General features: G+C 60.1%; 45 protein-coding genes, 1 tRNA gene and 1 other RNA gene. 38 read left to right on the forward strand and 9 right to left on the reverse strand.

The window, feature by feature from the left end:
* Positions 1-79: 79 nt before the first annotated feature.
* Complete coding sequence (locus tag ACJ8PL_RS20520; RefSeq protein WP_016929535.1) at positions 80-679, reverse strand: HD domain-containing protein; 600 nt, start codon at positions 677-679, stop codon at positions 80-82.
* Positions 680-776: 97 nt separating this feature from the next.
* Here ACJ8PL_RS20520 and ACJ8PL_RS20525 point away from each other — a divergent pair, with 97 nt between their 5' ends.
* From ACJ8PL_RS20525 to ACJ8PL_RS20560, 8 genes are all read left to right on the forward strand, one after another.
* Positions 777-1,241, forward strand: coding sequence for a MarR family winged helix-turn-helix transcriptional regulator (locus tag ACJ8PL_RS20525; RefSeq protein ID WP_016929534.1), 465 nt, complete (start codon positions 777-779; stop codon positions 1,239-1,241).
* Positions 1,242-1,401: 160 nt separating this feature from the next.
* Positions 1,402-1,827 carry an organic hydroperoxide resistance protein gene (locus tag ACJ8PL_RS20530; protein ID WP_004934114.1) on the forward strand — a complete coding sequence of 142 codons (426 nt, stop codon included), beginning with the start codon at positions 1,402-1,404 and terminating at the stop codon, positions 1,825-1,827.
* A 225-nt stretch (positions 1,828-2,052) separates the two neighbouring features.
* Positions 2,053-3,747, forward strand: coding sequence for a kdo(2)-lipid A phosphoethanolamine 7''-transferase (gene eptB, locus ACJ8PL_RS20535; protein WP_016929532.1), 1,695 nt, complete (start codon positions 2,053-2,055; stop codon positions 3,745-3,747).
* A gap of 123 nt (positions 3,748-3,870) precedes the next feature.
* On the forward strand, positions 3,871-4,461 hold the full coding sequence (gene uhpA / locus ACJ8PL_RS20540; RefSeq protein WP_004934117.1) for a transcriptional regulator UhpA: 591 nt from the start codon (positions 3,871-3,873) through the stop codon (positions 4,459-4,461).
* Positions 4,458-6,002, forward strand: coding sequence for a signal transduction histidine-protein kinase/phosphatase UhpB (gene uhpB, locus ACJ8PL_RS20545; protein ID WP_016929531.1), 1,545 nt, complete (start codon positions 4,458-4,460; stop codon positions 6,000-6,002). The genes uhpA and uhpB overlap by 4 nt, the downstream gene beginning before the upstream one ends.
* A gap of 96 nt (positions 6,003-6,098) precedes the next feature.
* Positions 6,099-7,430, forward strand: a complete 1,332-nt coding sequence (locus ACJ8PL_RS20550; protein ID WP_004934121.1) for an MFS transporter — start codon at positions 6,099-6,101, stop codon at positions 7,428-7,430.
* A 120-nt stretch (positions 7,431-7,550) separates the two neighbouring features.
* A tRNA-Pro gene (locus ACJ8PL_RS20555) sits at positions 7,551-7,627 on the forward strand.
* Positions 7,628-7,663: 36 nt separating this feature from the next.
* A non-coding RNA gene (locus tag ACJ8PL_RS20560) (RtT sRNA) lies at positions 7,664-7,792 on the forward strand.
* Between the two features lie 48 nt (positions 7,793-7,840).
* Here ACJ8PL_RS20560 and ACJ8PL_RS20565 read toward each other — a convergent pair.
* Together ACJ8PL_RS20565 and ACJ8PL_RS20570 are read right to left on the reverse strand one after the other, a co-directional pair.
* The gene (locus ACJ8PL_RS20565) at positions 7,841-8,188 is read right to left on the reverse strand and encodes an HVO_A0114 family putative DNA-binding protein (RefSeq protein WP_028127802.1); all 348 of its coding nucleotides are present in this window, start codon (positions 8,186-8,188) and stop codon (positions 7,841-7,843) included.
* On the reverse strand, positions 8,188-8,475 hold the full coding sequence (locus ACJ8PL_RS20570; protein WP_079450383.1) for a toxin-antitoxin system TumE family protein: 288 nt from the start codon (positions 8,473-8,475) through the stop codon (positions 8,188-8,190). Before ACJ8PL_RS20570 ends, ACJ8PL_RS20565 begins: the two co-directional genes overlap by 1 nt.
* A gap of 397 nt (positions 8,476-8,872) precedes the next feature.
* Here ACJ8PL_RS20570 and ACJ8PL_RS20575 point away from each other — a divergent pair, with 397 nt between their 5' ends.
* The 6 genes from ACJ8PL_RS20575 (at position 8,873) to dppF (ending at position 16,859) form a co-directional block, all read left to right on the forward strand.
* Entirely contained in the window at positions 8,873-10,564 is a 1,692-nt protein-coding gene (locus tag ACJ8PL_RS20575) for a glycosyl hydrolase family 18 protein (RefSeq protein ID WP_442531352.1), read from the forward strand.
* A 601-nt stretch (positions 10,565-11,165) separates the two neighbouring features.
* Positions 11,166-12,773: a dipeptide ABC transporter periplasmic-binding protein DppA gene (dppA, locus tag ACJ8PL_RS20580; RefSeq protein ID WP_442531353.1), complete on the forward strand. Its 1,608-nt coding sequence runs from the start codon at positions 11,166-11,168 to the stop codon at positions 12,771-12,773.
* Between the two features lie 170 nt (positions 12,774-12,943).
* Positions 12,944-13,963: a dipeptide ABC transporter permease DppB gene (dppB, locus tag ACJ8PL_RS20585; protein WP_033634229.1), complete on the forward strand. Its 1,020-nt coding sequence runs from the start codon at positions 12,944-12,946 to the stop codon at positions 13,961-13,963.
* 11 nt (positions 13,964-13,974) lie between these two features.
* Positions 13,975-14,877 carry a dipeptide ABC transporter permease DppC gene (dppC, locus tag ACJ8PL_RS20590; protein ID WP_025304838.1) on the forward strand — a complete coding sequence of 301 codons (903 nt, stop codon included), beginning with the start codon at positions 13,975-13,977 and terminating at the stop codon, positions 14,875-14,877.
* Positions 14,878-14,892: 15 nt separating this feature from the next.
* Positions 14,893-15,873, forward strand: a complete 981-nt coding sequence (gene dppD / locus ACJ8PL_RS20595) for a dipeptide ABC transporter ATP-binding protein (protein WP_004934132.1) — start codon at positions 14,893-14,895, stop codon at positions 15,871-15,873.
* Positions 15,870-16,859 (forward strand): dipeptide ABC transporter ATP-binding subunit DppF, encoded by a 990-nt coding sequence (gene dppF / locus ACJ8PL_RS20600; protein ID WP_016929525.1) that lies wholly within the window; start codon positions 15,870-15,872, stop codon positions 16,857-16,859. The genes dppD and dppF overlap by 4 nt, the downstream gene beginning before the upstream one ends.
* 298 nt (positions 16,860-17,157) lie before the next feature.
* Here the strand turns inward: dppF and bcsG are convergent, their stop codons facing one another.
* Genes bcsG through bcsE form a run of 3 tightly spaced genes read right to left on the reverse strand, consistent with a single transcriptional unit; the run spans position 17,158 to position 20,568 of the window.
* The gene (bcsG, locus tag ACJ8PL_RS20605; protein WP_318670123.1) at positions 17,158-18,813 is read right to left on the reverse strand and encodes a cellulose biosynthesis protein BcsG; all 1,656 of its coding nucleotides are present in this window, start codon (positions 18,811-18,813) and stop codon (positions 17,158-17,160) included.
* Positions 18,810-19,013: a cellulose biosynthesis protein BcsF gene (gene bcsF, locus ACJ8PL_RS20610; RefSeq protein ID WP_004934139.1), complete on the reverse strand. Its 204-nt coding sequence runs from the start codon at positions 19,011-19,013 to the stop codon at positions 18,810-18,812. The genes bcsG and bcsF overlap by 4 nt, the downstream gene beginning before the upstream one ends.
* Positions 19,000-20,568 (reverse strand): cellulose biosynthesis protein BcsE, encoded by a 1,569-nt coding sequence (gene bcsE, locus ACJ8PL_RS20615; protein WP_442531354.1) that lies wholly within the window; start codon positions 20,566-20,568, stop codon positions 19,000-19,002. The genes bcsF and bcsE overlap by 14 nt, the downstream gene beginning before the upstream one ends.
* Positions 20,569-20,757: 189 nt before the next feature.
* Here bcsE and bcsR point away from each other — a divergent pair, with 189 nt between their 5' ends.
* The 9 genes from bcsR (at position 20,758) to ACJ8PL_RS20660 (ending at position 36,795) form a co-directional block, all read left to right on the forward strand.
* A complete protein-coding gene (gene bcsR / locus ACJ8PL_RS20620; RefSeq protein ID WP_016929521.1) occupies positions 20,758-20,949 on the forward strand; it encodes a cellulose biosynthesis protein BcsR in 192 nt (63 codons plus the stop codon).
* Between the two features lie 3 nt (positions 20,950-20,952).
* Entirely contained in the window at positions 20,953-21,693 is a 741-nt protein-coding gene (gene bcsQ, locus ACJ8PL_RS20625; protein WP_028127819.1) for a cellulose biosynthesis protein BcsQ, read from the forward strand.
* Complete coding sequence (gene bcsA / locus ACJ8PL_RS20630) at positions 21,690-24,293, forward strand: UDP-forming cellulose synthase catalytic subunit (protein ID WP_442531355.1); 2,604 nt, start codon at positions 21,690-21,692, stop codon at positions 24,291-24,293. The genes bcsQ and bcsA overlap by 4 nt, the downstream gene beginning before the upstream one ends.
* Positions 24,294-24,355: 62 nt before the next feature.
* Positions 24,356-26,662, forward strand: a complete 2,307-nt coding sequence (bcsB, locus tag ACJ8PL_RS20635) for a cellulose biosynthesis cyclic di-GMP-binding regulatory protein BcsB (RefSeq protein WP_442531356.1) — start codon at positions 24,356-24,358, stop codon at positions 26,660-26,662.
* 5 nt (positions 26,663-26,667) lie between these two features.
* Positions 26,668-27,780 (forward strand): cellulose synthase complex periplasmic endoglucanase BcsZ, encoded by a 1,113-nt coding sequence (gene bcsZ / locus ACJ8PL_RS20640; protein ID WP_317006090.1) that lies wholly within the window; start codon positions 26,668-26,670, stop codon positions 27,778-27,780.
* Positions 27,762-31,235 carry a cellulose synthase complex outer membrane protein BcsC gene (gene bcsC, locus ACJ8PL_RS20645; RefSeq protein WP_016929516.1) on the forward strand — a complete coding sequence of 1,158 codons (3,474 nt, stop codon included), beginning with the start codon at positions 27,762-27,764 and terminating at the stop codon, positions 31,233-31,235. Before bcsZ ends, bcsC begins: the two co-directional genes overlap by 19 nt.
* Positions 31,236-31,465: 230 nt before the next feature.
* Entirely contained in the window at positions 31,466-33,472 is a 2,007-nt protein-coding gene (gene hmsP, locus ACJ8PL_RS20650) for a biofilm formation regulator HmsP (RefSeq protein WP_028127370.1), read from the forward strand.
* 273 nt (positions 33,473-33,745) lie between these two features.
* Positions 33,746-35,032 carry a dicarboxylate/amino acid:cation symporter gene (locus tag ACJ8PL_RS20655; protein ID WP_016929514.1) on the forward strand — a complete coding sequence of 429 codons (1,287 nt, stop codon included), beginning with the start codon at positions 33,746-33,748 and terminating at the stop codon, positions 35,030-35,032.
* A gap of 260 nt (positions 35,033-35,292) precedes the next feature.
* Positions 35,293-36,795, forward strand: coding sequence for a M16 family metallopeptidase (locus tag ACJ8PL_RS20660; RefSeq protein ID WP_028127369.1), 1,503 nt, complete (start codon positions 35,293-35,295; stop codon positions 36,793-36,795).
* A 26-nt stretch (positions 36,796-36,821) separates the two neighbouring features.
* Here the strand turns inward: ACJ8PL_RS20660 and ppiC are convergent, their stop codons facing one another.
* Positions 36,822-37,103 (reverse strand): peptidylprolyl isomerase PpiC, encoded by a 282-nt coding sequence (gene ppiC / locus ACJ8PL_RS20665; RefSeq protein WP_004934175.1) that lies wholly within the window; start codon positions 37,101-37,103, stop codon positions 36,822-36,824.
* Positions 37,104-37,212: 109 nt separating this feature from the next.
* On the opposite strand from ppiC, the gene rep reads away from it, so the two are divergent.
* Positions 37,213-39,237, forward strand: a complete 2,025-nt coding sequence (rep, locus tag ACJ8PL_RS20670) for a DNA helicase Rep (RefSeq protein ID WP_004934177.1) — start codon at positions 37,213-37,215, stop codon at positions 39,235-39,237.
* A gap of 32 nt (positions 39,238-39,269) precedes the next feature.
* On the opposite strand, the gene ppx is transcribed toward rep, so the two are convergent.
* Together ppx and rhlB are read right to left on the reverse strand one after the other, a co-directional pair.
* Entirely contained in the window at positions 39,270-40,766 is a 1,497-nt protein-coding gene (ppx, locus tag ACJ8PL_RS20675) for an exopolyphosphatase (RefSeq protein ID WP_016929512.1), read from the reverse strand.
* Positions 40,767-40,771: 5 nt separating this feature from the next.
* Positions 40,772-42,058, reverse strand: a complete 1,287-nt coding sequence (gene rhlB / locus ACJ8PL_RS20680; protein ID WP_015376249.1) for an ATP-dependent RNA helicase RhlB — start codon at positions 42,056-42,058, stop codon at positions 40,772-40,774.
* Positions 42,059-42,189: 131 nt separating this feature from the next.
* On the opposite strand from rhlB, the gene trxA reads away from it, so the two are divergent.
* The 14 genes from trxA to wecG all read left to right on the forward strand — a co-directional run bounded on the left by trxA (position 42,190) and on the right by wecG (position 57,384).
* On the forward strand, positions 42,190-42,516 hold the full coding sequence (trxA, locus tag ACJ8PL_RS20685) for a thioredoxin TrxA (protein ID WP_004934187.1): 327 nt from the start codon (positions 42,190-42,192) through the stop codon (positions 42,514-42,516).
* Positions 42,517-42,916: 400 nt separating this feature from the next.
* Positions 42,917-44,176 carry a transcription termination factor Rho gene (gene rho, locus ACJ8PL_RS20690; RefSeq protein WP_004934188.1) on the forward strand — a complete coding sequence of 420 codons (1,260 nt, stop codon included), beginning with the start codon at positions 42,917-42,919 and terminating at the stop codon, positions 44,174-44,176.
* A 289-nt stretch (positions 44,177-44,465) separates the two neighbouring features.
* Positions 44,466-45,563, forward strand: a complete 1,098-nt coding sequence (gene wecA, locus ACJ8PL_RS20695) for a UDP-N-acetylglucosamine--undecaprenyl-phosphate N-acetylglucosaminephosphotransferase (RefSeq protein WP_028127624.1) — start codon at positions 44,466-44,468, stop codon at positions 45,561-45,563.
* A 20-nt stretch (positions 45,564-45,583) separates the two neighbouring features.
* The gene (gene wzzE, locus ACJ8PL_RS20700; protein WP_442531363.1) at positions 45,584-46,636 is read left to right on the forward strand and encodes an ECA polysaccharide chain length modulation protein; all 1,053 of its coding nucleotides are present in this window, start codon (positions 45,584-45,586) and stop codon (positions 46,634-46,636) included.
* 85 nt (positions 46,637-46,721) lie between these two features.
* A complete protein-coding gene (wecB, locus tag ACJ8PL_RS20705) occupies positions 46,722-47,852 on the forward strand; it encodes a non-hydrolyzing UDP-N-acetylglucosamine 2-epimerase (RefSeq protein ID WP_049300316.1) in 1,131 nt (376 codons plus the stop codon).
* Complete coding sequence (gene wecC, locus ACJ8PL_RS20710) at positions 47,849-49,111, forward strand: UDP-N-acetyl-D-mannosamine dehydrogenase (protein WP_442531357.1); 1,263 nt, start codon at positions 47,849-47,851, stop codon at positions 49,109-49,111. Before wecB ends, wecC begins: the two co-directional genes overlap by 4 nt.
* The gene (gene rffG, locus ACJ8PL_RS20715; RefSeq protein WP_033639020.1) at positions 49,108-50,175 is read left to right on the forward strand and encodes a dTDP-glucose 4,6-dehydratase; all 1,068 of its coding nucleotides are present in this window, start codon (positions 49,108-49,110) and stop codon (positions 50,173-50,175) included. Before wecC ends, rffG begins: the two co-directional genes overlap by 4 nt.
* A 48-nt stretch (positions 50,176-50,223) precedes the next feature.
* Positions 50,224-51,105: a glucose-1-phosphate thymidylyltransferase RfbA gene (gene rfbA, locus ACJ8PL_RS20720; RefSeq protein WP_016929505.1), complete on the forward strand. Its 882-nt coding sequence runs from the start codon at positions 50,224-50,226 to the stop codon at positions 51,103-51,105.
* Entirely contained in the window at positions 51,083-51,814 is a 732-nt protein-coding gene (gene rffC / locus ACJ8PL_RS20725; RefSeq protein ID WP_442531358.1) for a dTDP-4-amino-4,6-dideoxy-D-galactose acyltransferase, read from the forward strand. Before rfbA ends, rffC begins: the two co-directional genes overlap by 23 nt.
* Positions 51,801-52,931 carry a dTDP-4-amino-4,6-dideoxygalactose transaminase gene (rffA, locus tag ACJ8PL_RS20730; protein WP_442531359.1) on the forward strand — a complete coding sequence of 377 codons (1,131 nt, stop codon included), beginning with the start codon at positions 51,801-51,803 and terminating at the stop codon, positions 52,929-52,931. The genes rffC and rffA overlap by 14 nt, the downstream gene beginning before the upstream one ends.
* A gap of 1 nt (position 52,932) precedes the next feature.
* Positions 52,933-54,183 (forward strand): lipid III flippase WzxE, encoded by a 1,251-nt coding sequence (wzxE, locus tag ACJ8PL_RS20735; protein WP_016929502.1) that lies wholly within the window; start codon positions 52,933-52,935, stop codon positions 54,181-54,183.
* Positions 54,180-55,265, forward strand: coding sequence for a TDP-N-acetylfucosamine:lipid II N-acetylfucosaminyltransferase (locus ACJ8PL_RS20740; protein WP_016929501.1), 1,086 nt, complete (start codon positions 54,180-54,182; stop codon positions 55,263-55,265). Before wzxE ends, ACJ8PL_RS20740 begins: the two co-directional genes overlap by 4 nt.
* A complete protein-coding gene (gene wzyE, locus ACJ8PL_RS20745; protein ID WP_016929500.1) occupies positions 55,262-56,629 on the forward strand; it encodes an ECA oligosaccharide polymerase in 1,368 nt (455 codons plus the stop codon). The genes ACJ8PL_RS20740 and wzyE overlap by 4 nt, the downstream gene beginning before the upstream one ends.
* Positions 56,630-56,643: 14 nt before the next feature.
* Positions 56,644-57,384, forward strand: a complete 741-nt coding sequence (gene wecG / locus ACJ8PL_RS20750) for a lipopolysaccharide N-acetylmannosaminouronosyltransferase (RefSeq protein WP_048796346.1) — start codon at positions 56,644-56,646, stop codon at positions 57,382-57,384.
* The last annotated feature ends 287 nt before the right edge of the window (positions 57,385-57,671 follow it).

Here is a 57,671-nt window from a genome sequence, read left to right on the forward strand (position 1 = left end):
ATACTGGCATCACCCGGCGGGCGTCAGCGAGACGCAGGACGCCTGGGTGACGGCGTTGAAAACGGTGGTGACCTTCTGATCAGGCCGCGTCGCTCTCGCGGTAGCGCCGGCGGGCGTGCTCAAACCAGCTGGCGGGTACGTTGTGCGGCGGCTGCTGCAACCTGAGCAGCCCCTGTTCAACGATATGGCTGGCCTGGCGCCACAGCGTCGGGTCGCCTTCGGTCAGCACCTCCAGCAGGCGCTGTTTCTCGATCAGGTAGGTCTGGGCGAAGTGGCTGTCGTAGTCCAGCAGCGAGCGGGTGTTATCGATAAGATCCGCCAGCTTGATGGTTTTGGCCTGCGGCGACGCGCCGGCGCTGTGGCGCCGATCGCGGTTTTTGCGCTCGAAGCGGTTGCCGTCCTCGGCGCGGCTGACGTTGGTCAACATCCGCACCAGTTCCGCCACTTTTGGCCCAAAGTGGCTGTCGATATCGCCGAGGGTGGTGGGCGTGTCTTCCACCGTGTCATGCAGCCAGGCGGCCGCCAGCATCTCTTCGGTGTGCGGCACGCTGCGCACCAGCTCCATGACCGCCTGCGGGTGGACGATGTATGGATCGTCGGTGTATTTGCGGCGCTGATCGATGGCCGCATGCGCCTTGGTGGCGTAGCGGCGCGCGCGTTCTGCAAGCGTATTCGTCATTTCCTTTCCCTCCGAGCATCCTCTGCATAAAAAAAAGGTAGCATATCTCACAAGAAATAGCTTGCGATTACATCGTGCACTATCTATATTCACAAGCATGAAAAGCACCGATACCGCACAACCCAACGCGAAGAACCTGCTGCAGCTCGATCAGCAGCTCTGTTTCGCGCTGTACTCCGCCAACCTGGCGCTGCACAAAGTCTACCGCAAGCTGTTGAATCAGCTCGAACTCACCTACCCGCAATACCTGGTGATGATGGTGCTGTGGGAGCGCGATCGGGTGACGGTATCGGACATCGGCGAGCGGCTGTTCCTCGATTCCGCCACGCTGACGCCGCTGCTGAAGCGGCTGGAAACCGCCGGTCTGCTGGTGCGCTATCGCGCCACCGCCGACGAGCGGCAGGTGATCATTGCTCTCACCGAAGCCGGCCGCGCGCTGCGTGAGCGGGCGCAATCGGTGCCCGAGGCGGTGATGTGCGCCACCGACTGCAGCCTGGACGAGATCGTCTCGCTCAAACAGCAGTTGGAAAAGCTGCGCGGCAGCCTGATCGATCAGATTTGACCCGCCGCCGCCGGACGCAAGAACGGCAGGGGTGGTCTACACTGGTTAATAAGCGTCAAAAATAAGTAGTGCGCGATTTAATCGCAAAAGATAAATATGTGACAGGCTTTACTTCGTGGAAGCCGTAGTCATCTCGCCAACCAGCAAGAAGGAATGAACGATGTCTATTGAGAAAGTGGTTTACCGCGCTCACGCCACCGCAACCGGCGGCCGCGACGGCCGTGCGACCTCCTCCGACGGCGTGTTGGACGTGAAACTGGGCGTGCCGAAAGAGATGGGCGGCGCCGGCGGCGAAGTCACCAACCCCGAGCAGCTGTTCGCCGCCGGTTACTCGGCCTGCTTCCTCGGCGCGTTGAAGTTTGTCGCGGCGAAAGAAAAGGTCAAAATCCCGGCCGAAGCCAAGATCGACGGCACCGTCGGCATCGGTGAAATCCCCAACGGTTTCGGCATCGAAGTGCAGCTGGATATCTCGCTGCCGGGCATCGAGCGCAGCGTGGCGGAAGATTTGGTGAAAAAGGCGCACGTGGTGTGCCCATACTCCAATGCCACCCGTGGAAATATCGATGTGACTCTGAACGTTAAGTAAGATTTTTGCCGAAATCTGGAAAAAATGGAGGGTTTATCCCTCCATTTTCTTGCGTGCCCTGCCTGAAAATCGCTCAAAAAAACGGTAAATTTTGTCCGTTTTGTGAGAATTCTCTTGATTATTACCCGCAAAATAACGCTTATTGCCGGTTGGCTGAACCAGAAGCCGCAATCAGTGTCTGACTGAGTCAGAACCGCTACACCGTCCCCGGAGCCACCGCGTTACATGAACAAAGTTAAATCGCTATCACAGCAGAATTTATCGTTATTGTTAGCGATCTATATCGGCATCTTTCTAAACCTGTCCGTTTTCTATCGCCGTTTTGATTCGCTGGCGCACGGCATTCAGGGAATTAAGCTTATTTCGGCGGTGACGGAAGTCATCGCTATCGTCCTGTTTACGTTCTTCATCATGCGGCTGGTATCGCTCGGCGGCCGGCTGTTTTATCGCATCGTCGCCTCGCTGCTGGTGTTGATTTCGGTTGCCGCCAGCTACTACATGACGTTTTTCAACGTGGTGATCGGCTACGGCATCGTGGTGTCGGTGATGACCACCGACATCGATCTGTCGAAAGAGGTGGTCGGCCTGCACTTCGTGCTGTGGATGGTGGCGCTCAGCGCCTTGCCGCTGCTGCTGATCTGGAAAAACAACCTGCGCTATACCCTGATAGAACAGCTGAAAACCCCTGGTCATCGCATCAAGCCGCTGCTGGTGTTGCTGGCGGTGGTGGCGCTGGTCTGGCTGCCGCTGCGCATGCTGGACGACGAGCAGAGCGTGCAAGAGAAGCTTTCCAACGTCGATTTGCCGAGCTACGGCGGCGTGGTGGCGCACTCGTATCTGCCGTCCAACTGGCTGTCGGCGCTGGGGCTGTTCGCCTATACCCGCTATGACGAAAGCCAGGACCAGAGCACGATGTTCGATCCGGGCAAACACTTCACTTATGTACCGCCGGCGGACATCGACGACACCTACGTGGTGTTTATCATCGGTGAGACCACGCGCTGGGATCACATGGGCATGCTGGGCTACGAGCGCGATACCACGCCGCGGCTGTCTAAAGAGAAGAATCTGGTGGCGTTCCGCGGCGAGTCGTGCGATACCGCCACCAAGCTGTCGCTGCGCTGCATGTTCGTGCGCGAAGGCGGCACCGAGGACAATCCGCAGCGCACGCTGAAAGAGCAGAACGTGTTCGCGGTGCTGAAGGATCTGGGCTTCTCATCCGAGCTGTTCGCCATGCAGAGCGAGGTGTGGTTCTACAACAACACCGAGGTGAACAACTATTCGTTCCGCGAGATGATCGCGTCCGAGAAGCGCAACGACGGCAAGGCGGTCGACGATATGCTGCTGGTGGACGAAATGAAGGAGTCGCTGGCGCGTTATCCGAAGGGTAAGCACCTGGTGATCCTGCATACCAAAGGCTCACACTACCTGTACTCGCAGCGTTATCCGCGCAGCTATGCGCGCTATCAGCCGGAGTGCATGGGGGTGGATGACTCGTGCACCAAGGCGCAGTTGATCAACGCCTTCGACAATACGGTGCTGTATACCGACAGCTTTATCAGTAATGTGATCGATCAGGTGCGCGACAAGAAGGCCATCGTGTTCTATGCCGCCGATCACGGCGAATCGATCGGCGAGAATACGCACCTGCACGGCACGCCGCGCGAAATGGCGCCGCCGGAGCAATTCCGCGTGCCGATGATCGTGTGGGCGTCGGACAAGTTCCTCGAAAACCCGCAACACCTCAGTGCCTTTGAGCAGTTGCAGGCGCAGCAGCGCATCGGCAAAACGCATCGCCACGTCGAGCTGTTTGACACCCTCCTTGGCTGCCTCGGATACACGTCTCCCGATGGCGGCATCGTGGACAAAAACAACTGGTGCCATCTGCCGCAGGATAAAACGGCGCCTGCCCGCCTGTAACCTCTCCCGCCGGGTGCCTGCCTTGCGCACCCGGTAATTTCACCCAATACATTCTCTTCATCAATTATTCCGGTGTGCGCATACGGTATACTTGCGCACTTCCCCTGCTAACCGGAGATTTCCATGACCCTGCGCGTGGCGTTTATCGACGATCATGACATTGTGCGTTCGGGCTTTGTGCAACTGCTGTCGCTGGAGGCCGATATTCAGGTGGTGGGCGAGTTCAGCAGCGCGGCGCAGGCGCGCGCCGGCCTGCCGGGGCTGGAAGCGGAAATCTGTATTTGCGACATTTCGATGCCGGACGGCAGCGGGCTGGATCTGCTGGCGGACATTCCTTCCGGCATCCGCGTGGTGATGCTGTCGATGCACGATAACCCGGCGCTGGTGGAAATGGCGCTGGAACGCGGCGCCAGCGGCTTTCTCTCCAAGCGCTGCAAGCCGGAAGATCTGATCACCGCGGTGCGCACCGTCGCCGGCGGCGGCGTCTACCTGATGCCGGAAATCGCGCAGCAGCTGGCGCGGGTGAGGGTCGATCCGTTGACCCGCCGCGAGCGCGAGATCGCGCTATTGCTGGCGCAGGGCCAGGAGGTGCGTGAGATCGCCGCCGCCTTGGGGCTGTCGCCGAAAACGGTGCATGTGCACCGCGCCAACCTGTTCGCCAAGCTGGGCATCAACAACAACGTCGAGCTGGCCAGACGGATGCTGAACCTGTGACGCAGCGCCTGATCACCCAGCTGGCGCTGTTTTTCATCTACGCCGCCAGCGCGTTTTGCCTGTGGGGCATCGGCACCGCGCTGATCGACCCCCCCTGGCAGGCGCTGCTGCTGTTTCCGTTCGGCCTGCGCATGGGCATTTTGCTGCAGAGCCCGTACCGTTTCTGGCCGGGGATCCTGCTGGCCGACCTGCTGCTGATGGCATTGCTGGCGGATCAGTTCGGCTACGGCCCGGCGCTGTGGGCGTCGGTGGCGGTGCTGGTGTTGACGGTGTTGCTCAGCCTGCTGGCCTCGCCGTGGCTGTTGCGCCATCAGCAGAGCGACAGCGAATGGCGCTGGCCGCTGTTGCAGGGCGCGGTGGTCGCCATTGCCGCCTTGCTGCAGGCGCTGGTATGGCAGCTGGTGAGCGGCGAAGGCGCCCGCGCGCTGTTGCTCGGCCTGACCGGCGGTTTCACCATCGCGCCAACCTGCCTGCTGTTGTGGCACTATCTGGCGCGCCAAATCTGGGTGCCGCTGGAGCCGGGGCTGATCCACAAGCCGGTGGAGCTGCGTCTGGGCCACCTGGCCAGCTATCTGTTGCTGTTTGCGTTCAGCATCTGGCTGCAGCAGCAGGTTAACGCCGCCGAGCTGCGCCGTTTCGCGCCGTTCTGCCTGGCGATCCCCATCGTGTTCATGTCTTATCGCTATGGCTGGCAGGGCGCGCTGTTGGCGACGCTGCTCAACGGCGTGGCGCTGATGGTCAACGAGCCGCCGCAGCCGGAGTCGCACCGCGATCTGCTGCTGTCGCTGCTGGCCCAAAGCCTGACCGGGCTGCTGCTGGGCGCCGGCATTCAGCGCCAGCGCGAACTGAATCAACAGCTGCGGCTGCGGCTGGCGGAGAATCGGCAGCTGGCGCGGGCGCTGGTGACGGCGGAGGAGCAAACCCGGCGCGAGGTGGCGCGCGAGCTGCACGATGAAGTGGGGCAGACCATCACCGTGATCCGCACCCAGGCCAGCATCGTCAAACGTCTGGCGCCGGAACCGGCGGTGATCGGCTGCGCCGACGCCATTGATGCGTTGGCGCTGCGGGTTTATGACGGGGTGCACGATGTGCTGACCCAGCTGTGGCCGGCGGCGCTGAACAACCTGCCGCTGTCGGCGGCGGTGGCGGCGATGCTGCGGGAGTCGCTGCCGCAGGACGCGTCGCTGGTGAGCAGCCTGCAGTGGCAGGTGCCGGACGAGCTGCTGGATGAAACGCTGAAAATTACGCTGTACCGGGTGTGTCAGGAAGGGGTGACCAATGTGTGCCGCCACGCCGGCGCCAGCCGCCTGGAGCTGGATGCGCGCCTGCAGCCGCGCAAAGGCGCCGCGCCGCAGATCGCCCTGACCATCCGCGACAACGGCGTGGGCTTCGATGCGGAAAACCATCAGCCGGGATACGGCCTGCGCGGCATGCAGGAGCGCATCAGCGCCCTCGGCGGCAGCCTGCGGTTCACCGCTGAGCGGGGCGCCTGTTTGAGTGTGATCTTGCCCACAGTTTCACCGGCGCAAACGCAAAACTAGGAAAAACTCCTAACCGCGTCGGGAATCCGGCGTAAGCCCCCTGCGCGCGCGCGGAGCATCATAGCGGCACTTTAATTCAATCCTCTGAGGTTCCACATGTGGTCTTTCCTTAAAAGCCGCCCGGATGCGCCGCAGGTCACCGATCAACGGCAGATCGACGCCAGCTACAAATACTGGCGTATTCAGCTGATGTGCACCATGTACATCGGTTATGCCGCGTTTTACTTCACGCGCAAAAGCTTCAACTTCATCATGCCGGCGATGCTGAGCGATCTGGGTCTGACGATGTCCGACGTCGGCATCCTCGGCACGCTGTTCTACATCACCTACGGCTGCTCGAAATTCATTTCCGGCATGATCAGCGATCGCTCCAACCCGCGTTACTTTATGGGGCTGGGCCTGATCATGACCGGGGTGCTGAATATCTTCTTCGGTCTCAGCTCATCGTTGCTGATGCTGGGCACGCTGTGGATCCTCAACGCCTTCTTCCAGGGTTGGGGTTGGCCGCCGTGCTCAAAAATCCTCACCAGCTGGTATTCGCGCTCCGAGCGCGGCAGCTGGTGGGCGATCTGGAACACCTCGCACAACGTCGGCGGCGCGCTGATCCCGCTGTTGGTCGGCTTTATCTCGCTGCACTTCAGCTGGCGTTACGGCATGATCATTCCCGGCATCATCGGCGTGGTGCTCGGCCTGCTGATGTGCTGGCGTCTGCGTGACAAGCCATCCACCCTGGGACTGCCGAGCGTCGGCAAATGGCGCAACGACGCCATGGAGCTGGTGCAGGAATCGGAAGGCCAGGGGTTGAGCAACCGCGAGATCATCAAACGCTACGTGCTGACCAACAAGTACATCTGGCTGTTGGCGGTCTCTTACGTGCTGGTGTACATCGTGCGCACCGCGATCAACGACTGGGGCAACCTCTATCTGACGCAGGAAAAGGGCTATTCGCTGATGACCGCCAACTCGGCCATTTCGCTGTTTGAAGTGGGCGGCTTCATCGGTTCACTGGTGGCCGGTTGGGGCTCCGACAAGCTGTTCCGCGGCAACCGCGGCCCGATGAACCTGATTTTCGCCATCGGTATCTTCCTGTCGGTGGCGGCGCTGTGGCTGATGCCGGGCGTGACCTACCTGCTGCAGGCCTGCTGTTTCTTCGCCATCGGCTTCTTTATCTTCGGCCCGCAGATGCTGATCGGCATGGCGGCGGCGGAGTGCTCGCACAAGGATGCGGCGGGCGCCGCGACCGGTTTCGTCGGCCTGTTCGCCTACCTGGGCGCGGCGCTGTCCGGCTACCCGATCGCGCGGGTGATGGAGATCTGGCACTGGAACGGCTTCTTCGTGGTGATTTCCATCGCCGCCTGCCTGTCGGCGTTGTTCCTGCTGCCATTCCTGCGCGCGCAGACGCCGGCGCTGAAACCGGCCAACGCCTGAGTAAAATACGCTGCGCAGCCCCCGGCGCAGCGCATTATGGCGCTTTTATCACCACTTGAAGTGCAGGGGCAAAAAAGTGATTGACGCCTATAACCGCCAGCAGTAAGATGCGCCCCGCATCGGCGAGTAGCGCAGCTTGGTAGCGCAACTGGTTTGGGACCAGTGGGTCGGAGGTTCGAATCCTCTCTCGCCGACCACCATTCGAAAAACCTGCTTTTTAAAGCAGGTTTTTTTTCGCCCGTCGTTTATGAGGATGAGCACCTCCGCAGGAGGTTCGAGCCTCGCGAAGCGAGACAACGTTGCTTTAGCAACGGCCCGCAGGGCGCGCATCAACGATGCGCGTAATCCTCTCTCGCCGACCACCATTCGAAAAACCTGCTTTTTAAAGCAGGTTTTTTTTCGCCCGTCGTTTAGGCGGCTTTGCCTACGACGAAGTCAAAATGGATTTCGTCATAGGGGAAAATCACGCCTTGTTCACCTCTATCGACGATGCCACAGCCTAACAGCGACTGCAGATCGGTATGCACCGCTTTCACATCGCGCTTCACTCGGCGCGCGATTTCCCGAATGGAAAGTTCGCCGGCGCCGGTCATGGTATGCAAGATATGCATTTTCTTGGGTGATAAGGTTTTCCACAGACTCTCCCAATCCAGGAATGTGATGTATTGCCCTTGAGCGCTTTGATGACCTGTTGTGGCTTCCTTCAGTGCAAGTTTCATTTCTTCGACTGAAGCGACCCGAATAGTGACTGTGTTCATCATGACTCCTCTGTAAGCTGCATAACCTCGCGCCAGAAACTGTCGAGCAAGGCATCAATGGTCGTGAAATTAAGCGGCTCTTCTTTTCCATCGATATGTTTGTGATCGCCTTTACCCGCTTCATTGTCATAGCGCAGTCGACAAATGCCGTCTTTTACATAAGCAAATCGGTATTTATAACAGTGGCCGCTGGCCCTGACGGGCGGCACCACCCGCCAAATGACGAGCGGCGCAAATGCTGCAGGTGCCAGAGGTATCCTGTCTTGGTAGATTAGCTGCGAAGGCATGCTCTTTCCTTAAGTGTTGTTCACATTACCAACACAGTCAGGGTGTTGTCAATAATGACAACACCCTGACTGAAGAGTGTGGTGCAATACTGATAAATATTTATCTTTCCTTAATAGAAAATTCACTATCCTTATTTGTCATGCTTTCTTTTATTTATATTAAAATAAATTCACGCTTGCTGAATAAAACCCAGTTGATAGCGCTCTTGTTTTTGCGCCTTTTTTATTTATAGTCTGAATGTACGCGGTGGGAATGATTATTTCGCCACGTGGAAAGACGCTGTTGTTATTCATTGATTTTAACCTTCGCGGATTATTGCGGAATTTTTTCGCTTCGGCAATGCATCGCGACGATTAACTCTTTTATGTTTATCCTCTCGGAATAAAGGAATCAGTTATGCGCAAATTTAATAAACCGCTGTTGGCGCTGTTGATCGGCAGCACGCTGTGTTCCGCGGCGCAGGCCGCCGCGCCGGGCAAGCCGACCATCGCCTGGGGCAACACCAAGTTCGCCATCGTTGAAGTTGACCAGGCGGCTACCGCTTATAATAATTTGGTGAAGGTAAAAAATGCCGCCGATGTTTCGGTCTCCTGGAATTTATGGAATGGCGACACCGGCACGACGGCAAAAGTTTTATTAAATGGCAAAGAGGCGTGGAATGGTCCTTCAACCGGATCTTCCGGTACGGCGAATTTTAAAGTGAATAAAGGCGGCCGTTATCAAATGCAGGTGGCATTGTGCAATGCCGACGGCTGCACCGCCAGTGACGCCACCGAAATTGTGGTAGCCGACACCGACGGCAGCCATTTGGCGCCGTTGAAAGAACCGCTGCTGGAAAAGAATAAACCGTATAAACAGAACTCCGGCAAAGTGGTCGGTTCTTATTTCGTCGAGTGGGGCGTTTACGGGCGCAATTTCACCGTCGACAAGATCCCGGCGCAAAACCTGACCCACCTGCTGTACGGCTTTATCCCGATCTGCGGCGGCAATGGCATCAACGACAGCCTGAAAGAGATTGAAGGCAGCTTCCAGGCGTTGCAGCGCTCCTGCCAGGGCCGCGAGGACTTCAAAGTCTCGATCCACGATCCGTTCGCCGCGCTGCAAAAAGCGCAGAAGGGCGTGACCGCCTGGGATGACCCCTACAAGGGCAACTTCGGCCAGCTGATGGCGCTGAAGCAGGCGCATCCTGACCTGAAAATCCTGCCGTCGATCGGCGGCTGGACGCTGTCCGACCCGTTCTTCTTCATGGGCGACAAGGTGAAGCGCGATCGCTTCGTCGGTTCGGTGAAAGAGTTCCTGCAGACCTGGAAGTTCTTCGACGGCGTGGATATCGACTGGGAGTTCCCGGGCGGCAAAGGCGCCAACCCTAACCTGGGCAGCCCGCAAGACGGGGAAACCTATGTGCTGCTGATGAAGGAGCTGCGGGCGATGCTGGATCAGCTGTCGGTGGAAACCGGCCGCAAGTATGAGCTGACCTCCGCCATCAGCGCCGGTAAGGACAAGATCGACAAGGTGGCTTACAACGTTGCGCAGAACTCGATGGATCACATCTTCCTGATGAGCTACGACTTCTATGGCGCCTTCGATCTGAAGAACCTGGGGCATCAGACCGCGCTGAATGCGCCGGCCTGGAAACCGGACACCGCCTACACCACGGTGAACGGCGTCAATGCGCTGCTGGCGCAGGGCGTCAAGCCGGGCAAAATCGTGGTCGGCACCGCCATGTATGGCCGCGGCTGGACCGGGGTGAACGGCTACCAGAACAATATTCCGTTCACCGGCACCGCCACCGGGCCGGTTAAAGGCACCTGGGAGAACGGTATCGTGGACTACCGCCAAATCGCCGGCCAGTTCATGAGCGGCGAGTGGCAGTATACCTACGACGCCACGGCGGAAGCGCCTTACGTGTTCAAACCTTCCACCGGCGATCTGATCACCTTCGACGATGCCCGCTCGGTGCAGGCCAAAGGCAAGTACGTGTTGGATAAGCAGCTGGGCGGCCTGTTCTCCTGGGAGATCGACGCGGATAACGGCGATATTCTCAACAGCATGAACGCCAGCCTGGGCAACAGCGCCGGCGTTCAATAATCGGTTGCAGTGCGTTGCCGGGGGATATCCTTTCGCCCCCGGCTTTTTCGCCGCCGAAAGTTTTTTTACGCCGCACAGATTGTGGGCCTGCCCGGAGCAAAACGCGCTCATCGGACTCACCCTTTTGGGTAATCCTTCAGCATTTCCTCCTGTCTTTAACGGCGATCACAAAAATAACCGTTCAGATATTCATCATTCAGCAACAAAGTTTTGGCGTTTTTTAACGGAGTTAAAAACCAGTAAGTTTGTGAGGGTCAGACCAATGCGCTAAAAATGTCCGCTTAGCATAAATTTTCATGCTGGAACTGTTAACAAAAGGTTTTTTTTATGTTTGTTTGCTGTTTCTCACAGTCTGCGTAAATCCCCACTGGTTATATTGACGACACCCCAAACAGTTGGCAACTTGATAGCCTCAGGGGTAAGAGCGAGAGTTGTTTGAGTGAATTCCACGCGCTCAGACGTCCCCGCCGCGATGCGTTCCATCCGGCATTCTCTCCTCGTACGCCTTCTGCCTTCGGGCGCCGATCGCACAGGCCACGCAATAAAAAATACAGGCCTGGCGGCAATTACACACATCACATCACACAATGGAGCACTAACGATGACACGTTCCTTGGGTAAATCGGGGATTCTGAAATTCGGTATTGGGCTGATCGCGCTGACCGTGGCGGCCAGCGTACAGGCCAAGACGTTGGTTTACTGTTCTGAAGGTTCCCCGGAAGGGTTCAACCCGCAGCTGTTTACCTCCGGCACCACCTATGACGCCAGCTCGGTACCGATCTACAACCGGCTGGTCGAATTCAAGACCGGCACCACCGAACTGCAGCCGGGCCTGGCTGAGAAGTGGGACGTCAGCGAAGACGGCAAAACCTACACCTTCCACCTGCGCAAAGGCGTGAAGTGGCAGAGCAGCAAAGACTTCAAACCGACGCGCGATTTCAACGCCGACGACGTGGTGTTCTCCTTTGAACGCCAGTTGGATGCGAACAACGCCTATCACAAAGTGTCCGGCGGCAGTTACGAATACTTTGAAGGCATGGACATGCCGAAGCTGATCGCCAAGATCGAAAAAGTGGACGACAACACCGTGCGCTTCGTGCTGAACCGCCCGGAGGCGCCGTTCCTGGCTGACCTGGGCATGGACTTCGCGTCCATTCTGTCCGCCGAATACGCTGACGTGATGATGAAAGCCGGCACGCCGGAGAAAGTCGATCTGAACCCGATCGGCACCGGCCCATTCCAGCTGCTGCAATACCAGAAAGACTCCAAGATCCTGTACAAGGCGTTCGACGATTTCTGGGGCACCAAGCCGAAGATCGATCGCCTGGTGTTTTCCATCACGCCTGACGCCTCCGTGCGCTACGCCAAACTGCAGAAAAACGAATGCCAGGTAATGCCGTACCCGAATCCGGCCGACATCGCCCGCATGAAACAAGACAAATCCATCAACCTGCTGGAGAAACCGGGGCTGAACGTGGGCTATCTGTCGTTCAACACCGAGAAAAAACCGCTGGATAACGTGAAGGTGCGCCAGGCGTTGACCATGGCGGTCAACAAACAGGCGATCATCGACGCGGTTTATCAGGGCGCGGGTCAGGCGGCCAAGAACCTGATCCCGCCGACCATGTGGGGCTATAACGACGCGGTGCAGGATTACGCTTACGATCCGGCCAAGGCGAAAGAGCTGCTGAAAGAAGCGGGCATGGCCGACGGTTTCAGCATCGACATGTGGGCAATGCCGGTGCAACGTCCATACAACCCGAACGCGCGCCGCATGGCGGAAATGATCCAGGCCGACTGGGCCAAGATCGGCGTGAAAGCCAAAATCGTCACTTATGAGTGGGGTGAATACCTCAAGCGCGCCAAAGCGGGCGAGCACCAGACGGTGATGATGGGCTGGACCGGCGACAACGGGGATCCGGACAACTTCTTCGCCACGCTGTTCAGCTGCGCGGCGGCGAAAGACGGCTCCAACTACTCCCGCTGGTGCTACAAGCCGTTTGAAGATCTGATTCAACCGGCGCGCGCCGAATCCAACCACGACAAGCGCATCGAACTGTACAAGCAGGCGCAGGTGGTGATGCACGATCAGGCTCCGGCGCTGATTGTCGCACACTCCACCGTGTACGAGCCTGTGCGTAAGGAAGTGAAAGGCTACGTCGTGGATCCGCTCGGTAAGCATCACTTCGAGAATGTCTCTGTAGACTGATTTCGACCGCTTTACCGGAGACGCACGAATGGACTTGCAGGGGCGCAACAGGTTTGCGCCCCTGCTGACCAGTCTCCGGCGTATGGCCGTCGAATCGTTCAAAGGCATGTGAGCGTTAATAAGCCTGGCGGACGATGAGCTGCCGGGCATTGATACAGAGAGTTCGGGATATGTTGCAGTTCATACTCCGACGTTTGGGGTTAGTTATCCCAACGTTTATCGGCATTACATTGCTGACTTTTGCATTCGTCCATATGATCCCCGGCGACCCGGTGACCATCATGGCCGGGGAACGCGGTATCTCCGCCGAGCGCCACGCGCAGCTGATGGCGGAAATGGGGCTGGACAAGCCGCTCTATCAACAATATTTCTCCTACGTGTCCAACGTGCTGCACGGCGATCTGGGCACCTCGCTTAAAAGCCGCATCTCCGTCTGGAGCGAGTTCGTTCCGCGCTTTCAGGCTACGCTGGAGCTGGGCATTTGCGCGATGATCTTCGCGGTGCTGGTGGGCATCCCGGTCGGGGTGCTGGCGGCGGTCAAACGCGGCTCGATCTTCGACCACACCGCGGTGGGCATCTCGCTGACCGGCTATTCGATGCCGATTTTCTGGTGGGGCATGATGCTGATCATGCTGGTGTCGGTGCAGCTTAACCTGACGCCGGTGTCGGGGCGCATCAGCGACACGGTATTCCTCGACGACAGCCAGCCGCTGACCGGCTTCATGCTGATAGACACCCTGATCTGGGGCGAGCCGGGCGACTTCGTCGACGCGGTGATGCACATGATCCTGCCGGCCATCGTACTGGGCACCATCCCGCTGGCGGTGATCGTGCGCATGACCCGTTCCTCGATGCTTGAAGTGTTGGGCGAAGACTATATCCGCACCGCGCGCGCCAAGGGCGTGAGCCGCATGCGAGTGATCGTCGTCCACGCGCTGCGCAACGCGCTGCTGCCGGTGGTGACGGTGATCGGGCTGCAGGTCGGCACCATGCTGGCCGGCGCCATTCTGACCGAAACCATCTTCTCCTGGCCGGGGCTGGGCCGCTGGCTGATCGACGCGCTGCAGCGCCGCGATTACCCGGTGGTGCAGGGCGGGGTGTTGCTGGTCGCCTGTATGATCATTCTGGTTAACCTGCTGGTAGACGTGCTCTACGGCGTGGTCAATCCGCGTATTCGCCACAAGAAATAAGGGGCGCTCTCATGTCTCAAATCACTGAGTCTGCAGTTAAAGGTGCGCCGAAGCCGATGACCCCGTTTCAGGAGTTTTGGCACTATTTCAAGCGCAATAAAGGGGCCGTGGTCGGCCTGGTGTATATCGTTCTGATGCTGGTGATAGCGCTCGGCGCCGGCGTGCTGGCGCCGCATGCGCCGGCGGACCAGTTCCGCGACGCGCTGCTCAAGCCGCCGGTGTGGCAAGAAGGCGGCAGCTGGCAATATATCCTCGGCACCGACGACGTGGGCCGCGACGTGCTGTCGCGCCTGATGTACGGCGCACGGCTGTCGCTGTTGGTCGGCTGCCTGGTGGTGGTGCTGTCGCTGATCATGGGCGTGATATTCGGCCTGCTGGCCGGTTATTTCGGCGGCGTGGTGGACGCGATTATCATGCGCGTCGTCGACATCATGCTGGCTTTGCCGAGCCTGTTGCTGGCGCTGGTGCTGGTGGCGGTATTCGGGCCGTCGATCGTCAACGCCTCGCTGGCGCTGACCTTCGTCGCCCTGCCGCACTATGTGCGTCTGACGCGCGCGGCGGTGCTGGTGGAGGTCAACCGCGACTACGTCACCGCTTCGCGGGTGGCGGGCGCCGGCGCGCTGCGCCAGATGTTCGTCAATATTCTGCCTAACTGCCTGGCGCCTTTGATCGTGCAGGCTTCTCTCGGTTTCTCGAACGCGATTCTGGATATGGCCGCTCTCGGCTTTCTGGGCATGGGCGCGCAGCCGCCGACGCCGGAGTGGGGCACCATGCTCTCCGACGTGCTGCAGTTCGCGCAAAGCGCCTGGTGGGTGGTGACCTTCCCCGGCGTGGCGATCCTGCTGACGGTGCTGGCATTCAACCTGATGGGGGACGGTTTGCGTGACGCTCTCGACCCCAAACTCAAGCAGTAACAGAGGACGAGAGAGATGGCGTTATTGAATGTAGACAAGCTTTCGGTGCACTTCGGTGACGAAGGCACCCCGTTCCGCGCGGTAGACCGCATCAGTTACAGCGTGGAGCAAGGTCAGGTGGTCGGCATCGTCGGTGAATCCGGCTCCGGCAAATCCGTCAGCTCGCTGGCGATCATGGGCCTGATCGATTTCCCCGGCAAGGTGATGGCCGACAAGCTGGAGTTCAACGGCCAGGATCTGCGCAAGATCTCCGAAAAAGAGCGCCGCCAGCTGGTGGGCTCCGAAGTGGCGATGATCTTCCAGGATCCGATGACCAGCCTGAACCCGTGCTATACCGTCGGTTACCAAATCATGGAGGCGCTGAAGGTGCATCAGGGCGGCAATCGCCGCACTCGCCGCCAGCGCGCTATCGACCTGCTGACCCAGGTGGGCATCCCCGATCCGGCTTCGCGGCTGGACGTATACCCGCACCAGCTTTCCGGCGGCATGAGCCAGCGCGTGATGATCGCCATGGCCATCGCCTGTCGGCCGAAGCTGCTGATCGCCGACGAGCCGACGACCGCGCTCGACGTGACTATCCAGGCGCAGATCATCGAACTGCTGCTGGACCTGCAACAGCGCGAAAACATGGCGCTGCTGCTGATCACTCACGATCTGGCGCTGGTGGCGGAAGCGGCGCATCACATCATCGTGATGTACGCCGGCCAGGTGGTGGAATCCGGCAAGGCGGCGGAGATTTTCCGCGCGCCGCGCCACCCGTACACTCAGGCGCTGCTGCGCGCGCTGCCGGAGTTCGCCGCCGACAAGGCGCGGCTGGCTTCGCTGCCGGGCGTGGTGCCGGGCAAATACGATCGCCCGACCGGTTGCCTGCTCAACCCGCGTTGTCCGTACGCCAACGAGCGCTGCCGTAACGAGGAGCCGGAACTGCGCAGCATTCCCGGCCGTCAGGTTAAATGTCACACACCGCTGGATGATGCGGGGAGGCCGACCGTATGAGCCAGAATCAACCTTTATTGCAGGCGATTGACCTGAAGAAGCATTACCCGGTGAAAAAGGGTCTGTTCGCGCCGGAGCGGCTGGTCAAGGCGCTCGACGGCGTGTCCTTCACCCTGGAGCGCGGCAAAACGCTGGCGGTGGTCGGTGAGTCGGGCTGCGGCAAATCAACGCTCGGCCGCCTGCTGACGATGATTGAAGTGCCGACCGGCGGCGAGTTGTATTACCAGGGGCAGGATCTGCTGAAGCCGGACGTCTCGGCCGAGAAACTGCGGCGGCAGAAGATCCAAATCGTGTTCCAGAATCCTTACGGATCGCTCAACCCCCGCAAGAAGGTCGGGCAGATCCTCGAGGAGCCGCTGTTGATCAACACGTCGTTCAGCGCCGCTGAACGGCGGGAAAAAGCGCTGGAGATGATGGCGAAGGTCGGCCTGAAGACCGAGCATTACGACCGCTACCCGCACATGTTCTCCGGCGGCCAGCGCCAGCGTATCGCCATCGCCCGCGGGCTGATGTTGAATCCGGACGTGGTGATCGCCGATGAACCGGTGTCGGCATTGGACGTGTCGGTGCGCGCTCAGGTGCTGAACCTGATGATGGATCTGCAGCAGGAGCTGGGGCTGTCCTATGTGTTCATCTCGCACGATCTGTCGGTGGTGGAACACATCGCCGACGAGGTGATGGTGATGTACCTCGGCCGCTGCGTGGAAAAGGGCAGCAAAGAGGCGATCTTCAATAACCCGCGTCATCCGTACACCCAGGCGCTGCTGTCGGCGACGCCGCGGTTGAACCCGGATATGCGCCGCGAGCGTATCAAGCTGACCGGCGAACTGCCCAGCCCGATGAATCCGCCGCCGGGCTGTGCGTTCAATGCCCGCTGCCGCCGCGCTTTCGGCACCTGCGTGCAGCTGCAGCCGCAGCTCAAACAGTATGGTGAGCAGATGGTGGCCTGCTTTGCGGTCGATCAGGACGAACATCCGGGGGCGTAAAGCGTCGAACGTCATCGCTTAAATTCACGCCGGCATCACGCCGGCGTTTTTTATTACTCAATCAAAGGGTTAATAATTAGAAAACTACCACAGTCCGCCATTTTAATTACCTCACTAATTAAATTCTTATAAGAGTTATTTTTCTAAGAATCTTCGTATGTTAATGGTTGTCGAATAATTGAATTTAACGAATTGTTATTAATAACGTGAGGTTGGCCGATAAGCTTCGCTATATCTATTATAAAAGCCCTAATAAAAAAGCGCGCCGGCGGCGCGCTTTAGGTTGATGAGGCCGCGCTTATTGCGGATAAGGCACCCAGTCGCCGCCGTTCAGGCGAATGTAAGGTTTCCCCTGATATTGCATCACGATGGCGTTGTCGTTTTCAGAGATGACCGGGGTCTGCGGCAGCCCCTGTGTCAGTGTCTGCCAATCGACGCTGGATTCGCTGAAGACCTTGCCGTCCACCAGGCGCGACACCAGTTCAGACAGCGCCAGATAGCTGCTCGGCGTTTTGATTTGCAGCGGGCCGCCCTGATGCGGCGCCTTCATGCCCACCAGTTTGATGCCGACCGGCGTATGGGTAATGTTCGGGCTCGGGATGTCGCGTAGGCCGGACATCTGCATCTTGTCGCCCACCAACGCCGCGCCGTGTTCCGGCACGATCACCACCACCACTTTGCGGCCGGATTTCTCCAGCTGATCGAGGAAAGTGTTCAACTGATCGAACAGCTTCTGCGCGCGCGGCTGGTAGTCGGCGCTTTTGTTGGAGCCGACGAAGCGGTTGCCGTCGTGCAGCGGGATGACGTTGAAGAAGGTGGCGGTGCGGCCGTCACCGCCTTTTTGCTGCTGATCCAGCCAGCGGGTCAGCAATTCGAGATCGTTATAAATCGGCTCACCGTCGAACGACGTCAGCTCGTTGCCGACGCCGGCCTGCGACATCAGCGGCGCCTGCATGCCGCCCTGTTCACGCAGTTCTTTCAGGAAGTTGCCGAACACCCCGGAGTGATCGAGCATCAGCTGTTCCTTGAAGCCGAGCTTCGCCAGGTTGTCGAACAGGTAACACTGCTGGTTCACCGGCTGATACAGATCGTGATGCGAAAGCTGGCCGCAGCTGGCGCGCAGCAGGCGGATGGCCGCCGGGCCGCTGTAGGCGGTGGCCGAGTTGAAGTTGTCGAACATGATGTCCATTTTCGACCACAGCGGATGATTCTGCAGGTTGACCGCGTCCATATCGGCCCAGGCCAGCGAACAGATGTTGATCACCAGCAGATCGAACGGCTGGGCGTCGGCGGGCAAGGCGGTCGGGAATGCGGTGGCGCGGCTTTTTTCCCGCTCGTAGAACTGGTTCAGGTAGGCCGTCAGGTTGGCGCTGGTCGGCGGCAGGCTGTCTGCCGGCGCCGCGTCCCCCGCCGCCGGCGCAGATGTGGCCGGGGTATTGGCGCCGCCGGCGGCCGCCGTGGAAGCGGCGGGCAGCAGTGAAACCGCCGGTCCGGCGATGTTGACGATATTGAGCCACGCCAGCGCCGCCACGGTGAACACCGTGACGCGCACCCACTGTGCGACGAACAGGTAGGCGATAAACAGCACGAAGGCCGCGCCGATCATCTGCCAGTTGATAAAGCGGTTGATCAGCTCCAGCAGATACTGGGCGCTGAAGCCGGCCAGCTGTGAGCCCTGGCTGAGGATGCTGTTGATGCCCGGCAGCCAGGTGTCGTGGTAGAACAAGGCGATGCCGATCGGGATGGCGAGGTAATGGCGCCAGCGATGCAGGCGTTGCGAAGGGATCGGCATCAGCAGAAACGCCATGAACACCAGGTTCGGCAGCGCGTGGAAATTCAGGTAGCCGAACCACAGCAGGGCGAATTTAGCCAGAAAGTAGAGGTTCCAGCCACCCAGCCCGCGCCAGTAGCGCCACAGAGCGTTATCGGATTGCGTATTCGAGTTTCGAGTCATGGCTGCTTCTTACGTTTAATCTGGGAGGAGGAGCCTGTGCGCACCCATAAACCGGCGGATTTCAAATAGCGCGGCGATAACAACAGGTTTTGCCAGTATTGACGCAAATGCGGAAAACGCCGGTGAAAGGCGTAGCCCAGCGGAATGAAGATCAGCGCGCACAGCAGGATCAGTTGCACGATGTCGTTAAGGTTCAGCATGCGATTCCTCCTGCGGGCCAAGCGGCAGCGTGAGGGCGACCGGCTGCCGCCGTTCCGCGGGCACCTCGGCCGCCGCCACGCGAGGGCGCGGCGCGGCGCCCGCGGGGCCGGTGGCCGAAATCTGCCAGCATCCCTGGGCCATGCGTTTGATTTCCGAAATGATATCGACGTCCTGGTGCCACACCACCCGGTTGCTGAAGGCTTCATCCACCGGCAGGCGGAAGATGAACTTCAGCGCGGTATCCAGATCGTTGATGCGGCAGGTGGAAAGGAACAGCACCAGCCGCCCCTGCACCACGGTCATCACGTCGCCGAACCGCCGCAGGTGGCACAGGGTCATCGCCTGTTCGGCGCGCAGACCGGTGGCCGGGCGCAGCGCCACCATCACGCCTTTGCCATCCTCGGGCAGCAGCGTGTTGCCCATCAGCGAAAGCACCGCCTGGCTGAACGCTTCCGGCCGCATGTAGCCTTTGAGCTGCAGCGGACGCAGCCCGGCCAGCAGCGCATCGATGTCGGCGGGCACATGCCGTGAGAAGCGTTGCCCCTGGATGCCCTCGAGCATGGTCAGAAAACGCGACAGCGGCGCGACGTGCGGCACGATCAGGTTGGCGCCGCAGGCCAGCAGCAGCCGTTCGTCGCTGTAGCGCAGGCTGGCGCTCATCTCGCGCACCGCGATTTTCAGGCCGTTGCCGCGGCTGCGGCGCAGGGTGTGGATCTGGTGCGCCAGATGATCGATTTGGTCGCTTTGATACAACGCGAAAATCAACGTCGCCGAGAGTCTCAGCATGCCGTGCTGCGCCAGTTCATCGTTGCTCTCCAGCAGCTGCCAGTTGGCGGACAGCGGCGGCGCGCCTTCGAGGATGCTGCGCTCGGCCAGATACTGGCTTTCGTCGCTGCGCAAGGCGGTGGGGGAGGGTTGGCTATTTTCATCCTCGCCCTGCCAGCCACCTTCCGCCGCATACAAGGTCAGCAGCTGATTGGCGTTGATGCCGTTTTCGGTGCTCCACCAGTTCACCAGGTATTGCGCGCTGTCCTGCTGCCATTGCAGGCTGGACAGGCCGTTCAGGATGCGGTGCTGTGCGCTGAGCTGCCCTTTGAGCTTATTGATGCCGCCGCCGTGGCTGAGGATCAACAGCGTACAGTCCTGCCGCCGCAGCCAGGCGGCGAGGGTGCGCGTCCACTCGCGCAGCTCTTCGGTGGTGAAGGTTTGCCACAGGCTGGCGTGGGCCAGCAGGATAAGTAAGCGATTTTGCGGCCTCAGAGCGCGCATCAGATCGTCGTTCAACTGTGTCAGCGCAGCTTTTTTCTCCGGTAATTGATACAGCGGCAGCTTCTGCAACGCGGGCGCAGCCAGCTCGGCCAGCAGGCGCTCGGGTTTGTCTCCGCTGCAGATCAGGGCGACTTTGTGGGTGGCCGGTTGAGCGGCGATGGCCTGGCGACACAGCAGCGCGGCGTCGCTTTGCCTGTCGATATTGATCCAATAAAGCCCGGGGGCCTGCATCACCGACAGCTCTTCCCAAATCTGCCGAATGCCTAGAGAAAAAGAGTGCGCCATAGGATGTGTTCTACTTTCGTTGAAAGCCGACTAAAGGCGTTTATATTTAAAGATAGCCATTTTTACGCTGGCAATAATAAATCTCCGACGCTCTTCAACAATATTTGTTGAGAATCATCTTATTGCCTGTCTCTTTTTGTATCGTTGCTATAGTTAATTAACATAGCCTATTTTCGCCAAAGCGGAAGAATGAATAACGCATCCATCCATTTTCGTGCAGCGGCGCCTGGGGAGAGCCAGGATGACCTGCAGGCGCTCAGTCAGGCTTTTTCATTGCCGAAATTACGCTATGTCGATATTTCACGGCAGGAGCGGTTAACGCAAATGATGACGCGCTGGCCACTGTTGGCCGAATTGGCGCAGACCACGGGGAGCCACTGATCTATGCCGGTGCTCGCGCTGCAAGGGTTGCGGGGTGGAATGGGGACGACCTCGGTCACGGCGGCGCTCGCCTGGGCGTTGCAGCAACTGGGCGAGTCGGTGCTGGCGATCGACTTCACGCCGGATAATCTGCTGCGCTTGCATTTCAACACGCCGTTCGAGCTGGCGCGCGGCTGGGCCCGCGCAGAGCAGGATGGCGGCGCTTGGCAGGAAGGTGCGCTGCGTTATTGTGAAAACCTCGACTTTCTGCCTTTTGGCCGCCTGAATGGGGCGGAAAGGCTGGAAGTGCAGCGCCAGTGTCGTCAACAGCCGGAACGCTGGCGCGACAACCTGCGCCAACTGATCGCCGGCGATCCGCAGCGCTGGATCCTGCTGGATGTCCCGGTCGGGGACGGCGTGTTGGCGCAGCAGGCGCTGCAGCTTGCCGACAGCGTGTTCGTGCTGTTGAACCCCGACGCCAACTGTCAGGTGCGGCTCCATCAACAGACGCTGCCGAATGACTGCCGTTTCCTGGTCAATCACTACTCCTCCGCCAGCCAGCTGCAGCAGGATCTGCATCAGCTGTGGCTGCAAACCCTGAGCGGCCTGCTGCCGGTGGTGATCCACCGCGACGAAGCGTTGGCGGAAGCGCTGGCGGTCAAACAGCCGTTGGGCGAGTATCGCCCCGAGAGCCTGGCGGCGGATGAAGTGCTGACGCTGGCCAACTGGTGCCTGATCAACCTCAAACGGGGCGTTGCGCCATGAGCCGGGTGCTGAGCCTGCTGCTGGTGCCGCCGGTGCGTCAGGCGGTACAGGCGCGCTACCGCGGCTATCGCCGCAACGGCGCGTCGGCGCTGACCGCCTTTTTCGCCACGCTGCTGGTGGCGCTGGGGTGGATGCTGCTGCGCTTCGAGTCACCGGCCTGGCAGCGCGTGCGCGTCGGCCGCGCTTACTGGTTCCCGCATCTGTCCGCCGAACGCCCGCGCCCGGCGGATGCGCTGCGCTATCTGCTGCAGGGTCTGTGGCTGCTGCTGTTTCACAGCGGCCGCGCGCCGGTGCCGCGCGACTATTTCGCCGGGTGGCGGCGGCTGCAGCAGCGCTACGCCGATTGGCTGCAGAGCCTGCCGCAACGGCTGAAAAACGCCGGCGTGGAACAGCGTTCGGTAGAGCGCCTCGGCCGCATGAACCGCGGCATGCGACGCGCGCTGTTTATTCTGGTCGGCGTGTTGGCGGCGATCCTCGCCATGCTGTGCATCTCGCAACCGTTCGATCTGTCGGCGCAGTTCGTGTTCGTCGTGCTGCTGTGGGGGATCGCGATGGTGGTGCGCCGGGTGCCGGGGCGTTTGCCTGCGCTGATGCTGATCGTGCTGTCGCTGACCGTTTCCTGTCGTTACCTGTGGTGGCGTTATACCGCCACGCTGAACTGGGACGACCCGCTCAGCCTGGTGTGCGGCCTGTTGCTGCTGGTGGCGGAAACCTACGCCTGGGTGGTACTGGTGCTGGGCTATTTCCAGACCGTCTGGCCGCTTAACCGCCAGCCGGTGCCGTTGCCCGCTGACAGCGCCACCTGGCCGACCATCGATCTGATGGTGCCGACCTACAACGAAGATCTCGGGGTGGTGAAGCCCACCATCTATGCGGCGTTGGGCATCGACTGGCCGAAAGAGAAAGTGAACATCTATATCCTCGACGACGGCAATCGCCCTGAATTCCGGGCGTTCGCCGCCGAAGTGGGGGTGAAATACATCGCCAGGCCGACCCACGAACACGCCAAGGCCGGCAACATCAACAATGCGCTGAAGCAGGCCACCGGCGAGTTCGTGGCGATTTTCGACTGCGACCACGTGCCGACGCGCTCCTTCCTGCAACTGACCATGGGCTGGTTCTTCAAAGACAAAAAGCTGGCGATGCTGCAGACCCCGCACCACTTTTTCTCGCCGGATCCGTTCGAGCGCAACCTCGGCCGCTTCCGCCAGACGCCCAACGAGGGCACCTTGTTCTACGGGCTGGTGCAGGACGGCAACGACATGTGGGACGCGACCTTCTTCTGCGGCTCTTGCGCCATCCTGCGCCGCAGCGCGCTGGATGAGATCGGCGGCATCGCGGTGGAAACCGTCACCGAAGACGCCCACACCTCGCTGCGCTTGCACCGGCGCGGACACACCTCGGCCTATATCCGCATTCCGCAGGCCGCCGGGCTGGCGACCGAAAGCCTGTCGGCGCACATCGGCCAGCGCATTCGCTGGGCGCGCGGCATGGTGCAGATCTTCCGGCTCGACAACCCGCTGCTGGGCAAGGGGCTGAAACTGGCGCAGCGCCTGTGCTACGCCAACGCCATGCTGCACTTTCTGTCGGGCATTCCGCGGCTGATCTTCCTCACCGCGCCGCTGGCGTTTTTACTGCTGCATGCCTACATCATCTTCGCGCCGGCGCTGGCGATCGCGCTTTATGTGCTGCCGCACATGATCCACGCCAGCCTGACCAACTCGCGCATCCAGGGGAAATACCGCCATTCGTTCTGGAGCGAAATCTATGAAACGGTGCTGGCCTGGTATATCGCGCGGCCGACGACGGTGGCGCTGTTCAATCCGCACAAGGGCAAATTCAACGTGACCGCCAAGGGCGGGCTGGTGGAGGAGGAGCACGTTGACTGGGTGATCACCCGTCCTTACATGTTCCTGGTGGTCCTGAACCTGGCCGGGCTGGCGTTCGGCGCCTGGCGGCTGGCCTATGGCCCGACGGACGAGGTGATGACGGTGATCATCAGCCTGGTGTGGGTGCTGTACAACATGACCATTCTCGGCGGCGCGGTGGCGGTGGCGGTGGAGGCCAAGCAGGTGCGTCAGGCGCATCGCGTGGAGATCGCCATGCCGGCGGCGATCGCGCGTGCCGATGGCCACCTCTACCCCTGCACGCTGCGCGATTACTCCGACGGCGGCGTGGGCATTGAGATGCGAGTGGAAAACGCGTTGAAAGACGGCGACAAGGCCTCGCTGCTGCTCAAGCGCGGCCAGCAGGAGTACAGCTTCCCCTGTGTGGTGACGCGCGCCTTCGGCAACAAGGTGGGGGTGCGTCTGGTCAGTCTCTCCACCCGTGAACACATCGATTTCATTCAGTGCACCTTCGCCCGCGCCGATACCTGGGCGCTGTGGCAGGACGGGTTCCCTGAAGACCGGCCGATCGAAAGCCTGCGCGACGTGCTGGCGTTGGGCTTCCGGGGCTATGTGCGCATGGCGGACTACGCGCCGCCGCTGGTGCGCGGTCTGCTGGTCGGGGTCACGTCGCTGACCGCCTGGGTCGTGTCGTTTATTCCGCGCGGCGTCGGCAGGGATCCGACCTTGGATCAACAAGAAACAGTGGGTTAGCTGCGAGTTCAACCGCCCGCTCACTCGCCCGGTGAACAGGCTCCAACATTGATGATGATACGATGACGCGAAAAATAACCTGGTTAACTGCTCTGGCCTTAGGCATCAGTACCCTGTCGCAGGCCGAAACCGCCACTGCGCCGACCGTGGCGGCTCAGCCGCCGATCGCCGCGGCGGCCGATACGGCGACCGCGCCACCGCCGGCCGCCGCGCCGCAGGATCCGAATGCGCCGGTGCGCGACGTATCGCTGCCGTTTGCGCAGATAGCGCCGCCGCCGGGCACCTTTGTTCTGCGCGGCACCCGGCCGGACGGACAGATCGAATTCGGCGTGCGCAGCGATGAGGTGGTCTCGCAGGCGATGCTCGATATGGAGTTTACGCCGTCGCCGGCGCTGATCCCGGTGGAGTCGCACGTCAAGGTCTATCTGAACGACGAACTGATGGGCGTGACCACCCTCGCCAAAGAGCAGCTGGGCAAGCCCAATCGCATCCAAATGGCGATCGATCCGCGCTATATCACCGATTTTAACCGCGTCAGGCTGGTGTTTGTCGGCCATTATCAGAACATCTGCGAAAACCCGGCCAGCACTTCGCTGTGGCTCGACGTCAGCAAGTCCAGCGCGCTGAAGCTGCGTTTCCAGACGCTGCCGGTGAAAAACGAGCTGTCGCACTTCCCTGAGCCGTTCTTCGACAGCCGCGATAATCGGCCGCTGACGCTGCCGATGGTATTCGCCGGCCAGCCTGATCTCGCCCAGCAGCGCGCGGCGGGCATTCTGGCCTCGTGGTTCGGCAGCAAGGCGCAGTGGCGCGGGCAATCCTTCCCGACGCTGTACAATGCGCTGCCGACGCAGCACGCGGTGGTGTTCGCCACCAACTCGCAGCGCCCGGATTTCCTGCGCGATTATCCGGCGGTCAACGGCCCGACGGTGGAGATGATCAGCCACCCCGACAATCCGTACGTCAAACTGCTGTTGATTCAGGGGCGTGACGACAACGATTTGATCACCGCGGTGAAGGGCATCGCGCAGGGTAACATCCTGTTCCGCGGCCAGAACGTGACGGTGGACAAGGTGGAACAGCTCGCGCCGCGCCAGCCTTACGACGCGCCGAACTGGGTGCGCACCGATCGGCCGATGACCTTCGCCGAGCTGCAGCAATATGCCGAACAGCTGCAAACCAGCGGCATCGAGCCCGGCCCGATTTCGCTGACCATGAACCTGCCGCCGGACCTGTTCCTGATCCGCAGCACCGGTATCGATATGCACCTGAAATACCGCTATACCGCGCCGCGCATTCAGGATGGTTCGCGGCTGAGCGTCAGCCTGAACAACCAGTTCGTGCAGGCTTACTCGCTGGTGCCGGAACACGAGCAGGGCGCGCAGCTGCTGCGCCTGCCGTTGACGCAGGGGCTGCTCGACTCCGACAAGAACGTCAGTATCCCGGCGCTGCGGCTGGGCGCCACCAACCAGCTGCGCTTTGACTTTGACTACACCACGCTGCTGGCCAGCGGCGCGGAAGGGCGCTGCGAAACCTACTCCTTCACGCAAAACCACGCGGTGATCGACGGCGCGTCTACCATCGATTTCTCCGGTTATCGCCACTTTATGGCGATGCCGGACTTGCGCGCCTTCGCCAACGCCGGCTTCCCGTTCAGCCGCCTGGCGGATCTGTCGCAAACGCTGGTGTTGGTGAACCAGAAACCGCAGCCGGCGCAGGTCAGCGCGCTGCTGAACGCGCTTGGCGTGATCGGCGCGCAAACCGGCTACCCGGCGCTGGCCTTTACGCTGAGCGACGACTGGTCGCAGGCCAAGGATCGTGACGACGATATTCTGATGGTCGGCACCATTCCGCCGGCGCTGCGCGACGACAAGAAAATCAGCCTGCTGGTGGACGCCACTCAAAGCTGGGTGAAGCAGCCGACGCGACAGCCGCCGCTGCCGAGCGCGGAATTGCTGGCGGAGGACGCCAAGCCGGACAGCAAGACCACCGTCAGTTCCGAGGGCGCGATGTCGGCGATCATCGGCGTGCAATCGCCGTTCAACGATCAGCGCAGCATCGTGGCGCTGCTGGCGGACAGCCCGCGCGGCTATGAGTTGCTGAACAATGCCCTGCTGGACAGCGGCAAGCGCGCCGCGGTGTTCGGCTCGGTGGCGGTGATCCGCGAATCGGGGGGCAACAGCTTGCGCGTCGGCGATGTTTACTATGTCGGCCACCTGCCGTGGTGGGAGCGGCTGTGGTATGCCCTTTCCACCCATCCGGTACTGCTGGCGGTGATCGCGGTGGTGCTGGTGGTGATCCTGGGGCTGATGCTGTGGCGCGGCCTGAAGGCCTTCAGCCGGCGTCGTCTGGCGCCTGAAGATCGGGATTGACGGCGGTGAACGCGATGCTGCAACGCCTGTCGCTCGGCATGCTGCTGCTGTGCGCCTTCAGCGCCGCCGCAGCCTGCGAGTGGCCGGGTTGGCAACAGTACAAGCAATTCTACATCAGCCCGCAGGGGCGGGTGATCGACCCAAGCAGCCCGAACAAAATCACCACCTCCGAGGGACAGAGTTACGGCCTGTTTTTCGCCCTGGTGGCCAACGACCGGCCGACCTTCGACCTGCTGTTGACCTGGACGGAGAACAATCTGGCGGCGGGCGATCTCAGCGCCCGCTTGCCCGCCTGGCTGTGGGGAGAGAGCGACGATAAGCAGTGGAAGGTGCTGGACGCCAACTCGGCGTCGGACGCCGACCTGTGGATCGCTTACAACCTGCTCGAAGCCGGCCGCCTGTGGAAAAGCCGGCGTTATCAAACCCTGGGAACGCTGCTGCTGCAACGCATCGGCCGCGAGGAAGTGGCCGACATTCCCGGCCTGGGCCTGATGCTGCTGCCGGGCAAAGTCGGGTTCGTGGCGGAAGATCGCTGGCGGCTGAATCCCAGCTACCTGCCGCCGCAGCTGTTGGCGCGTTTTGCGGCGCTGAACGGCCCATGGCGTGCGATGCGCGAGATCAATCAGCGACTGTGGCTGGACACCGCGCCGCACGGCTTCTCGCCGGATTGGGTGGTGTGGCGGGTCGGCGCCGGTTGGCAGCCGGACACCGTCAAGCCAAACGTCGGCAGCTACGACGCCATTCGGGTTTATCTGTGGGCCGGCATGCTGGCGGACGACGATGAACACAAGGCGGCGCTGCTTGAACGCTTCCAGCCGATGGCGCAGCTCACTGCCAAACAGGGCGTTCCGCCGGAGAAAACCGATACCGCCAGCGGCAAAACTACCGGCGACGGCCCGGTCGGTTTCTCCGCTTCTATGCTGCCGATGCTGGCGACGCAGGCTGAAGCGCTGGCGGTGCAGCGGCAGCGCATCAGCGAGTATCCGCCGGGTGATGACGCCTATTTCAGCGCCTCGCTGACCCTGTTCGGTCAGGGATGGGATCAACAACGTTATCGCTTTAATCGTCAGGGTGAATTGCAACCCTCGTGGGACGGCCAATGCACAACTTCAAAATAAACTGGCTGAATTTGATTCCGCTGAGCCTGGCGATGCTGCCGCAGGCGCGCGCTGCGGAGGCCGTGGCCCCGGAACAGTGGCTGCTGGAACAGGTGCGCATTGGCGAGGCCGGCAACAAGGACGATCTGGTGCGCCAGTCGCTGTACCGGCTCGAGCTGATGGATCCGAACAACCCGGACGTGATCGCCGCGCGCATGCGTTTGGCGCTGCGGCAGGGCAACATGGCGCTGGCGCAGCAGCAGTTGGACAAGCTGAAAACCCTCGCGCCGCAGTCCAGCGCCTATCGCCAGGCGCAAATGAACATGCTGCTGACCCAGCCGGAAACCCGGCAAAAGCTGCAGCAGGCGCGCCTGATGGCGACCGCCGGCCGGTTGCCGGAAGCCAAAGCGCAGTACGATGCGCTGTTTCACGGCGAGCCGCCGACGCTCGATCTGGCGGTAGAATACTGGCGGCTGGTGGCGCGTTTGCCGGGGCAGGAGGCGAAGGCGTTAAAGCAGCTGCAGGCGCTGGATCAGCAATATTCAGGCAATGTGGCGCTGCGCATGTCGCTGGCGCGTATGCTGTTCAGTCAGAACCAGGACGCGCAGGCCTTTGAACTGCTGCAGAAGATCGCCGCCGATCCGGCCGGGCGCGGTGACGCCGCCGATCTGTGGCTGGACAAGGTCAAAGCGATGCCGGTCAGCGCGCAGAGCGTAGCGGCGCTCAACCGTTTCCTCGGCGTATTCGACACCGGCGATCAGGCGACCCGCGCCCGCGAAGAACTGGCCAGACAGCAGAAGCTGTTGGCCGATCCGGCTTATCAGGCGCGGGTGCGCGGTCTGGCGCAGGTGGATAAAGGCGGCAGCCGGGCAGCCATTCCAGAGTTGCAAAAGGCGCTGGCGGCGGCGCCGAACGACGCCGAGGTGCTGGGCGCGCTCGGCCAGGCCTACTCGCGCGCCGGCAACCGCCCGCAGGCGCTGAAGCTGTTTCGCCAGGCGCTGGCCGCCGACAAGAGCGGCTACGGCAGCGGAAAATGGCAGAGTCTGATCAAGAGCACCGGCTACTGGCTGGCGATCGACGAGGGCGACAAAGCGCTCAAGGCCGGCAATCTCGCGCTGGCTCGGCAGAAATATCAACAGGCGCGCCAGCTCGACGACAGCGACGGCGATGCGTTTATCGGCCTGGGCGATGTGGCGGTGGCGAGCAAGGATGACGCCGCGGCGGAAGGGTTTTATCAGCAGGCGTTGCGGCGCGATCCCGGCAACGGCAGCGCGCTGCGCGGCCTGGTGAATATCTATCAACGCCAGTCGCCGGAAAAAGCGCTGGCCTACCTCAACGGCCTGCCGCGCAGCCAACAGGCCAAGCTGCGCAGCACCCTCGACGGACTGCGGCTCGATATGTTGAAGCAGCAGGCGGAGACGCTGGCGGCACAGCAGCAGTGGCAGCAGGCGGCGGAAATCTATCGCCGCGCCCAGCCGATGGCGCCCGACGACGTCTGGCTGACCTATCGCTATGCGCAGGCGCTGCGTCAGGCCGGGCAGCCGCAGCAGGCGGACGCTCTGTTCCGGCAGCTGGCGCTGCGCCAACATGCCAATCCGCAACTGACCTACGCCTATGCGCTCTATCTTTCCGGCAGCGATCGCGACAGGCAGGCGCTGGCGCAGCTCAATACGCTGCCTGCGGCGCAATGGAACGACAACATGCGCGAACTGGCGCAGCGGCTGAAAATGCAGGCGGTAATCGAGCATGCCGAACGGCTGCGGGCCGCCGGTGACGAAGCGGCGGCGGAAGCCTATCTGCGTCGGCAGCCGGCGGACACCCGCATCGATTTGCTGCTCGCCGACTGGGCGCTGGCGCGCGGGGAGTATGCGGCGGCGCTGGACGACTATCAGCGGGTGAAACGGCGTGAACCGAACAACCCGGATGCGCAGCTGGGCGAGATCGAAGCCTATGTGGCGCAGGGGGATCTGGACGCGGCGCGTCAGCGGCTGAAAACCGAACCGCAGCCGCAAGACGCTTCGCTCAACAGCCAACGGCGGGTCGCCAACGCCTGGGGCGCGGTCGGCGATCCGCAGCAGGCCGACGCGCTCTTCAGCCGGCTGAAAACGGCGGCGGCTTCGGAGCCCGCCGGGCAGACCAAGGCGCTTGTTTATCGTGACGCCGCCCGGCTGGAACGGGCTCAGCAACAGCCTGAGCGGGCGCAGCAGGATTACCGCCAGGCGATGGTGGCCGGCGGCATCACGCCGACGCTGCCGCAGGATAATGACGGCTACACCTATTTGACGCGCAATAATCCGAACGACGACTGGCTGAAACGCGGCATCCGCTCCGACGCCGCGGATCTGTATCGACAGCAAGACGTGAACGTCACGCTCGATCACGATTACTGGCGTTCGAGCGGCACCGGCGGCATTTCCGACTTCAACGCGCACGACACCATGCTGCAGGTGGACATGCCGCTGTATGACGGGCGCGCCTTCTTGCGTACCGACACCGTGCAGCTGGATGCCGGCCGCTTCTCGACCGACGGCAGCGGCAAATACTACGAGACCTTCGGCACCTGCAATACGCAAGGGTGCCGCGGCGATGAACACCAGAAAACCACCGGCACCAGCGTGGCGGCCGGCTGGAAAAACGATCGTTGGGCCGCCGACATCGGCACGACGCCGATGGGCTTTGAGGTGGTCGACTGGACCGGCGGCCTGGCCTACAGCGGCGACTGGAACCACATTGGCTGGACGCTGGCGGCCTCGCGGCGGCCGATTTCCAGCTCGCTGCTGGCGTTCGGCGGTGCCAAAGACCCGAATACCGGCATCACCTGGGGCGGCGTGCGCGCCACCGGCGTCAGCCTGAGCGCCAGCTACGATCGCGGCGAGGCGAACGGCGTCTGGGCCGATCTCAGCGCGCATCAGATTACCGGCAAGAACGTGGCGGACAACCAGCGGCAGCGGTTGATGGCCGGTTACTACTACAAGCTGATCAACGAAGACAATCGCCGCCTGAGCGTCGGGCTCAATACCATGCTGTGGCACTACCAGAAGGATTTGAGCGGCTATTCGCTGGGGCAGGGCGGCTATTACAGCCCGCAGCAATATCTGTCGCTGTCGCTGCCGGTCAACTACCGTCAGCGCACCGAGAACTGGTCGTGGGAGCTGGGCGGTTCGGTTTCACTGTCCCATTCCAAAACCGACAGCCAGCGCCGTTATCCGCTGCAGGGACTGATCCCGGATTCGTTGCCCGATAAGTTCGCCGTCGAGGACGGCAGCTCCTCGAGCGGCGTCGGTTATACCCTGCGGGCGATCGTCGAACGCCGTCTCAGTTCGCACTGGACGCTCGGCGCCGGCATCGACATTCAACAGGCGAAGGACTATACGCCGAGCCACGCGCTGATTTATCTGCGTTATTCCCTGGCCGGCTGGCAAGGGGATCTCGATTTGCCGCCGCAGCCGCTGACGCCTTACGCCGACTTCAAGTAGCCGGAAGGGGGAAAGATTCAGAGTGTCGGACGCCGGGGAGTTTTGTTACCCTGTGTGCGGGTCGCGTTTGTTCGCTTTAGGAAAAGACTGAAACCCGCGATTTTCTTGGTTTTGCCTGCGGCATAGCCAGATAAAAACAGCCGATGATCGAGTATACTCAGCCCGGTTCGAGGGGGCGGGTGAGAGTCAGCCCCCTTTTTTGTTTCAGCCCGATTTCACGGAGAGCAGGTTTGCGGGTCAGGCGTTCGTTAACGATTAAGCAGATGGCGACAGTGTCCGGCGTGGCGCTGGTTACGATCTGCATCTTTATCGTGATCCAGTTATTCCACTTTGTGCAGCAGCGCAGGGATGACTACGCCCAGCAACTGGAGAATATCGCCCACTCCGTGCGCCAGCCGCTGGCGGAGGCGGTGCTGCGCATGGACGTGCCGGAAGCCAAAAGGGTGCTGAACACGCTGTTGCCGGTCGGCATTCTCAGCCGGGCGGATATCGTCTTGCCGAACGAGTTTCAGGCGCTGCACGCCAATTTCCCGCCGGAGCGGCCGGTGCCGACGCTGATCGCCCGGTTGTTTGAGCTGCCTATCCAAATTTCCGTGCCGCTCTATTCGCTGGAACGGGTGCCGGCCAACCAGCAGCCGCTGGCCTATCTGGTGCTGCAAGCCGATTCGTTCCGCATGTACCAGTTTATCCTCAGCATTTTGTCGACCATGCTGTCGACCTACCTGTTGCTGGCGCTGATCCTGTCGGTGGCCATCACCTGGTGCATGAACCGGTTGATGGTGCATCCGCTGCGCGCGATGGCCAAAGAGCTGGAGAACATCTCGCAGGACGAAGCGCCCTATCACCAGCTGATGCTGCCGGCGCTGCACCAGGACGATGAGCTCGGCCTGCTGGTGCGCAATTACAACCGCAATCAACAGACGCTGGCCAAGGCGCATGCCGACATGAGCCGCCTGAGCACCCGCCACCCGGTGACCGAACTGCCGAATCCTGCATTGCTGAACGCGTTGCTGGAACAGCATATCGCCTCCAGTCTGCGCCCTGAGCGTTTTAACCTGCTGGTGATCGGCATTGAGACGCTGCATGAAGCGTCTGGCGTGATGAGCCCGGCGATGCGCGAAGCGCTGCTGCTGGCGCTGGCGAAGAAGCTGCGCGGCTGCATCGACGAAAACGGCGTGTTGGCGCAGCTGAGCAATACCGAATTTGCCATTCTGGCCAAGGGTATCGAGCGGCCGTTCCACGCCATGCAGCTGGCGCGGCGCATCATGGCGGAGATCAATGCGCCGTTGACGCTGGAAGGTCTGGCGCTGCGGCCCAACGCCAGCATCGGCATCGCGCACTACCTCAATCAGGGGGAGAGTGCGGAACAGCTGCTGCGCAGCGCCACCTCGGCGATGATGTCCGCGCACCGCGAAGGAAAAAATCAGATCCTGTTCTTCGAACCCAGCCTGACGGAACGCACGCAGAAGCGGCTGACGCAGGAGAGCGAGATCCTGCACGGCATCGAGCAGCGGCATTTCACGCTGTTCCTGCAGCCGCAGATCGACATGCAGTCCAACGAGGTGATCGGCGCCGAAGCGCTGCTGCGTTGGCAGCAGTATGACGGCAGCTATACCCTGCCGGCCGACGTTATCCCGCTCGCGGAAGAGCTGGGCGTGATCGTGCCTCTCGGCAACTGGGTGCTGGAAGAGTCTTGCCGCATCCTGGCGGACTGGCAACAACGCGGCATTGCGCTGCCGCTGGCGGTTAACGTTTCCGGAATTCAGATGCAGGATGAAGCGTTCGTCCCGCATCTGAAAAACCTGCTGGCGCAGTATCGGATCGATCCGCGCAAGCTGCTGCTGGAGATCACCGAGACGGTACGCATCGACGATCTCGATCGCGCTCTGGCGCTGCTGCGCGAGCTGCACGACCTGGGGCTGTCGATCGCGCTGGACGACTTCGGCATGGGCTACTCCAGCCTGGAGTACCTCAACCGCTTGAAATCCCTGCCGATCGATTTGATTAAGATCGACCGCAGTTTCATTCAGGGGCTGCCGGCCGACGATGCGATGGTGCGCATCGTCAGTTCGATCTCCGAAGTGCTGGCGTTGCCGGTAATGGCCGAAGGCGTGGAAAACGCCGAACAGCGCGACTGGCTGCTGCAGCACGGCATTCGCAGTGGGCAGGGATTCCTGTTCGCCCGGCCGCTGCCGCGCGAAGCGTTCGAAGCCGAGTTTTGCCGCGCGGCGCGGTGAGCGTCGCGATACCTTTCCGGTACTTTTCCTCGTCCGAAAATCGCCATTCTTTATCTACCTCTTTTGCGTTAGTGCAAACAAAGGCTTACGCAATTTTCAGCTTTGCACCCCGACTGACGCGTTTCAGCTCTTAAATTCACATCAACCCCACACGGTGGGTGCAACAAATTATTTCCATGTTGTTAAGTGGGTGTTATTTTCCGCGCAAGCGATGAACAGGCTGGATTTTTAGACTGCTGCCTGGTGCGTGTCTTCCCCCCATAGGATGTTCATATGAAAACAACGATCTTTAAGAGCCTCTATTTTCAGGTGCTGACGGCGATCACGCTGGGTATCCTGCTTGGCCATTTCTACCCTGACCTCGGCGCCGAGATGAAACCTCTGGGCGATGGCTTCGTCAAACTGATCAAGATGATCATCGCGCCGGTGATCTTCTGCACCGTGGTGACCGGCATCGCCGGCATGGAAAGCATGAAGGCGGTAGGGCGCACCGGCGCCATCGCGCTGCTGTATTTTGAAATCGTCAGCACCATCGCGCTGATTATCGGCCTGGTGATCGTCAACCTGGTGCAACCGGGCGCCGGCATGAACGTCGATCCCGGCACGCTGGACGCCAAAGCGGTAGCGGTCTACGCCGAGCAGGCGCAGCAGCAGGGCATCATCCCGTTCCTGCTGGACATCATCCCCGGCAGCGTGATCGGCGCGTTCGCCAGCGGCAACATTCTTCAGGTGCTGCTGTTCGCGGTGCTGTTTGGCTTCGCCCTGCATCGTCTGGGCGACAAAGGGCAGCTGATCTACAACGTGATCGATAGCTTCTCGCGGGTGATTTTCGGCATCATCAATATGATCATGCGCCTGGCGCCGCTGGGGGCCTTCGGCGCCATGGCGTTTACCATCGGTAAATACGGCGTCGGCACCCTGGTGCAACTCGGCCAGCTGATCGTGTGCTTCTATATCACCTGCATCCTGTTCGTGGTGGTGGTGTTGGGCAGCATCGCCCGCGCCAACGGCTTCAGCATCTTCAAATTCGTCAACTACATCAAAGAAGAGCTGCTGATCGTGCTGGGGACCTCGTCGTCCGAATCCGCGCTGCCGCGCATGCTGGATAAAATGGAGAAGCTGGGCTGCAAGAAATCGGTGGTGGGTCTGGTGATCCCGACCGGATACTCCTTCAACCTGGACGGCACCTCTATCTACCTGACCATGGCCGCGGTGTTTATCGCTCAGGCGACCAACACCCACATGGATATCATGCATCAGATTACCCTGCTGGTGGTGTTGCTGCTCTCCTCCAAAGGGGCGGCGGGCGTGACCGGCAGCGGCTTTATCGTCTTGGCCGCCACCATCTCCGCCGTCGGCCACCTGCCGTTGGCCGGCCTGGCGCTGATCCTCGGCATCGACCGCTTTATGTCGGAAGCCCGCGCGCTGACCAACCTGGTGGGCAACGGTGTGGCGACCGTGGTGGTGGCAAAATGGTGTAACCAGCTGGATGAAAAACAGCTGAAAGACACGCTGAACAACAAAAACACCGGCGCGGACAAAACGCTGCCTTCCGCCTGATATCGGCGGTAAATCACCGGCCGCATCCGCGGCCGGTGAGCTTCTTCCCCTGCCTCGTAACGATTTTTTGCATTAAAAACCCCGCAATCCATTATTTTTCACTCTAATGAGTGACATCCGCAAAGGCGCGCGGTCTAACACGATGGTACACTTTCTGCTTTCCGCCCCACCGTGAAACTCAGGGCGTATTTTTATGATTCCATTGAATGGAATACACGCATTTGCATAAGAAATTGGATAGTCATTAAGTAGGGGTTCACATGCAGGGCACCAGAATTCATCTTATAGTTGGTGGGCTGCTATTGGCTGCAGCCAGTAGCAGCGTGCAGGCTGAAGCACTACAACCCGATCCTGCCTGGCAGCAGGGGGCGCTGGCCAACGGGTTTTCATGGCAGATTCTCGATACGCCTCAGCGGCCAAGCGACCGCGTGGAACTGCGGCTGATCGTCAATACCGGCTCTTTGGTGGAGTCTTCGCAGCAGACCGGTTTCGCCCACCTGCTGCCGCGGCTGGCGTTGACGCGCAGCGAAAGCTTTACCGCGCCGCAGCTGCGCGCCCTGTGGCAACAGAGCGTGGATAACGAGCGGCCGCTGCCGCCGGCTATCATCTCGTATGATTTCACCATGTATAACCTCAGCCTGCCGAACAACCGGCCCGACCTGCTGAAAGAAGCGCTGGCCTGGCTGGCGGACACCACCGGCAAACTGGCGATCGACGAGCATACGGTGCACGCGGTGATGAATTCCACCATCAATCCGGTCGGCACTTTCCCGCCCAATACCCAAGATGTCTGGTGGCGTTACCGCCTGAAAGGTTCGACGCTGCTGGCGCACGATCCGGCTCAGCCGGCGAAACGGCCGGTCAACCTCGAGCAGTTGAAGAAATTTTATCAGCAGTGGTATACCCCGGACGCCATGACGCTGTTCGTGGTCGGCAAGGTTGACAGCCGCAGCCTGGGCGAGCAGATCAACAAGGCGTTCTCGCCGCTGCAAGGCAAACGTGAAACCCCGGCCCCGATGCCGACGCTGACACCGCTGCCGCAGCAGCCGGTGAGCCTGATCAGCGAGCAGGTGAAACAGGATACGCTGTCGATCATGTGGGATTCGCCGTGGCACCCGATTCGCGATTCGCAGAGCCTGCTTCGTTACTGGCGTGGCGATCTCGCCCGCGAGGCGCTGTTCTGGCATCTTCAGCAGACGCTGGAAAAAAGCGACCAGAAGAGCCTGCATCTGGGCTTTGACTGCCGCGTGCAGTACCAGCGCGGGCAGTGCGCCATTCATCTGGATACGCCGAACAACAATCTGAACGGCAGCCTGGGCTTTATCGCCCGCGAGCTGGCCAACGTGCGTGACAACGGCCTGTCGAAAGAAGAATTCGATGCGCTGCTGGCGCAGAAAAACGATCAGCTGAGCAAGCTGTTCGCGACCTACGCCCGCACCGACACCGATGTGCTGATGAGCCAGCGCCTGCGTTCGCAGCAGAGCGGGGTGGTGGATATCGCGCCGGAGCTGTATCAGAAGCTGCGCCAGGAATTCCTGTCCAGCCTGACGCTGGAGACGTTGAATCAGGCGCTGAAGCTGCAGCTGTCTCAGGAGGCGACGCTGGTGCTGATGCAGCCGAAAGGCGAGCCGGAAATGAGCATGAAGCAGCTGCAGGAAACTTATGACGGCATCATGATGCCGGCGCCGGCGGTGGTGACGGAAGAAGCCAAACCGGCCGACGCTGCGGTGGCTGCGCCGGCGACGGACGCCGGCGCGCAGTAATATCGCGACAGGGGGCTCAGGCCCCCTCAGTTGCGATACAGCACCTTGATGATGTGGTAACCGAACTGGGTTTTGACCGGGCCGTAAGGTTTGAGCAGCGGTATGCTGAACACCGCTTTATCGAACGCAGGCACCATCGCGCCCTTGTTGAATTCGCCCAGCGAGCCGCCGTTGCGTTTTGACGGGCAGCTCGAATATTTGCGCGCCAGCGTGTCGAAGCTGACGCCGCGCTTCAGCTTGGCCAGCAGCTCGTTGGCCAGCTTTTCATTGTCTACCAGAATGTGCAGGGCGCACGCCGTTTTTGCCATGGTATTGCCTTTGTCGATGCGAAAATTGCGCTGATTATACCCGCTAAATCTCATCGGCGCTTTCTGCTACAATTCCCTTCCACGTTTTACAGTCGAGCAAGCCAGCACCATGCGATTAAACCCCAGCCAACAACAAGCCGTCGAATTCGTTACCGGGCCCTGCCTGGTGTTGGCCGGTGCCGGTTCCGGCAAGACGCGCGTTATCACCAACAAGATAGCCCACCTGATCCACCACTGCGGCTATCAGGCGCGGCACATCGCCGCCGTGACCTTTACCAACAAAGCCGCGCGCGAGATGAAAGAGCGCGTGTCGCAAACCCTGGGGCGCAAAGAGGCGCGCGGGCTGATGATTTCCACCTTCCACACCCTGGGGCTGGAAATCATCAAGCGGGAATATGTGGCGCTGGGCATGAAGTCCAACTTCTCGCTGTTCGACGACCAGGATCAGCTGGCGCTGTTGAAAGAGCTGACCGAAAAGTGGCTGGAAAGCGATAAAACGCTGGTGGCGCAGCTGATTTCGACCATCTCCAACTGGAAAAACGACCTGATCGATCCCCAGCGCGCGGCGGAGCTGGCGCGCTCGGAGCGCGACAAGCTGTTCGCCCACTGCTACGGCCTGTACCACGCCCATATGCGGGCGTGCAACGTGCTGGACTTCGATGACTTGATCCTGCTGCCGACGCTGCTGTTGCAACGCAACGAAGAGGTGCGCGAACGCTGGCAGCAGCGCATCCGCTATCTGCTGGTGGATGAGTACCAGGATACCAACACCAGTCAGTACGAGCTGGTGAAGCTGCTGGTGGGCAACCGCGCGCGCTTTACCGTGGTGGGCGACGACGACCAGTCGATCTACTCCTGGCGCGGCGCGCGGCCGCAGAACCTGGTGCTGCTGAAGGAAGATTTCCCGGCGCTGCAGGTGATCAAGCTGGAACAAAACTACCGTTCCAGCGAGCGCATTCTGAAGGCGGCCAACATTCTGATCGCCAATAACCCGCACGTGTTTGAAAAGCGGCTGTTTTCTGAACTGGGGTATGGCGAAGAGCTGAAGGTGGTGACCGCCAACAATGAGGATCACGAAGCCGAGCGGGTGGTGGGGGAGTTGATCGCCCACCACTTCGTGAAAAAGACCAATTACGGCGACTATGCGATCCTGTACCGCGGCAACCACCAGTCGCGGGTGTTTGAAAAGATGCTGATGCAGAACCGCATCCCGTACAAGATTTCCGGCGGTACGTCGTTCTTCTCTCGCCCCGAGATCAAGGATCTGCTGGCTTACCTGCGCGTGCTGACCAACCCGGAAGACGACAGCGCCTTCCTGCGCATCGTCAATACCCCCAAGCGCGAGATCGGCCCGGCGACGCTGCAGAAGCTTGGCGAGTGGGCCAACCAGCGCAACAAGAGTTTGTTCCATGCCAGCTTCGATCTGGGGCTGAGCCAGCATCTGACCGGGCGCGGGTTGGAATCGCTGCAGCGTTTCACCCACTGGCTAGGCGGCATCGCCCAGCAGGCGGAGCGTGAGCCGGTGGCGGCGGTGCGCGATCTGATCCGCGGCGTGGATTATGAGAGCTGGCTGTTTGAAACCTCGACCAGCCCGAAGGCCGCCGAAATGCGGATGAAAAACGTCAACACGCTGTTCGGTTGGATGACGGAAATGCTGGAAGGCAACGATCTGGACGAGCCGATGACGCTGACCCAGGTTGTGACGCGCTTCACTCTGCGCGACATGATGGAACGCGGCGAAAGTGAAGAGGAGCTGGATCAGGTACAGCTGATGACGCTGCACGCTTCCAAAGGGTTGGAGTTCCCTTATGTGTTCCTGGTGGGCATGGAAGAGGGTCTGCTGCCGCACCAGAGCAGCATCGACGAAGACAATGTCGATGAAGAGCGGCGTCTGGCCTATGTGGGGATCACCCGCGCGCAAAAAGAGCTGATTTTCACCCTGTGCCGCGAGCGCCGTCAGTACGGCGAGCTGGTGCGGCCGGAGCCGAGCCGGTTCCTGCTGGAGCTGCCGCAGGACGATTTGGCGTGGGAAACCGAGCGCAAAGTGGTGAGCCCGCAGGAACGGATGCAGAAGGGGCAGAGCCATCTGGCCAATATCCGCGCCCAGCTGGCCAAGGCCAAAGGCGGGAATTAAAAAGAAAGGGCGCTCATCGCGCCCTTGTCATGTCAACGTTGTTCTTCCAACCGCAGCGTCCAGTGGACGTAGCTCTGCCAGTGGCTTTCCTGCTCCAGCGCCTCGGCGCGCAGCGGATGCTGCTCCAGCCAACCCGGCGGCAAGATCACCGTCAGTTCATCGTCCTGATTGGCGCGTAAACGCACCGCCGGCAGCGTGTCGTCGCGGCGGCGGCTGGCGAAGATGATCGCCAGGCGCAAAATGCGGCACAGACGCTGCGCGGTGCGCGGCGGCAGGGCGTTTTGCTGGTTCAACAGCGACAGGTCGAGGGTGTTGCTCTGGTTTTGCAGCAGGGTGGCCAGCAGTTTTTTCTGCGCGGGGGTAAAGCCGGGTAAGTCCAGGTGGCGGATCAGGTAGGCGGCGTGTTGCGGCGCCTGCTTGAAATCGACGCTGAGGCCGAGTTCGTGAATCAGGCTGGCGCTGTGCAACAGCTCGCGACATCGCGCATCCAACTGCCACTCGTTGGCGACCTGCTGCGAGAAGTTGGCGGCGAGCTGGCTGACGCGCTCGGCCTGCTCGGTATCGATCAGGTAACGGCGCTGCAGGTTGCGGATGGTGCGGATGCGAATATCCTGCTCCACCGGCAGATGCAGCATGCCGTAAACCAGGCCTTCACGCAGCGCCCCGCCGGCCAGCATCATGCTCTCGATGCCCAGCTCCTGGAAGATGGCCAACAGAATGGACAGGCCGCTCGGGAACACCAGCGCGCGCTCCAGCGTCAACCCTTCGATCTCCAGCTCTTCCAGCTTGCCGCACTGAATGGCGCGCTGTTTCAGCTGGCGCAGTTTGGGCAGGGTGATGCGCTCATCCATGCCCTGCGCCACCATGATTTCCTGCAGCGCTTGCACGGTGCCGGAAGCGCCGACGCAGATCTGCCAACCTTGCTGGCGCAATTGCGGTGCGATCGGCCGCACCATGTCGCGCGCGGCCTGTTCGGCGCGCTCGAAGTTTTCTTGCCCGAGGTTGCGATCGCTGAAGTAGCGTTCCAGCCAGGTGACGCAGCCCATCGACAGGCTATACAACTGCGTTGCCTGTGCGCCGGTGCCGGTGACCAGTTCGGTGCTGCCGCCGCCGATGTCGACGACCAGCCGGCGATCCGGCCCGCCGGTGGTGTGCGCGACGCCGTGATAGATCAGCCGTGCCTCTTCTTCGCCGCTGATCACCTGTACCGGGCAGCCGAGGATTTGCTCGGCGGCCTGCAGGAACTCATCGGCGTTGGACGCCAGGCGCAAGGTGGCGGTGGCGACGACGCGGATCTGCTCGCGCGGTATGTCCTGCAGGCGTTCGGAGAACAGCCGCAGGCACTGCCAGCCGCGTTGCATGGCTTCATGCGACAGGTGATTGTTCTGATCCAGCCCGGCCGCCAGGCGCACTTTGCGCTTGATCCGCGCCAGAGTCTGAATGCTGCCGGCCACCTCGCGCACTACCAACATGTGGAAGCTGTTGGAGCCGAGATCGATGGCAGCATAAAGCGTGCTGGAACTGAGCATGGCGATCAGCTCGAACGTTTACGGTTGTTGCGCGGCGCGCCGCCGCGACGAGGCGCGGAGTTGCGACGTGGGCCGTTGCCGCCGCGCGGGCGCGACAGGCGCTTCGGCGCCGGCAAATCGGTCAGCAGCGCATCGCTGTTGTACTTGCTCACCGGAATGCTGTGGTCGATATAGGTCTCGATCGCCGGCAGGTTGAGCGCATACTCTTCACACGCCAGGCTGATGGAGTGGCCGCTGGCGCCTGCGCGGCCGGTACGGCCGATGCGGTGCACGTAGTCTTCGCAGTCGTCAGGCAGATCGTAGTTGAAGACGTGCGTGACGGAAGGGATGTGCAGACCGCGCGCGGCGACGTCGGTGGCGACCAGAATATCGAGGTTGCCTTTGGTGAAGTCGTCGAGGATGCGCAGGCGTTTTTTCTGCGCCACGTCGCCGGTCAGCAGGCCCACGCGGTGACCGTCGGCGGCCAGATGGCCCCAGATGTCTTCGCAGCGGTGCTTGGTGTTGGCGAAGATGATGGCGCGATCCGGCCACTCTTCTTCAATCAGCGTCTGCAGCAGGCGCATTTTTTCTTCGTTGGACGGGTAGAACAGCTCTTCTTTAATGCGGTGGCCGGTTTTCTGTTCCGGTTCCACTTCAACATATTCGGCGTTGTTCATCTGCTCGAAGGCCAGTTCGCGTACGCGATAGGACAGGGTAGCGGAGAACAGCATGTTCAGGCGTTGATCGGCCGCTGGCATGCGGCGGAACAGCCAACGGATGTCTTTGATAAAGCCAAGATCGTACATGCGATCGGCTTCATCCAGCACGACGACCTGCATCGCGCCGAGATCGACATAGTTCTGTTTGGTGTAATCGATTAAACGGCCGGTGGTGCCAATCAGAATGTCCACGCCGCTTTCCAGCACTTTCAACTGCTTGTCGTAGCCGTCGCCGCCGTAGGCCAGGCCCAGTTTCAGGCCGGTGCTCTGGGAGAGGGCTTCCGCATCGGAGTGGATTTGCACCGCCAGTTCACGCGTAGGCGCCATGATCAAGGCGCGCGGCTGATTGGTCTGGCGATCCTGTTTCGCCGGGTGGGTCAGCAAATAGTGAAAAGTAGACGCCAAAAACGCCAGCGTCTTTCCGGTACCGGTTTGCGCCTGACCTGCAACGTCACGCCCGGAGAGCGTGAGCGGCAATGCTAACGCCTGGATGGGCGTGCAATTGTGAAACCCTTTTTTCTCAAGGGCTTCAAGGACTAACGGGTGCAGGGCGAAGTCGGAAAACTTCTGTTCGGTCAAGTGTGTTTTGCTCATAGTGTGGTAGAATATCAGCTAACTATTGCTTTACGAAAGCACATCCGTTGAAATAAACGCGGTGCAATAAAATCACCTTGAGTTGGTTAATGCTACACCAACAAGGTAGACATAATCCTGTGGAGTAGAACATGAGCGATAAAATTATTCACCTGACTGACAGCAGCTTCGAAGCTGACGTGCTGAAAGCGGAAGGGCCGATCCTGGTCGATTTCTGGGCTGAATGGTGTGGGCCGTGCAAGATGATTGCTCCGATTCTGGATGAGATTGCCGAAGAGTTCGAAGGCAAACTGACCATCACCAAGCTGAATATCGATCAGAACCCGGCTACCGCGCCTAAGTACGGTATCCGTGGCATCCCTACGCTGTTGCTGTTCAAGAACGGTGAAGTGGCCGCGACCAAGGTTGGCGCGTTGTCCAAAGGTCAGCTCAAAGATTTCCTGAACGCGAATCTGTAATCGGGCGGGAAGCCCAGTATCAGGCGCCTGGCGGTGATGTTCAATTCACCGCTAGACGCCTGCCAAGAAGCGTGTTAAGTTTAACCACACTGCATATAGAACTTGCCCGAAGTTTTAAATCTAAAGAGTTTGAATCTAAAGCTATACTCTGTGTCGAACCACCGGCGTTGAAAGTAAACTGAACTCAACCCGTGTTTTGGCAATCAAACGGTTTTGCAAAAATCATTTTTAAGGTACCTTCGATCTTCAACCGTCAATGCGTGCGCCCGATGTAAGCCATTTCTTACCGCGACGGCTCTGCGCCCGGTGATCGAACGTCCAGTAAACAGGCACGCATCTCGCTGCCATACCATTCACGATACAAGTTCGAGACATACCCCGAGTTTAAGAACCCACCACTATGAATCTTACCGAATTAAAGAATACGCCGGTTTCTGAGCTGATTACTCTCGGCGAAAATATGGGGCTGGAAAACCTTGCCCGCATGCGCAAGCAGGACATTATCTTCTCCATTCTGAAGCAACATGCGAAAAGCGGAGAAGATATCTTCGGCGACGGCGTGCTCGAGATATTGCAAGATGGATTCGGTTTCCTCCGCTCTGGAGACAGTTCCTACCTCGCCGGTCCCGACGACATCTACGTATCCCCTAGCCAAATCCGCCGCTTCAACCTCCGCACAGGTGACACCATTTCCGGTAAGATTCGTCCGCCAAAAGAAGGCGAGCGCTATTTTGCCCTGTTGAAAGTCAACGAAGTCAACTACGACAAGCCGGAAAACGCCCGCAGCAAGATCCTGTTCGAGAACTTGACGCCGCTGCACGCCAATTCCCGTCTGCGGATGGAGCGCGGCAACGGCTCGACCGAAGACCTGACGGCGCGCGTACTGGATCTGGCGGCGCCGATTGGCCGCGGCCAACGTGGCCTGATCGTGGCACCGCCGAAAGCCGGTAAAACCATGCTGCTGCAGAACATCGCGCAGAGTATCGCCTACAACCACCCAGACTGCGTGCTGATGGTGCTGCTGATCGACGAACGTCCGGAAGAAGTGACCGAGATGCAGCGTCTGGTGAAGGGCGAAGTGATCGCCTCGACCTTCGACGAGCCGGCTTCGCGTCACGTGCAAGTGGCCGAAATGGTGATCGAGAAGGCCAAGCGCCTGGTTGAGCACAAGAAAGACGTGATCATTCTGCTCGACTCCATCACCCGTCTGGCGCGCGCCTACAACACCGTGGTACCGGCCTCTGGCAAGGTGCTGACCGGTGGTGTAGACGCCAACGCCCTGCACCGTCCGAAGCGTTTCTTCGGTGCGGCGCGTAACGTGGAAGAGGGCGGCAGCCTGACCATCATCGCGACTGCGCTGGTTGATACCGGTTCGAAGATGGACGAAGTGATCTACGAAGAATTTAAAGGCACCGGCAACATGGAATTGCACCTGGCGCGTAAAATCGCCGAGAAACGCGTATTCCCTGCGATCGATTACAACCGTTCCGGTACCCGTAAAGAAGAGCTGCTCACCACCTCCGAAGAGCTGCAAAAAATGTGGATCCTGCGCAAAATCATTCACCCGATGGGTGAGATTGACGCGATGGAGTTCCTCATTAATAAGTTGGCGATGACCAAAACCAACGATGAATTCTTCGATATGATGAAACGCTCATAATTCGTTAAAAAATTCGCTGAACGCCACGCCTAGTCGTGGCGTTTTTTGCTTTTGGCGGATACGATAAGTAGCGGTAATGGAAAAGTAAGTTGTTTCTACGACTTATTGAGAATTCTTCTTGTTTTCGATATCTGAGTATGCGGCATGTTACTGCCGGAATTGGCCGCGGTGCTGGGGCGAATGAGAATGAATTCCCGCATCATAAGAAATGACTGAAAGGCAACGGGATCTCATGGCATAGCCTGTCGCCCATGTTAAGCTGCCTATCTTCTTACGAGATCTGTTAATTGTGAACCTACTCACTATGAGTACTGAAATTCTATTTGTTTTCCTATTCTCCTTAGCTTTCCTCTTTGTTGCCCGTAAGGTAGCGAAACGCATTGGGTTGGTTGATAAGCCGAACTATCGTAAACGTCACCAAGGATTAATTCCGTTGGTTGGCGGTATTGCGGTCTATGCCGGTCTATGTTTCGCTTTCTTTATATCGGAACAAAAGATTGCACACAGTGAACTTTACCTCACCTGCGCGGGCATTTTAGTGTTCATCGGTGCCTTGGATGACCGTTTTGATATCAGCGTTAAGATCAGAGCGTTAGTTCAGGCATTGGTAGGCATTGCCATGATGGTGTTCGCCGGTTTGTATCTGCGCAGCTTTGGCCATGTACTGGGGAACTGGGAAGTCTTACTGGGTCCCTTTGGCTATTTGGTGACGCTGTTTGCGGTATGGGCGGCTATCAATGCTTTCAATATGGTTGACGGCATTGATGGCTTGTTGGGTGGGTTGTCGTGTGTCTCCTTCGGTGCGCTGGGCCTGCTGCTGTACCTGAGCGGCCATAACGAGCTGGCGTTCTGGTGCTTTGCGATGATCGCTGCCATCGTTCCCTATATTTTGCTCAACCTCGGTATCCTCGGCCGCCGCTATAAAGTGTTTATGGGTGATGCCGGCAGCACCCTGATCGGCTTTACCGCCATTTGGTTGCTGCTGCAAAGTTCGCAGGGAGCCACTCGCTCGATCAATCCGGTGACGGCGCTGTGGATCATCGCGATTCCGCTGATGGACATGATAGCGATCATGTATCGTCGCTTGCGCAAAGGAATGAGTCCCTTCTCTCCCGATCGTCAACATATTCACCATCTGATCATGCGCGCCGGTTTTACGCCAAGGCAGGCTTTTGTGCTCATCACTCTGGCTGCCGTGTTGTTAGCTGCAGTTGGCGTGATCGGCGAGCGCCTGACTTTTATCCCAGAGTGGGTTATGTTGGCATTATTCTTGCTTGCTTTCTTCCTGTACGGTTACTGCATCAAGCGCGCCTGGCGGGTTGCGCGGTACATTAAGCGTATCAAGCGTCGCTTGCGGCGTTCGAGCGATAACAAGCAAGTATCTTAACCAGAGGCTTTTTGGCTGTGATGAATCCAGAAACAACGTCTGACAAGCATACCCCGGCGGTGGATAACGAACTCGATATCCGCGGCCTGTGCTGCACCCTGTGGCGCGGCAAACCGTGGATTATCGGCATTGCGGTGCTGTTCGCGGCGGTCGCGTTGATCGTCTCTTATCTGGTTAAGCAAGAGTGGAGCGCGACCGCAATCACAGACAAACCCACGGTGAATGCGTTGGGCGGTTACTACTCCCAGCAGCAGTTCCTGCGTAATCTGGATGTGCGCACGCTGCCGACGACGGCCGGCGATCAGCCGAGCATCGCGGATGAAGCGTACAATGAGTTCATCATGCAACTGGCGGCTTACGATACGCGTCGCGATTTCTGGCTGCAGAGTGATTACTACAAGCAACGTCAGGAAGGGGATGCCCGCGCCGATGCGGCGCTGCTCGACGAGCTGATCAACAACATCCTGTTCACGCCGCGTGACGACAAAAAAGTCCCGAACGACGGCGTGAAGCTGACGGCGGAAACCGCGGCGGACGCCAACCGCCTGCTGCGTCAATACGTGACCTTCGCCAGCCACCGCGCTGCCCGGCACCTGAACGAAGAGATCCAGGGGGCGTGGGCCGCTCGTACCACCTCGATGAAGGCACAGGTCAAGCGCCAGGAAGCGGTCGCGGAGTCGGTTTACAAGCGCGAGCTGAACACCACGCAGCAGGCGCTGAAAATCGCCGAGAGCCAGGGGATCAGCCGCACGCAAACCGACACCCCGGCAGAACAGTTGCCGGATTCGGATCTGTTCTTGCTGGGCCGGCCAATGCTGCAGGCGCGTCTGGAAGGCCTGCAGGCCTCTGGCCCGACCTACGATCTGGATTACGATCAGAACCGCGCAATGTTGGCGACGCTGAACGTTGGCCCGACGTTGGATGAGAAGTTCCAGACCTACCGTTATTTGCGCACGCCGGAAGAGCCGGTAAAACGCGACAGCCCGCGCCGGGTATTCTGGCTGATTCTGTGGGGCGCGATGGGCGCTTTGGTTGGCGCGGGTGTTGCCTTGGCGCGTCGGCCGCGTAGTTAAAAATAATATAATAATCTGATGCAGGGCGCGTGAGCGCCCCATTCGCAGGCTGGGCCTGCGATTAACCGACCAAAAGAGATTCGCTGTGAAAGTGTTGACTGTTTTCGGCACCAGGCCTGAAGCCATTAAAATGGCACCGCTGGTACATGCACTGGCCCAGGATGAGGCTTTTGAAGCAAGAGTCTGCGTAACGGCACAGCATCGTGAGATGTTGGATCAGGTATTGCGGTTGTTCGGGATCACGCCGGATTACGACCTGAACATCATGAAACCCGGCCAGGGGCTAACGGAAATCACCTGTCGCATCCTGGAAGGGCTGAAAGGGGTGCTGGAAGACTTTAAACCGGACGTGGTGCTGGTGCACGGCGATACCACCACCACGCTGGCGACCAGTCTGGCAGCGTTCTATCAACGCATCCCCGTCGGGCATGTCGAGGCCGGGCTGCGCACCGGCAACCTGTATTCTCCCTGGCCGGAAGAGGCCAACCGCAAACTGACCGGCCATCTGGCGATGTTCCACTTCGCGCCGACCGAGAACTCGCGCCAAAACCTGCTGCGCGAGCTGCTGCCGGACAACCGTATTTTTGTGACCGGCAATACGGTGATCGACGCGCTGTTCTGGGTGCGCGATCGCGTGATGAGCGATGCTGCGCTGCGCGCTGGCCTGGCGCAGCGTTACCCGTTCCTCGATGCCGACAAAAAACTGATTCTGGTCACCGGCCATCGCCGGGAAAGCTTTGGCGGCGGTTTTGAGCGGATTTGCAGCGCGCTGGCGGAGATCGCCCGCAGCCACCCGGAAGTGCAGGTGGTGTACCCGGTGCATCTCAATCCGAATGTCAGCGAGCCGGTGAATCGCATTTTGAAAGGCATCGACAACGTCATGCTGATCGAGCCGCAGGATTATTTACCGTTTGTCTATCTGATGACCCACGCTTACATGATCCTGACCGACTCCGGCGGCATTCAGGAAGAGGCGCCCTCGTTAGGCAAGCCGGTGCTGGTGATGCGCGACACCACCGAGCGCCCTGAGGCGGTAGATGCGGGCACGGTGCGCCTGGTCGGCACCGATGTGGCCAAAATTGTTGAAGCGGTGACCCGGCTGTTGACGGACGAAAGCGAATATCACGCGATGAGCCGGGCGCACAACCCATACGGCGACGGGCATGCCTGTCAGCGTATCCTCGAAGCTTTAAAGAATCATCAGGTGACACTATGAGTTTTGACACTATTTCGGTTATCGGCCTGGGTTATATCGGCTTGCCAACGGCGGCGGCGTTTGCTTCTCGCAAGAAAAAAGTGGTGGGTGTAGATGTTAACCAACATGCGGTAGATACCATTAACCGCGGCGCGATCCATATCGTCGAGCCGGATCTGGACAAAGTGGTCAAGGCCGCCGTCGACGGCGGTTTCCTGCAGGCGGTGACCAAGCCGCTGGCGGCCGATGCATTCCTGATCGCGGTGCCTACGCCGTTCAAGGGCGATCACGAGCCGGATCTGGTCTATGTCGAAGCGGCGGCGAAATCGCTGGCGCCGGTGCTGAAAAAAGGCGATCTGGTGATCCTCGAATCCACCTCGCCGGTGGGCGCCACCGAACAGATGGCGGAATGGTTGGCGCAGGCGCGCAGCGATCTCAGCTTCCCGCAGCAAGCGGGCGAAGCGGCGGACGTGAATATCGCCTACTGCCCGGAGCGCGTGTTGCCGGGGCAGGTGATGGTAGAGCTGATTCAAAACGACCGCGTGATCGGCGGCATGACGCCGAAGTGCTCGGAACGTGCCAGCGCGCTGTACAAGATTTTCCTCGAGGGCGAATGCGTGATCACCAACTCGCGCACTGCCGAGATGTGCAAGCTGACGGAAAACAGCTTCCGCGACGTGAATATCGCCTTTGCCAACGAATTGTCGTTGATCTGCGCCGAACAGGGGATCAACGTCTGGGAACTGATCCGCCTGGCGAACCGCCATCCGCGGGTGAATATTTTGCAGCCGGGGCCGGGCGTAGGCGGTCACTGCATCGCCGTCGATCCGTGGTTTATCGTGGCGCAAAACCCGCAGCAGGCGCGCCTGATCCACACCGCACGCCTGGTGAACGACGGAAAACCGCTGTGGGTGGTCGACCGGGTGAAAGCGGCGGTGGCCGATTGCCTGGCCGCCACCGATAAGCGCGCGTCCGAGGTGAAAATTGCCTGCTTCGGCCTGGCCTTCAAGCCGAATATCGACGATTTGCGTGAAAGCCCGGCGGTAGAAGTGGCGCACCTGATCGCCGAATGGCACGTCGGCGAAACGCTGGCGGTGGAACCGAACGTCGAACAGTTGCCGAAGTCGCTGGCGGGCCATGTCACGTTGACGCCAATCGCTGAGGCGTTGCAGCAGGCCGATGTGATCGTGATGTTGGTCGATCACCAACAGTTCAAGGCCATCCGGCCGGAAGAGATCAAGCAAAGCTGGGTGGTGGATACCAAGGGAGTCTGGCGTTGAAGCGTATCTTGGTGACCGGTGGCGCCGGTTTCATTGGCTCCGCAGTTGTGCGGCACATCATCGAGGCCACCGGCGACAGCGTGGTGGTAGTGGATAAGCTGACCTATGCCGGTAACCTCGAGTCGCTGGCGGTGGTGGCCGAGAGCGAGCGCTATGCTTTCGAGCAGGTCGACATCTGCGATCGTGCTGAGCTGGATCGGGTATTTGCCCGGTATCAGCCGGACGTGGTGATGCACCTGGCGGCGGAAAGCCACGTCGATCGCTCTATCGATGGCCCGGCGGCCTTTATCGAGACCAACGTGGTTGGCACTTACACGATGCTGGAAGCGGCGCGCCATTACTGGCAGCCGTTGGCGGCGGAGAAGAAGCAGTCTTTCCGTTTCCATCATATCTCCACCGACGAAGTGTACGGCGACCTGCACGGCACCGACGATCTGTTCACCGAAACCACGCCATATGCGCCGAGCAGTCCGTATTCCGCCTCCAAGGCGTCGAGCGATCATCTGGTGCGTGCCTGGTTGCGCACCTACGGTTTGCCGACCCTCGTGACCAACTGTTCGAACAACTACGGCCCTTATCACTTCCCGGAAAAGTTGATTCCGTTGGTGATCCTGAATGCGGTAGCCGGCAAACCGCTGCCGGTATACGGCAACGGCGCGCAGGTGCGCGACTGGCTGTATGTCGAGGATCACGCGCGCGCGCTCTATCAGGTCGTGACTGAAGGCGTGGTAGGCGAAACCTACAATATCGGTGGCCATAACGAGCGCAAGAATATCGAAGTGGTGCAGACCATTTGCGATCTGCTGGAAGAACTGGCGCCGAACAAGCCGCAGGGCGTGGCGAACTACCGCGATCTGATCACTTACGTGAAGGATCGCCCGGGCCACGATATGCGTTACGCCATCGACGCCGGCAAAATCGATCGCGAGTTGGGTTGGCGGCCACAGGAAACGTTCGAAAGCGGCCTTCGCAAAACCGTGGTTTGGTACCTGAACAACGAAACCTGGTGGCGCCGGGTGCAAGACGGTTCTTATGCCGGCGAGCGTTTGGGGTTGTCAGATTAATCTAACGCCGCGCCGCTTTGCGGCGGCGCGGCGGGTTTTGGAGTACGTATGAAAGGTATTATTCTGGCTGGCGGTTCCGGTACGCGTCTGCATCCGATTACTCGTGGTGTGTCCAAGCAACTGCTGCCGATCTACGACAAACCGATGATCTATTACCCGTTGTCGGTGCTGATGCTGGCGGGAATCAAAGACATTCTGATTATCTCCACGCCGGAAGATCTGCCTTCATTCAAGAGGCTTTTGGGCAGCGGCGAAGCATTCGGCATTAATCTCAGCTATGCCGAACAGCCAAGTCCCGATGGCCTGGCTCAGGCCTTTTTGATCGGCGAAGAATTTTTGGCCGGTGAGCCGAGCTGCCTGGTATTGGGTGACAATATTTACTTTGGTCAGGGGTTCAGTCCCAAACTGAAAAGCGTTGCAGCGCGCACCACCGGTGCGACCGTGTTTGGCTATCAGGTGATGGATCCCGAGCGCTTTGGCGTGGTGGAGTTTGACGACCACTTCCGTGCGCTGTCGATCGAAGAAAAACCGGTTAAACCGAAGTCTAACTGGGCGGTGACCGGCCTGTACTTCTACGATAGCCAGGTGGTGGAGTTTGCCAAACAGGTGAAGCCTTCTGAGCGCGGCGAGCTGGAAATCACCAGCATTAACCAGATGTATCTGGAACGCGGAGAGCTGGCCGTCGAGCTGTTGGGGCGCGGTTTTGCCTGGCTGGACACCGGCACTCACGACAGCCTGCTGGAAGCCAGCAGCTTCGTGCAGACGGTCGAGAAACGCCAAGGCTTTAAAATCGCCTGTCTCGAGGAGATCGCCTGGCGCAATGGCTGGCTGGATGATGAGGGCGTGAAACGCGCGGCTCAGACGCTGGCCAAAACCGGTTACGGCAAATACTTACTGGATTTATTGCATGCGCGTCCACGCCAGTATTGAACCGCTGAATTGGGAGAGCGACTTCTTCCACTTGAAAAGCGCCAAGTTACATTTCGATAGCTCGGCAGCGCCCGTGGCCGAGGCTGATTTGGATGCTTATACGTTGGTGCAGGCCAAAATCCCCGCTTGCCGCCTGGAGTGGGCCGATGCGCTGTCGGCGCTGGGATTCCGGCTGGTCGAAGGGGAAGTGGACCTGGCAGTGAACGTTGCGTCTGAAAGCACGACGGCCGATGTCGCTTCGGCGGCTGCGGTGCGTCTGGCCGTTCCCGAGGATATCCCGTCATTGCGGGCTGCCACCGGTGAGGTGTTCGCCGCCAGCCGGTTTCGTGCACCGTGGTACGATCGCGCCGATAGTGGGCGATTCTATGCGGCCTGGATCGAAAAAGCGGTGCTGGGCACCTTTGATCATCAATGTTTGCTGGTACTGAACAACCAGGGGCAACCCGAAGGCTTTGTCAGCCTGCGTGACATTGGCGGCCAGGAAACGCGCATCGGCCTGTTGGCGGCTTTCCCCGGTGCATTCGGCCGGGGCGTGGGCGCCAGGCTGATGACGGCGGCGATCGCCGAATGTCGACGGCAAGGGATGCAGCGCCTGCGGGTCGCGACCCAGGTAGGCAATATCGCCGCATTACGACTCTATCAACGACAGGGTGCCGTGATTGAAAGCACCGCGTATTGGTTATACAGAGGTAGACATGATTCCATTTAACGCTCCACCGGTTGTTGGCACTGAACTGGAATATATGCAGGCTGCCATGGGCAGCGGCAAGTTGTGCGGCGACGGCGGTTTCACCCGTCGCTGCCAGCAGTGTATGGAACAGCGTTTCGGCAGCGCGAAAGTGTTGTTGACGCCTTCCTGCACCGCGTCGTTGGAAATGGCCGCCATCCTGCTGGATATCCAGCCGGGTGACGAAGTGATCATGCCGAGCTTTACCTTCGTTTCAACCGCCAACGCCTTTGTGCTGCGCGGCGCCAAAGTGGTGTTCGTCGACCTGCGTCCGGACACCATGAATATCGACGAAACCAAAATCGAAGCGGCGATCACCGATAAAACCCGCGCGATCGTACCGGTGCACTACGCCGGCGTCGCCTGCGAGATGGATACCATCATGGCGCTGGCGAAGAAATATAACCTGTTCGTAGTGGAAGACGCCGCGCAGGGCGTGATGTCGACCTACAAAGGCAAGGCATTGGGCACCATCGGCCATATCGGCTGCTTCAGCTTCCATGAAACCAAAAACTACACCGCCGGCGGCGAAGGCGGCGCGACGCTGGTGAACGATCCGGCTCTGATCGATCGGGCGGAAGTCATCCGCGAGAAGGGCACCAACCGCAGTCAGTTCTTCCGTGGCCAGGTGGACAAATATACCTGGCGCGATATCGGTTCCAGCTATCTGATGTCTGACCTGCAGGCCGCCTACCTGTGGGGCCAGCTGGAAGTGGCGGAACGCATCAACCAGCGCCGTTTGGCTCTGTGGCAGAAGTACTACGACAGCTTCCTGCCGTTGGCGCAGTCAGGGCGCATCGAGTTGCCGATCGTGCCGGCGGACTGTGAGCACAATGCGCACATGTTCTATATCAAGCTGCGTGATATCGAAGAGCGCACGGCCTTTATCGACTACCTGAAGGAAGCCGAAATCATGGCGGTGTTCCACTATATCCCGCTGCACGCATGCCCGGCCGGCGAACAGTTCGGCCGCTTTGCCGGCGAAGATCGTTACACCACGCAGGAAAGCGCGCGTCTGGTGCGCTTGCCGCTGTTCTACAATATGTCTGATGTCAATCAGCGTACGGTAATCAATACCATCCTGAGCTTCTTTGCCTGATATGTCGTTGGCAAAAGCATCGATATGGACTGCCGGCTCCACGCTGATCAAAATCGGCGTGGGGCTGTTGGTGGTGAAACTGCTGGCGGTAGCGTTTGGCCCCAGCGGGGTGGGGCAGGCGGGTAACTTCCGCCAGTTGATTACCGTGCTGGGCGTGCTGTCCGGCGCGGGCATTTTTAACGGCATCACCAAATACGTGGCGGAGTACCACCAGGATCCGCAGCGTCTGCGTCTGGCGGTGGGTACCGCGTCGAGCATCGTGCTGGTTTTTTCGACCTTGCTGGCGCTGGTGTTTTTGTTCGCCGCCGAACCGATCAGCATTGGGCTGTTCGGGCATGCCGATTACGTCGGCGTGGTGCGCGCCGTCGCTTTCATTCAGATGGGCATCGCCTACGCCAACCTGTTCATGGCGGTGCTGAAAGGCTATCGCGACGCGATGGGCAATGCGCTGGCGGTGATCGGCGGCAGCCTGATTGGCGTGGTGGCTTATTACCTGTGCTTCAAGCTGGGGGGCTATGAAGGCGCGCTGGCGGGGCTGGCGCTGGTGCCGGCGTTGGTGGTGTTGCCTGCCGGGCTGATGCTGTGGCGGCGCAAAACGTTGCCGCTGCGCTATCTGGCGCCGCGTTGGGACAAACTCGTGGCCGGCAACCTCGGCAAATTCACCCTCATGGCGTTGATCACCTCGGTGACGCTGCCGGTGGCTTACGTGATGATGCGTAACCTGCTGGCCGCGCATTACGGTTGGGATGAGGTGGGGATTTGGCAGGGCGTCAGCAGCATTTCCGATGCCTATCTGCAGTTCATCACCGCCTCGTTTACCGTCTATCTGCTGCCGACGCTGTCGCGGCTGACGGACAAGGGCGCCATCTCGCGGGAGATCGTGCGCTCGTTGAAATTCGTGCTGCCGGCGGTAGCGGCGGCGAGCTTTACGGTGTGGCTGCTGCGTGATTTCGCCATCTGGCTGTTGTTCTCGGACAAATTCGTCGCCATGCGCGATCTGTTTGCCTGGCAGCTGGTGGGCGATGTGCTGAAAGTCGGGGCCTATGTGTTCGGCTATTTGGTGATCGCCAAAGCGTCGCTGCGCTTTTATATCCTGACGGAAGTCAGCCAGTTTCTGCTGCTGACACTGTTCTCGCACTGGCTGATCCCGCTGCATGGCGCGCTGGGGGCGGCTCAGGCCTATATGGCAACCTACATCGTGTATTTCGCGCTCTGTAGCTGCGTGTTTCTTATTTATCGTAGACGAGTATGACCACACTGATTCACGTTCTGGGATCCGATATCCCGCATCATAACCAGACGGTGCTGCGCTTCTTCAATGACGTGCTGGCGCCGCGTCTGCCGGCTGAGCAGACGCGGCATTTTATGGTGGCGGCCAAGGATGTGGCGGCACTGGGAGATTTCCCCGCCCTGAACATTGAGCCCTACGCGGATAAGAAAAGCCTGGCGGCGGCGGTCATCGCGCGCGCCCAAGCCGATCGCGATACGCGTTTCTTCCTGCACGGCCAGTTCAACCCGGGGCTGTGGCTGGCGCTGCTGAGCGGCAAGATCAAAGCGCGTCAGGTCAGTTGGCATATTTGGGGCGCCGATCTGTATGAAGACGCCGCCAGCTGGAAATTCCGGCTGTTCTATCTGCTGCGCCGCATTGCGCAGGGGCGGGTAGGGAATGTGTTTGCTACCCGCGGCGACGTGATTCACTACCAGCAGCGCCATGCGCGGGTGCCGGCCTCGCTGCTGTACTTCCCGACCCGCATGGATCCGGCGCTGACCGACGTTCACGTCGAGAAAAACCTGGCCGGGCCGATGACGATTCTGGTGGGCAACTCCGGCGATCGCAGCAATCGGCATATCGAAGCGCTGCAGGCGATTCATCAGCAGTTCGGCGCCGACGTGCGCGTGATCCTGCCGATGGGTTATCCGGCCAACAACGATGCTTACATCGAGCAGGTGCGCGCCGCCGGATTGCCGCTGTTCGGCGAGAAAAACCTGCAGCTGCTCACGCAGCAGGTGGCGTTTGAGGACTACCTCAATATTCTGCGCGCCTGCGATCTCGGCTATTTCATTTTCAATCGCCAGCAGGGGATTGGCACCCTGTGCCTGTTGATTCAGTTCGGCGTGCCTTTCGTGCTCAGCCGGCAGAACCCGTTCTGGCAGGATTTGGCGGAACAGCACCTGCCGGTGCTGTTCTACGGCGACTCGCTCGACGAGGCGGTGGTGCGCGAAGCGCAGCGTCAGCTGGCGGCGGTGGATAAACAGGCGATCGCCTTCTTCAATCCGAACTATGTTGACGGCTGGCAGCAAGCCCTGGCGTTGGCAGCGGGAGAGCATTCATGACGTTGGCGCAATTCGGCGGCCTGTTTGTTGTCTATCTGGTCAGCCTGACGTTTATCCTGACGCTGACCTACCAGGAGTTTCGGCGCGTGCGCTTTAACTTCAACGTCTTCTTCTCGCTGCTGTATTTGCTGACGTTCTATTTCGGCTTCCCGTTAACCTGCCTGCTGGTGTTTCAGTTTGACGTCGAGGTGGTGCCGGTGGAGTTTCTGCTGTACGCCCTGCTGTCGGCGACGGCGTTTTACGCCATCTATTACGTCACTTACAAGACCCGGCTGCGCAAGCGCCGCACTCAGCCGCGCGCGGCGCTGTTTACCATGAACCGGGTAGAGACTCATATGACCTGGGTGCTGCTGGCGCTGGTGGCGATCGGTACCGTGGGCATCTTCTTCATGCAGAACGGCTTCCTGCTGTTCAAGCTCAATTCCTACAGCCAGATCTTCTCCAGCGACGTGTCCGGCGTGGCGCTCAAGCGGTTCTTCTACTTCTTCATTCCGGCGATGCTGGTGGTCTATTTCCTGCGGCAGGATCTGCGCGCCTGGTTCTTGTTCCTGGTGGCGACGGTGGCGTTCGGCATTCTGACCTACGTGATCGTCGGCGGCACCCGTGCCAACATTATCATCGCTTTCGCGCTGTTCCTGTTTATCGGTATCGTGCGCGGCTGGATCACGCTCTGGATGCTGGCGGCGGCGGGCATATTCGGCGTGGTCGGCATGTTCTGGCTGGCGTTGAAGCGCTATAGCCTGGACGTCAGCGGCGCGGAAGCGTTTTATACCTTCCTCTATCTGACCCGCGATACCTTCTCTCCGTGGGAAAACCTGGCGCTGTTGCTGCAAAATTACGACAAGATCGATTTCCAGGGCCTGGCGCCGATCTTGCGTGATTTCTACGTCTTTATCCCAACCTGGCTATGGCCGGGCCGGCCGGACGTGGTGCTGAACTCCGCCAACTATTTCACCTGGGAAGTGCTGAACAACCACTCCGGGCTGGCGATTTCGCCGACGCTGATCGGTTCGCTGGTGGTGATGGGCGGCGCGCTGTTTATCCCGATCGGCGCGATTCTGGTGGGCATGATCATCAAGTGGTTCGACTGGCTGTATGAGCTGGGCAAAACCGAGCCGAACCGCTATAAGGCGGCTATCCTGCAAGGATTCTGCTTCGGCGCGGTGTTCAACATGATCGTGTTGGCGCGCGAAGGGGTGGACTCATTCGTGTCGCGCGTGGTGTTCTTCTGCATTATTTTCGGCGCCTGTCTGGTGCTGGCGAAGTTGCTGTATTGGCTGTTCGATACCGCCGGGCTGATCAAGGCCAGAGTGACGCGTGCCCGCGCGCTGGCGTCTCCGCCTCGGGCCAACGGTCTTTTGTAAGGGTAATGAGAACGATGGAAACAAAGATTTCGGTGCCGCAGTATGAGCTGCGCGGTTTCAGCCTGTGGGGCTTTCGCGATATGGCGCATTGCATGGACTTTCTGTTCGACGGCGGTCGGGTCAAACAGGGCACGCTGGTGGCGATGAACGCGGAAAAGATCCTGAAGGCGGAAGAGGACCAGGCGCTGCATGCGTTGCTGGATGAAGCGGAGTACAAGTACGCCGACGGCATCAGCATGGTGCGCTCAATCCGCCGCAAATACCCGGCGGCGGATGTGTCGCGCGTCGCGGGCGCCGATCTGTGGGAAGCCTTGATGCAGCGCGCAGGCCGCGAAGGCACGCCGGTCTTCCTGGTCGGCGGCAAGCCGGAAGTCTTGGCGGAAACCGAGCAAAAGCTGCGCAGCCAGTGGAATGTCAACCTAGTGGGCAGCCAGGACGGCTATTTCAAACCGGATCAACGAGAGGCGCTGTTCGAGCGTATTCGCGCCAGCGGCGCCGCTATCGTGACGGTGGCGATGGGATCGCCGAAGCAGGAGCTCCTGATGCGCGACTGCCGCAAGGTGTATCCGCAGGCGCTGTATATGGGTGTGGGCGGCACCTACGACGTCTTTACCGGGCATGTGAAGCGTGCGCCCAAGGTGTGGCAGAACCTCGGTCTAGAATGGCTCTACCGCCTGCTCAGCCAACCCAGCCGCATCGGCCGACAGTTGAAGCTGTTGAAGTTTGTCGGCTACTACTACAGCGGCAAGATGTAACTCCTCATCCGGGGTGGAAAGTGCTGTTCCGCTCCGGACTGCTGTACCAATAATCTGCTTTTGCGCGTTTCTCCCGCATATCTATAACCCTCGGCCCTAAACGCCGCCGCATTTATTCCATAAAGTTTTAAATTGCGGTTTGCTTATAGCGGCGAAATGCGAAACGATACCGCCCGGAAATTATCCCTGGCCGCTGAAGCCTGATGCGACAGCGCTGAACGATGTTCTTCTCACGGTAACTTCGCTCCGACTACCCGTTGATGCCAACTCGAACGGCAGGGGATGAT

This window comes from Serratia sp. CY83965, from assembly GCF_052166375.1.
In the GTDB taxonomy this organism is placed as follows: domain Bacteria; phylum Pseudomonadota; class Gammaproteobacteria; order Enterobacterales; family Enterobacteriaceae; genus Serratia; species Serratia marcescens.

Coding starts and splice junctions, on each gene's coding strand:
- ACJ8PL_RS20520 (WP_016929535.1), bottom strand. CDS start 679: ATGACGAATACGCTTGCAGAACGCGCGCGCCGCTACGCCACCAAGGCG.
- ACJ8PL_RS20525 (WP_016929534.1), top strand. CDS start 777: ATGAAAAGCACCGATACCGCACAACCCAACGCGAAGAACCTGCTGCAG.
- ACJ8PL_RS20530 (WP_004934114.1), top strand. CDS start 1,402: ATGTCTATTGAGAAAGTGGTTTACCGCGCTCACGCCACCGCAACCGGC.
- eptB (WP_016929532.1), top strand. CDS start 2,053: ATGAACAAAGTTAAATCGCTATCACAGCAGAATTTATCGTTATTGTTA.
- uhpA (WP_004934117.1), top strand. CDS start 3,871: ATGACCCTGCGCGTGGCGTTTATCGACGATCATGACATTGTGCGTTCG.
- ACJ8PL_RS20550 (WP_004934121.1), top strand. CDS start 6,099: ATGTGGTCTTTCCTTAAAAGCCGCCCGGATGCGCCGCAGGTCACCGAT.
- ACJ8PL_RS20565 (WP_028127802.1), bottom strand. CDS start 8,188: ATGAACACAGTCACTATTCGGGTCGCTTCAGTCGAAGAAATGAAACTT.
- ACJ8PL_RS20570 (WP_079450383.1), bottom strand. CDS start 8,475: ATGCCTTCGCAGCTAATCTACCAAGACAGGATACCTCTGGCACCTGCA.
- ACJ8PL_RS20575 (WP_442531352.1), top strand. CDS start 8,873: ATGCGCAAATTTAATAAACCGCTGTTGGCGCTGTTGATCGGCAGCACG.
- dppA (WP_442531353.1), top strand. CDS start 11,166: ATGACACGTTCCTTGGGTAAATCGGGGATTCTGAAATTCGGTATTGGG.
- dppB (WP_033634229.1), top strand. CDS start 12,944: ATGTTGCAGTTCATACTCCGACGTTTGGGGTTAGTTATCCCAACGTTT.
- dppC (WP_025304838.1), top strand. CDS start 13,975: ATGTCTCAAATCACTGAGTCTGCAGTTAAAGGTGCGCCGAAGCCGATG.
- dppD (WP_004934132.1), top strand. CDS start 14,893: ATGGCGTTATTGAATGTAGACAAGCTTTCGGTGCACTTCGGTGACGAA.
- dppF (WP_016929525.1), top strand. CDS start 15,870: ATGAGCCAGAATCAACCTTTATTGCAGGCGATTGACCTGAAGAAGCAT.
- bcsG (WP_318670123.1), bottom strand. CDS start 18,813: ATGACTCGAAACTCGAATACGCAATCCGATAACGCTCTGTGGCGCTAC.
- bcsF (WP_004934139.1), bottom strand. CDS start 19,013: ATGCTGAACCTTAACGACATCGTGCAACTGATCCTGCTGTGCGCGCTG.
- bcsE (WP_442531354.1), bottom strand. CDS start 20,568: ATGGCGCACTCTTTTTCTCTAGGCATTCGGCAGATTTGGGAAGAGCTG.
- bcsR (WP_016929521.1), top strand. CDS start 20,758: ATGAATAACGCATCCATCCATTTTCGTGCAGCGGCGCCTGGGGAGAGC.
- bcsQ (WP_028127819.1), top strand. CDS start 20,953: ATGCCGGTGCTCGCGCTGCAAGGGTTGCGGGGTGGAATGGGGACGACC.
- bcsA (WP_442531355.1), top strand. CDS start 21,690: ATGAGCCGGGTGCTGAGCCTGCTGCTGGTGCCGCCGGTGCGTCAGGCG.
- bcsB (WP_442531356.1), top strand. CDS start 24,356: ATGACGCGAAAAATAACCTGGTTAACTGCTCTGGCCTTAGGCATCAGT.
- bcsC (WP_016929516.1), top strand. CDS start 27,762: ATGCACAACTTCAAAATAAACTGGCTGAATTTGATTCCGCTGAGCCTG.
- ACJ8PL_RS20655 (WP_016929514.1), top strand. CDS start 33,746: ATGAAAACAACGATCTTTAAGAGCCTCTATTTTCAGGTGCTGACGGCG.
- ACJ8PL_RS20660 (WP_028127369.1), top strand. CDS start 35,293: ATGCAGGGCACCAGAATTCATCTTATAGTTGGTGGGCTGCTATTGGCT.
- ppiC (WP_004934175.1), bottom strand. CDS start 37,103: ATGGCAAAAACGGCGTGCGCCCTGCACATTCTGGTAGACAATGAAAAG.
- rep (WP_004934177.1), top strand. CDS start 37,213: ATGCGATTAAACCCCAGCCAACAACAAGCCGTCGAATTCGTTACCGGG.
- ppx (WP_016929512.1), bottom strand. CDS start 40,766: ATGCTCAGTTCCAGCACGCTTTATGCTGCCATCGATCTCGGCTCCAAC.
- rhlB (WP_015376249.1), bottom strand. CDS start 42,058: ATGAGCAAAACACACTTGACCGAACAGAAGTTTTCCGACTTCGCCCTG.
- trxA (WP_004934187.1), top strand. CDS start 42,190: ATGAGCGATAAAATTATTCACCTGACTGACAGCAGCTTCGAAGCTGAC.
- rho (WP_004934188.1), top strand. CDS start 42,917: ATGAATCTTACCGAATTAAAGAATACGCCGGTTTCTGAGCTGATTACT.
- wzzE (WP_442531363.1), top strand. CDS start 45,584: ATGAATCCAGAAACAACGTCTGACAAGCATACCCCGGCGGTGGATAAC.
- wecC (WP_442531357.1), top strand. CDS start 47,849: ATGAGTTTTGACACTATTTCGGTTATCGGCCTGGGTTATATCGGCTTG.
- rfbA (WP_016929505.1), top strand. CDS start 50,224: ATGAAAGGTATTATTCTGGCTGGCGGTTCCGGTACGCGTCTGCATCCG.
- rffC (WP_442531358.1), top strand. CDS start 51,083: ATGCGCGTCCACGCCAGTATTGAACCGCTGAATTGGGAGAGCGACTTC.
- rffA (WP_442531359.1), top strand. CDS start 51,801: ATGATTCCATTTAACGCTCCACCGGTTGTTGGCACTGAACTGGAATAT.
- wzxE (WP_016929502.1), top strand. CDS start 52,933: ATGTCGTTGGCAAAAGCATCGATATGGACTGCCGGCTCCACGCTGATC.
- ACJ8PL_RS20740 (WP_016929501.1), top strand. CDS start 54,180: ATGACCACACTGATTCACGTTCTGGGATCCGATATCCCGCATCATAAC.
- wzyE (WP_016929500.1), top strand. CDS start 55,262: ATGACGTTGGCGCAATTCGGCGGCCTGTTTGTTGTCTATCTGGTCAGC.
- wecG (WP_048796346.1), top strand. CDS start 56,644: ATGGAAACAAAGATTTCGGTGCCGCAGTATGAGCTGCGCGGTTTCAGC.